This window comes from Arenimonas sp., from assembly GCF_036275555.1.
Lineage (GTDB): Bacteria > Pseudomonadota > Gammaproteobacteria > Xanthomonadales > Xanthomonadaceae > Arenimonas.
Genome location: NZ_DASUDO010000027.1, coordinates 1 through 47,028, shown reverse-complemented (window position 1 = coordinate 47,028; position 47,028 = coordinate 1). Strand labels below are relative to the sequence as shown.

The following is a 47,028-nucleotide window of genomic DNA, read 5'->3' as shown; positions in this document are numbered from 1 at the left end:
GCGACAGGATGTCGCGCTACGCCTTGGTCTTCGGGCGGAACTCGCAGAGGTCGCGGATCAGGCACTGCGGGCAGCCGGGCTTGCGGGCGAGGCAGATGTAGCGGCCGTGCAGGATCAGCCAGTGGTGGGCGTCGCGCAGGTAGTGCGCGGGTACGCGCTTGAGCAGGGCCTTCTCCACCGCCAGCGGGGTCTTGCCGGGGGCAAGGCCGGTGCGGTTGCCAACGCGGAAGATGTGGGTGTCGACCGCCATGGTCGGCTGCCCAAACGCGGTGTTCAGCACCACGTTGGCGGTCTTGCGGCCGACGCCGGGCAGGGCTTCGAGCGATTCGCGGTCGCGCGGGACTTCGCCGCCGTGCTGCTCGACCAGGATCCGGCAGGCGGCGATGACGTTGGCGGCCTTGGCGTTGAACAGCCCGATGGTCGAGATGTATTGCTTCAGGCCGTCCTCGCCGAGCGCGAGGATCGCGGCGGGGGTGTTGGCGACCGGGAACAGCTTGCGCGTGGCCTTGTTCACGCCGACGTCGGTGGCCTGCGCCGACAGCGTCACCGCCACCAGCAGCTCGAACGGCGTCGAGTACTCGAGTTCGGTGGTCGGCTTGGGGTTGAGCTCCTTCAGGCGCGCGAACAGCTCGCGGCGCTGGTCGGCCTTCATCATTGCGCGGGCTCCGCGCGGCGCAGCCGCCAGGCCTGGCGCATCGCCACCAGCCCCGCCAGCACCACGAAGGCGCCGATCGGCAGCACCGCCAGCAGGAAGCCGGGATAGCCCGGCGCCGAGAACTCCAGCCCGGGCAGCCCCAGCAGCGCACCCGCACCGGCGAACAGGCTGCCTTCGCCCACGAGCTCGCGCACGGCGCCGATCGCCAGCAGCACCCACAGGAAACCGAGCCCGATCGCGAAGCCGTCGAGCGCCGCCAACGCGGGCGAGTGGCGCGATGCGAAGGCCTCGGCCCGCCCCATCAGCGCGCAGTTGGTGACGATCAGCGGGATGAACAGGCCCAGCACGGCATGCAGCTCCGGCAGCCAGGCGCGCATTGCCAGCTCTATCGAGGTGACGACGGCGGCGATGATCATCACGAAGGCCGGGATGCGCACGTCGCGTCGCGTCATCCGCCGCACGCTGGCGACCGTGGCATTGGTGCAGGTGAGGGCGAGCACCGTGGCCAGGCCGAGGCCGAGCGCATTCACCGCGTTGTTCGACACGGCCAGCAGCGGGCACAGGCCCAGCAGCTGCACCAGCCCGGTGTTGCCGCTGGACAGGCCGTACTCGAGGATGGCGCGGGGCGAACTCATGGGGTGCGCGGGGCATCGGGCGCGGTGGGGATGCGCAGTGTAGCGCCGGGCGCGGCGGTCCGGATCCCGTCGCCGTGGCGCTGCGTGAACTCGAGCGCGCGGTGGACGGCGCGCACCACCGCACGCGGCGTCACGGTCGCGCCGGCGAACTGGTCGAAGTCACCGCCGTCCTTGCGCACGGCCCAGCCGGCGGCGGGCGGGTCGCCGAGCGCGCGGCCCTGGAAGCGGGTGATCCAGTCGCTGCGCCCGGCCTCGATGTCGTCGCCCAGGCCCGGGGTTTCCCGGTGCGCGGTGACGCGCACGCCGAGCACGCGACCCTCCGCGCCGATCGCCAGCAGCAGCCGGATCGGGCCGCCGTAGCCGTCGGGCGCCACGGTCTCGAACACCAGCGCGCTGGGTGCGCCAGCGAGCGTGGCGCGATGCACGGTGGTGGCCGCGTCGCCCAGCCAGGCCGGTGCCTGCACCTGCACGGTGTCCGCCAGCGGGTCGTTGTCGTAACGCGCGGCCGGCAGCACCACCTCCAGCGCCTGCATGCGCGCGCGATGTTCGGCGGCGGCGATGCGGTCGCGGGTCAGGAAATACGTGCCCGCCAGCAGTGCGGTGGCGACCAGCGCCGCCAGCCCCAGCTGGAGGCCGGCGCGCAGCGACTCGCGGGTGCCTTCGTTCATTGCGACTTTCCTTCGCCGAAGATGCGCGGGCGCGAAACACGGTCCAGCCACGGCGCCGCGCAGTTCATCAGCAGCACGGCGAACGCCACGCCATCGGGGAACGCGCCCCAGCGGCGGATCACCAGCGTCAGCACCGCCACGCCCGCGCCGAACAGCAGCCGGCCGCGCGGCGTGGTGCAGCCGCTCACCGGGTCGGTGGCAATGAAGAAGGCGGCCAGCACCAGCGCGCCCGAGAACACGTGCTGCAGCGGGAAGGGGTGCAGGTCCGGGTCGTACAGCCAAAACGGCAGCGCCACCAGCACCACCGTGCCCAGCGTCGCCACCGGCACCTGCCAGGGGATCACGCGCTTCCAGAGCAGGAACAGCCCGCCCAGCGCGTAGAAGTTCGCCACCCACTCCCAGCCGCGGCCTCCGAAGTCGCCGAACAGCGGGGCGCCGCGGATCTCGGCCAGGGTCGCGCCTTCGTTGGCCAGCGTGCGCACGGTGTCGAGCGGCGTGGCCTGCGCCAGCATGTCCCAGCGCCACGGTGCCGGCAGTTCGCCAGTGAGGATGGCGCGCAGAGACTCCGTGAACCCCGGCACCATCAAGGCCGGATCCAGCCCGGCCGGCGGCAGCCACTGTGTGAACACGCGCGGGAAGCACAGCAGCACCACCGCCACGCCCACCATCGCCGGGTTGAACAGGTTGTGGCCCAGCCCGCCGTAAAGATGCTTCGCGAACACGATCGCCGCGAACAGGCCGATCGCCGCCACCCACCACGGCGCCAGCGGCGGCAGCGAAAGCGCGAACAGCACCGCGGTGAGCGGCGCGCTCAGGTCGCCGAGGAAGGGACGCAGCGGCCGCGCGCGCAGCTTCAGCATCGCGGCCTCGAAGGCCAGCGCGAAGGCAACGGCCAGCAGCACCTGCACCAGCACGCCGGGCCCGAAGAACCAGGCATGCGCGGCCGTGCCCGGCACCAGCGCCAGCAGCACCAGGCCCATCACCTCGCGCACGCTGCGGCGCGCGGGCAGGTGCGGCGCGGGGGCGGTATCGAAGGTTTTCATGCGTCGTTGCCGCCGTCGCTGCCGCCGGCGCGGCGCGCGCGGGCGCGCTCCAGCGCGGCCGCCACCGAGTCGGCACTGGCGGCGCCGGCGCGACGCTCGGCCAGGCGCTGCTCGCGCTCGGCGGCTTCGCGCTGCAGGCGCTGCAGCCGGGACTCGTAGCGCTCGCGGGCGGCGTGCGCGCGCTCGGAGTCGGCGGCGCGGGCGCGCACTTCCGACTTGCCGTGGCGGAAGTGCGCGGTCAGCGGGATGTGGCTGGGGCAGGCCAGGTCGCAGCAGCCGCATTCGATGCAGTCGAACAGGCCTTGTTCCCGGGCGTCGCCGAGCCGGTCGGCGCGCACCTGCCAGAGCAGCTGCTGCGGCAGCAGGCGGGCCGGGCAGGCGGAGGCGCAGTCGCCGCAGCGGATGCAGGGCATCTCGTCGCCGGCCGGGCGCAGCTCGGCCTCGCCCAGCACCAGCACGCAGTTGTCGGGCTTGCCGATCGCGAAGTCGTCGTGCGGCAGCGCCAGCCCCATCATCGGGCCGCCCAGCAGCAGGCGCCTTGCCTGGGGCGTGTAGCCGCCGGCCTGCGCCACCAGGTGCGCGACCGGCGTGCCCAGCGGCACGATGAAGTTGCCCGGGCGCGCGACGCCCGGGCCGGTGACGGTGACGATGCGTTCGAGCAGCGGCTCGCCGTGCGCCACCGCCCGCCAGGCGGCGCGCGCGGTGCCGACGTTCTGCACGATCACGCCAAGGTCGCGCGGCAGGCCGCCGCGCGGCACTTCGCGCCCGGTCAGCACACGGATCAGCTGTCGTTCGCCACCCTCGGGATAGATCGTGGGCACCGACACCGCCTCGACCACGCCGTTGCCGTTAGCCGCACAGGCGGCGCGCGCCGCGGCGAGGGCGTGCGGCATGCTGTCTTCGATCGCCAGCAGCACCCGCGGTGCGCCGACGATGCGCGCCATCATCGTTCCGCCCAGCACGACCTCGTCGGCGTGGTGGCGCAGCAGCGCGTCGTCGCAGGCGATCCAGGGTTCGCACTCGGCGCCGTTGAGCACCAGCAGTTCGCGGCCCACCGACAGTTTTTCCGCCGTCGGGAAACCGGCGCCGCCGAGGCCGACCAGCCCCGCCGCACGGATGCGCCCGCGCAGCGCCTCCGGCGACGCCGTGACCGGGTCCAGTGCGGGCCACGGCGCCACCGCGTCGTCGCCCTCGCAGGCCAGCACGATGTGCGCGCCCTGGCGGCCCGGCGGTGCCGACGGGTCACCCGGCGCGATCGCCAGCACCCGGCCGGCGCTCGGCGCATGCACGTCCGCGCTGAATTCGCCGTCGGCGAGCGCCAGGCACTGTCCGCGCGCCACCCGTTCGCCCGGCACCACGCAGGGCAGGGCCGGCAGGCCCGCGTGCTGCTGGAGCCCCAGCCGCAGCTCGGGTGGCATCGGCACCGCCTGCAGTCCGCCGGCGCGCGACGCGTCCTTGTGGCCGGGCAGTCGCAGGCCGCCGGGGAAGGAGTGCAGTCGCACGGCCGGCGCTCGCCCTCAGCGGCCGCTGAAGGTCGGGCTGCGGCGCGCGAGGAAGGCGCTGGTGCCTTCCTTCATGTCCTCGGTGCTGAAGGTGACCGCGAACACCTGGGTTTCGAACTCGAGGCCGGCGTCGAGCGCGGCTTCGCCGCCGACCAGCACGGCGTCCAGGATGCCGCGCAGCGCCAGCGGCGCGGCGTTGGCCAGCTGGTTCGCCAGTTTCAGCGTCTCGGCTTCGAGCTCGGCGGCCGGCACCACGCGGGTCAGGATGCCGAGGGCGGCGGCGCGGGCGGCGTCGATCGGCTGCCCCAGCAGGCACAGCTCCAGCGCGGCCGACCGGCCGGCCAGGCGCAGCAGGCGCTGGGTGCCGCCGAAGCCGGGCACCAGGCCGAGGTTGATCTCGGGCTGGCCGACCTTGGCGGTGTCGGCGGCGATGCGCAGGTGGCAGGCCATGGCCAGCTCCAGGCCGCCGCCCAGCGCGAAGCCGTTGACCATCGCCACCACCGGCTTGCCCAGCTGCTCGATGCGGCTCATCAGGCGCTGGCCGTGGCGGGAGAAGTCGCGGGCCTGGGCCGGGGTGAGGCCGTTCATCTCGGCGATGTCGGCGCCGGCGACGAAGGCCTTGGGGCCGGCGCCGGTCAGCACCACCACCCGCACCGCGGCGTCGTCCGCGGCGGCGGCGAAGGCCTGGTGCAGTTCGGACAGGGTGTCGTGGTTGAGGGCGTTGAGCTTGTCGGGGCGGTTGAGCGTGATCCGGCGGACGGCGCCGGCGTCCTCGACGAGCAGGTTGCGGAAGGTCATGGGGACTCCGATCGGGGGCGGGGATTCAGGGAACTCTTGGCGTCCGCGTGGGTCGGACGTGGGCGACTGGCCCGTGTCAGTAGCGGTTCAGCCGTGCGGGGGATATCCTAGCGCGGCCTTTGGGACGCCACAGCGCCCCCTTTCCACCACCGGAGATTTCCTGATGAAGTTGCGTCTGTTGGCTGCCTCCCTGGCGGCCCTTGGTCTCGGAGCCGGCGTCGCCGTTGCCCAGACCGCCCCGGCCCCCGCCCAGCAGCAGGCCCCCGCGCCGGCGCCGCTGGACAAGGCCGTCCTCAGCTACGCCGTCGGTTACGACCAGGGTGCGGGCCTCGCCCAGCTGGGTAACGACATCGACATCAATGCCGTGATCCGCGCGATCCAGGACGGCTACGCCAAGAAGCCGGCCGCCTACCCGCAGCCGCAGATGGAAGCGCAGCTCGCCAGCCTGCAGCAGCGCATGGGCGCCAAGATGCGCGCCGAGCTCGAGACCGCCGCGCGCGAGAACCGCGCCAAGTCCGAGGCCTTCCTGGCCGCGAACCGCACCAAGACCGGCGTGGTCACCCTGCCGAGCGGCGTGCAGTACCGCATCATCGAGACCGGCACCGGCCCGAAGCCGACGGCCAACAGCACGGTGCAGGTGCACTACCGCGGTTCGATCACCACGGGCCAGGAGTTCTTCAACACCTACGCCCAGAACAACCCGAACCCGCAGCCGGCGTCGTTCCAGCTCGACCAGTTCCCGATCGAGGGTGGTCGCGAGGCGATGATGATGATGCCGACCGGTTCGCGCTGGGAAGTGTTCGTGCCGCCGAACAAGGCCTTCGGCGACAACCCGCGCCCGCTGGGCCCGGGCCAGGCCCTGATCCTCGACATCAAGCTGGTTGGCATCAAGTAATCCCGCGGTCCGCCGCGCCCCCGGGCGCGGCGGACTGGCATCGCCTGCATGCATTCCCCATTCCGCGCCGTCCTCAGCCCTTGCGTCGGGATCTGTTCCCTTGACGCCGACGGCCTGTGCGAAGGCTGCCACCGCACCAGTGCCGAGATCGCGCGCTGGTCGCAAATGAACGACGACGAGCGCCTGCAGCTCATGGATGTCGTCCTGCCGCGTCGCGAGGCGCAACGGGTGTGAGCCCGCCGTTCGATCCGTTCGAACGCCTGCCCCGCGCGCTGCATCCGCTCGACCAGCCCCCGTCCGGGCCCGGCTGGAACCACGCCGAACTCGCCGACCTGCTGCCGCTGGACGTGCCCCTGCGCCTTGCCGCCGTGCTGGTGGCGCTGGTGCAGCGCCCCGGCGGCCCGCGCGTGCTGCTGACCCGCCGCACGGAAGCGCTGAGGCTGCACGCGGGGCAGGTCAGTTTCCCCGGCGGGCGCATCGAAGCCAGCGACAGCGATCCGGTGGCCGCCGCCCTGCGCGAGGCGCAGGAGGAAGTCGGGCTGGCCTCGTCGCACTCGTCGCCGCTGGGCTACCTCGATCCCTTCGTGACCATCACCGGCTTCCACGTCTATCCGGTGGTGGCGACGGTGGGCGACGGCTACGAGCCGGTCGTGGATCCGTCGGAAGTCGCGGAGGCCTTCGAGGTGCCGCTGGGCTTCCTGCTCGATCCGGCCAACGTGCACGAACTCGAGGTGTACTGGCAGGGGCGTCGCCGCCGCCTGCTCGAGTATCGCTACGAAGGGCACCGCATCTGGGGCGCCACCGCCGCGATGCTGGTCAATTTCCGCCAGCGCCTGGAGCAGGCGGCGTGAACTGGCAGACGCTGGTGTCGCCCGAAGCGCTGGCGGCCGCGATCGGTCGCGCCGACCTGGTCGTGGTGGATTGCCGCCACGCCCTCGCCGACGCCGACGCGGGGGAGCGCGCCTGGCGCGAATCGCACCTTCCCGGCGCCGGGCATGCCCACCTCGACCGCGACCTCAGCGACCACGGCAAGCCGGCCTCGCTCGGCCGCCACCCGTTGCCGGACGCCGCGGCGTTCAGCGCGCTGCTGGTGCGCCTGGGGATCACGCCCGCGCACCAGGTCGTGGCCTACGACGCCGGCGATGGCGCGATGGCGGCGGCCCGCTTCTGGTGGCTGATGCGGCTGGCCGGGCATGCGCGCGTCGCGGTGCTGGATGGCGGCTTCGCGGCATGGACCGCGCAGGGACTGCCGGTGGACGCCGAGGCGGTGTCGCCCGTCCCCGGCCAGTACACGGCGCATTTCGACGCCGGGCAGGTGGTCGGCACCGACGAAATCGCCGCACGCCTGGCCGATCCCGCGGGCTGGCTGCTCGACGCGCGCGCGCCCGAGCGTTTCCGCGGCGACGTGGAGCCGCTGGATCCGGTCGCAGGGCATATCCCGGGTGCACGCAACCGCCCGTTCAGCGCCAATCTCTCCGGCGGACGTTTCAAGCCCGCGGAAGTGCTGGCCGCCGAGTTCGGGGCGCTGCTCGGTGGGCGTGCGGCATCGGAGGTCGTGCTGTCCTGCGGCTCGGGCGTGACCGCCTGCCACCACGCGCTGGCGATGGCGCACGCCGGCTTGCCGGGTGCGCGCCTCTATGCGCCGTCGTGGAGCGGCTGGGTCAGCGATCGCGCGCGGCCGGTGGCCACCGGCGACTGATCAGAGCCTGAGCGTGTCGTCGGGTCCCGCGGCCGGCACTGGCAGGATGTCGACGCGCGTGAGCTCGACGCCATCCACCGTCATCCGCCAGCGGCCCTCGATCCGCCGCGGCGGCTCGCTCACTTCGAAGCTGGCGCTGAGCAGGCCCACCCCGATCTTGAAGCCGCGCTCGGTGAACGAGTGGCAGGCGCCCTCGATGCTCAGTCGGGATTTGCCGGTCACGCGCTCGTAGTCGGCGTGGCCGTCGGCGCGGATCACCAGCAGCGTGCCTTCGCCGCGCCAGTGGCCGACGTAGTTGGCGTAGTCCACCGGCACCGGTTTCGCGCAGGCCACCAGCCAGAGGCAGGCGGCCAGCCACAGCCAGCGGGCGGACGGGCGCGGGCTCACTTCTTCAGCCGGACCACCAGCGCCTGCAGCGCGGCCTGCGTGTCGGGGGCGTACCAGGCGTCGATGAAGCCATCGAGCTGGCGGTCGTCGAAGCCCTCCAGCGCGGCCACCAGGTCGGCGCGGGCGATGCGGCGCGTGGCCAGCATCGCGGCCGAAGGGAGCGCCAGCAGCTCCTCGAGCCAGTGCCTGGCGCGCACCAGGACGTGTTCGGCGTCGGTGAGTTCGTCGACCAGGCCGATGGCCTGCGCCATCTCCGACTCCACCAGCGCGCCGGACACCAGCAGGCGCTCGGCGCGATACGGGCCGACCACGCGGCGCATCAGGTGCTGGATGGCGTCGGGCGCGACCAGGCCAACCTGCACTTCGTTCAGGCCGATGCGGAAGGGGCCGCGGGCCATGATGCGGTAGTCGCAGCACAGCGCCAGCACGCAGCCGCCGGCCGGGCTGTGGCCGCCGATCGCGGCCACCACCGGCACCGGGCAGCTGGCGATCGCGCGCGCGGCGGAGAACAGCGAAGCCCAGCCCGGCCCCAGCGCGGCGCGATCCAGGCCCATCAGGTGCGGCACGTCCATGCCGCCCGAAAACACCTTGCTGCCGCCGGTGAGGATGATGGCGCGGGCGCCGTCGGCAGGCGCGGCCTGCACTGCGGTGCGCAGCGCCGCCAGGAGTTCGGGCGTGAGCGCGTTGACCGGCGGGCGGGCCAGCCGGATCTCGTGGATGGGTCCGTGGCGGTGGAGTTCGATCATGGCCGGGCCTTCAGTCGATGCGTACGTCGGGGGCCCAACGATACCGCACCGTGTAGGTCAGGCGCGCCTCGCCGCCCGCCGGCACCGCCAGGTCGAACCAGGCCGACTGGGCGTCGCGCTCGCCGGGCTGCACGTTGGTGGTGGTGATCTCCCAGTCGCTCCAGCGCGGCATGGCCTCGTGGATGCGCACGGTGGCGGCTTCGTCCTTCGCGTTGCGGACGAGGACGCTGATCCGCTCCTCCATCTGGCGGCCGGCGCGGTCTAGGCGGAACTCCTCGCGCTTGCGCTCGGCGCTGAGGTCGAACACGGTGCCAAGCGCCAGCTCCACCTCGGCGTTGGCGGGCGTGTGCCCCAGCATCGCCTCGCCCAGCAGGTTGCCGCCGTCGAACACGCGGACGCGGCCGGCGGGCAGCGGCGCGCCCAGCCCGGCGGCCTTGGCGTTGGTGAAGCCGAGGCTGGCGATCACCGGCTGCTCGCCTTCGACGGCGTTGAAATTCGCGTCGATCATCGGCTGCGGCGGCCGCCACGTGCCGATCGGCGCGCTCGTTTCGTACTGGCGTTGGCAGGCGACGCCGCGCGCGGGGGCCACCAGCGGAATTCGCTGCACGCTGCCTTGCGGCAGGTCGGCGCTGCCCGGGATGCGGTAGGCGTGGTATTCGCCGGAGGCCTGCGGCTCGGGCGCCGCCGCGGCCACCGCGTCCATCATCACTTCGGTGCGATAGGCCTTGGCCATGCGCGGGCCGGAGGCCTGGGTGCGGTTCGGTTCGCCGGCCACCAGCGTCAGCTCGACGCCGTTGAAGTCGGCGCCAGCGCGGTTGGCGACCATGGCCGCTCCCTCGAGGTCCATGCGGCAGGCGCGCGCGCCGCCCGACACCTCCACCTGGTAATCGGCGCGCCAGGCCAGGCCCGCGGTGGCGTAGCCGAGGTCGAAGGCCTGGCGGCCGGCGCGGTCGGCCACGAGGTCCCAGCTCAGCGTGGGTTCGTTCACCAGGCCCGCGGGCAGGCGCGGCAGTTCGAAGTTCGAATAGTTCGCCAAAACCTTCACCCGGCCGTCGGGCAGGCGCAGGGTGAGGCCGTTGCCGGCGGCCAGCAGCACGCCCGTGTACGACTGGCGGGCGTCGCCGACCGATTGCTCGACGGTGACGGTCTGGCCCAGTGCGCGGCGCAGCAGGTCGTCCTGGCCGGCCAGCGCGAAGTCGAAGCGCTGGCTGCGCACCTGGGCATTGCCCTGCGGGCGCAGCCGCACGGAGCTGGCATCAAGTGCGGCGGGCAAGCCGCCGAGCGAGACCGGGTTGCTGCCGCTGGCCAGGTCGAAGCCCAGTGCGGACGCCACCAGCGCATAGCCGGGGCCGCCGGGCATGGCTTCGGACTGCACCACGGCATCGTAGTCGCCGCTGTAGAGGGTCAGGCGGGTGTCGGCGGCCTGGGTGGCGGTGGCGGCGAGGGTGATCGCGGCGGCGAGCAGGGTGCGTTTCATCAACAACTCCTTGAGGCGCGTGGGATTATCATAGGCGCATGAACGCACTCCGCCTTGCCCTGGGGTTAATGGGTGTCCTGTCGGCTTCAGCCGCCGTTGGGGCCACGCCGGACTGCGCGCCGGTCATCGAATCGCCATGGGTGCGCGCCGCGCCGCCCGGCGCCACGTCGTTGGCGGCTTACCTGGTGCTGCGAAACCCCTGTGCGGCGGCGGTGGAAGTGGCCGGGGCGGAGAGCAAGGATTTCGGCATGCCGATGATCCACCGTACCGTGGCCGAGGACGGCGTCAGCCGGATGCGGCCGGCGGGCAAGCTGGTGGTCGGGCCCGGCGAGGCGCTGCGCTTCGAGCCGGGCGGCCTGCACCTGATGCTGATGCGCCCGCTGCGGCCACTGGCCGCGGGCGACGTCGCGCGCATCCGCTTCGTCTTGGCGGACGGGCGGCGCGTGTTCGCCGAATTCCCGGTGCGGCGCGAGGCGCCCGCGGCGCCCTGAGGTTCAGCCGCCGCAGGCGGCGCGCACGCTGTCCGGCAGCGGTACCGACTGGCCGCTGCGCTCGATCCACACGAGCACGGTGTGGCCATCGCAATAGACCACCGACGGATCGGCCGCCGACAGGATGCGGTGGCCGAGCGTGAGGCTCTTGCCGCCCACGCGTTCGGAGAACAGCTCGATGCGAAGCGTTTCGGGCCAATGCGCCGGGCGGCGGTAGTTCACCGTCACGGAGGCCATCACCGGCGCCGAGGTCTCGCCCGCCCAGTCGCTGGACAGCGACTTGAACCAGCGCACGCGCGCTTCCTCGATGTAGCCGAGGTAGCTGGCGTTGTTGACGTGGTTGAAGGCGTCCATGTCGCGCCAGCGCGACTCGATGTCGAGGGTGAATACGGTCGGGTTCATGCGCTCTTCTTGGCTTTCTTCGCGGGTTCTTTGCGGGCGGCCGATGCCTTCGGCGGCAGCGCCGTCGCCTTGGGCGTGGCGGCCTTGCGGGTCGGCAGTGCGTCATCCGGCGAGAGCAGCTTCGCGAGGAAACGGCCGGTGTGGGAGCCGGCGACGCCGGCGATGTGCTCCGGGGTGCCTTCGGCCAGGATGCGGCCGCCGCGGTGCCCGCCCTCGGGGCCGAGGTCGATCACCCAGTCGGCGGTCTTGATCACGTCCAGGTTGTGCTCGATCACGACGATGGTGTTGCCGTCGTCGCGCAGCTTGTGCAGCACGGCCAGCAGGTGCTCGATGTCGTGGAAGTGCAGGCCGGTGGTGGGCTCGTCGAGGATGTAGAGCGTGCGGCCGGTGTCGCGGCGGCTGAGCTCCTTCGACAGCTTGACGCGCTGGGCCTCGCCGCCCGAGAGCGTGGTGGCCGACTGGCCCAGCTTGATGTAGCTCAGGCCGACGTCTACCAGCGTTTCGAGCTTGCGGGCGAGGGTGGGCACCGGCTCGAACAGCCTGAGCGCGTCCTCGACCGTCATCTCCAGCACGTCGTGGATGGTGTAGCCCTTGTAGCGGATCTCGAGCGTCTCGCGGTTGTAGCGCTTGCCGTGGCAGACGTCGCAGGGCACGTACACGTCGGGCAGGAAGTGCATCTCGACCTTGATCAGGCCGTCGCCCTGGCAGGCCTCGCAGCGGCCGCCGCGCACATTGAAGCTGAAGCGCCCCGGCGAGTAGCCGCGGGCGCGCGCCTCCGGCACCTGCGCGAACAGCTCGCGCAGCGGCGTGAACAGGCCGGTGTAGGTCGCCGGGTTGGAGCGCGGCGTGCGGCCGATCGGGCTCTGGTCGATGTCCACCACCTTGTCGAACAGGTCCATGCCCTGCAGCTCGCGGTAGGGCGCCGGCGTGTGAGAGGCGCCGTTGAGCTCGTTCGCGGCCAGGTGGTAGAGCGTGTCGTTGATCAGGGTGGACTTGCCCGAGCCGGACACGCCGGTGATGCAGGTGAACAGCCCCGCGGGGATCGCCAGGTCCACGTCCTTGAGGTTGTTGCCGCTGGCGCCCAGCAGCCGCAGCATCATCTTCGGGTTGGGCTTGTGGCGCTGCTTCGGGATTTCGATGCGGCGGCGGCCGGAGAGGAAGGCGCCGGTGATCGAGCGCGGCGCCTTCAGCACGTCCTCGTAGCTGCCCTGCGCGATCACTTCGCCGCCGTGCACGCCGGCGCCGGGGCCGATGTCGACGATGTGGTCGGCCAGGCGGATGGCGTCCTCGTCGTGCTCGACGACGATGACGGTATTGCCGAGGTCGCGCAGGCGGGTGAGGGTGCCCAGCAGGCGCTCGTTGTCGCGCTGGTGCAGGCCGATGGAGGGCTCGTCGAGCACGTACATCACGCCCACCAGGCCGGCGCCGATCTGGCTGGCGAGGCGGATGCGCTGGGCTTCGCCGCCCGACAGCGAGTCAGCCTTGCGCTCTAGCGTGAGGTAGTCGAGGCCGACGTCGACCAAGAAGCGCAGCCGGTCGCGGATCTCCTTGACGATCTTGGCGGCGATCTCGCCGCGCCAGCCGGCCAGGCTCAGGTGCGAGAAGAATTCCAGCGATTCATCCACCGGCAGCTGGGTGAGCTGCGAGAGGTTGCGGTCGGCCACCAGCACGTTACGGGCCGAGCGGTTCAGGCGCGCGCCGCCGCAGTCGGGGCAGGGGCGGTCGGAGATGAACTTGGCCAGTTCCTCCTTCACCACCTGCGATTCGGTCTCGCGGTAGCGGCGCTCGAGGTTGGGCAGGATGCCTTCGAAGGCGTGCTTGCGCTGGGTGCGGCCGCCGGACTCGGTGAGGTAGGTGAAGGTGACGATCTCGTCGCCGCTGCCGTACAGCACGGCCTGGCGCACCTGCTCGGCCAGCTCCTGCCACTGGGTGTCGGGGTCGAAGCCGTAGTGCTTGGCCAGCGAGGCGATCAGCTGGAAGTAATAGGCATTGCGGCGGTCCCAGCCGCGCACCGCGCCGGCGGCCAGGCTGAGCTCGGGATGCACGACCACGCGGGCCGGGTCGAAGAACTGGGTGATGCCCAGGCCGTCGCAGGTGGGGCAGGCGCCCATCGGCGAGTTGAACGAGAACAGGCGCGGTTCGAGTTCGGGCAGGGCGTAGTCGCAGACCGGGCAGCTGAACTTGGAGGAGAACAGCAGCGGCGGGGCGCTCTCGTCGTCCAGGTCCTGGACCTGGGCCAGGCCGTCGCCGAGCTTGAGCGCGGTTTCGAAGCTTTCGGCCAGGCGCTGCTTGAGGTCCTCGCGCGGCTTGAAGCGGTCGATCACGGCCTCGATGGTGTGCTTCTGGCGCAGGGCCAGGGTCGGCACGGCGTCGAGCTCGTGCAGCACCCCGTTCACCCGCACCCGCACGAAGCCCTGGGCGCGCAGCTGGTCGAAGACCTGGGCGTGCTCGCCCTTGCGGTCGCGGATGACCGGGGCCAGCAGCATGTAGCGGCGGTCGGCGGGCAGGGCCAGCACCTGGTCCACCATCTGGCCGACGGTCTGGGCCTCGAGCGGGTAGTGGTGGTCCGGGCAGCGCGGGCTGCCCACGCGGGCGAACAGCAGGCGCAGGTAGTCGTAGATCTCGGTGATGGTGCCGACGGTCGAGCGCGGGTTGTGCGAGGTGGACTTCTGCTCGATCGAGATGGCCGGGGACAGGCCCTCGATGTGGTCCACGTCCGGCTTCTCCATCACGCTCAGGAACTGCCGGGCATAGGCCGAAAGCGATTCCACGTACCGGCGCTGGCCCTCGGCGTAGATGGTGTCGAAGGCCAGGGAGGACTTGCCGGACCCGGACAGGCCGGTGATGACGATCAGCTTGTCCCGGGGCAGGTCGAGGTCGATGTTCTTGAGGTTGTGGGTGCGGGCACCGCGGATGCGGATCGTGTCCATGCGCCTGGGGGCGGCTCCGGAGGGAGGAACCCGGCAGTCTAGCAGCCCGCCGTCGGCAGGCCGTGACTCCCCGTTCCCCGCCCCCAAGTCCCACCCCATCAATGACTTACGCCCAATCAAATGAACCAGGTTCATTTACCCCTGCCGCCGGGGCCGGCCCCGCCAGCGGGGGTAAATGAACCTGGTTCAATTGATTTGGCGAAGGGTTTGACTGGTAAGGGGTTTTTGACCATAATTCCGCTTCTGTCCGTTGACCGCGGGCAGGCATTGGTCAAAATAACTACAGAGGAATCCCGGTCATGTACGCAGTCATCGTTACCGGCGGTAAACAGTACCGCGTGATGCAGGGCGAGACCCTGAAGGTCGAAAAGCTCGACCTCGAAGAAGGCAAGTCCTTCGACATCGAAAGCGTCCTGATGGTGGGCAATGGTGACAAGGTCACCGTCGGCACGCCGACCGTCGCCGGCGCCAAGGTCACCGCGACCATCAAGTCGCACGGCCGCCTCGACAAGGTCCGCATCGTCAAGTTCCGCCGCCGCAAGCACCATCGCAAGCAGATGGGCCACCGGCAGTACTTCACCGAAATCGAAATCACCGGCATCGCCGGCTAAGCCCGAGGAGATAACGTCATGGCACAGAAAAAAGGCGTAGGCTCGTCCCGCAACGGCCGCGATTCGAACCCGAAGTACCTGGGCGTCAAGATCTACGGCGGCCAGGCCATCGAAGCGGGCAACATCATCGTCCGCCAGCGTGGCACCGAGTTCCACCCCGGCATGGGCGTCGGCCTCGGCCGCGACCACACCCTGTTCGCCCTGGTGGACGGCGTGGTCGACTTCTCGGTCAAGGGTCCGAACAAGCGTCGCACCGTGAGCGTGGTCCCGGCGGCCTGAACCCCGCCCGGCACCGCCTGAAGGGCCCCGCTTCGGCGGGGCTTTTCGTTTCAGTATCCTGCCGGTCCCGGCCCGCGCCCTTCACGGCGCGGCGCGGACGGCCCACAATCGCGGCGAACGCCCCGTTCCGCCGCCCGGGAAGCGCCCAGTGAAGTTCGTAGACGAAGCCCAGATCATGGTCAGTGCCGGCGCCGGCGGAAACGGCTGCATCAGCTTCCGGCGCGAGAAGTTCATCCCGCTAGGCGGCCCCGACGGCGGCGACGGCGGCAACGGCGGCAGCGTCTGGCTCGAGGCCGACGAGAACCTCAACACCCTGATCGACTTCCGCCACCAGCGGCAGTTCCGCGCCCAGCGCGGCCAGAACGGCATGGGCCGCCAAGCCTTTGGCAAGGCGGGCGAGGACGTGGTGATCCGCGTGCCGGTCGGCACCGAGGTCATCAACGTCGAGACCGACGAGATCATCGGCGACCTCACCGACCACGGCGACCGCCTGCTGGTCGCGCAGGGCGGCGTCGGCGGCAAGGGCAACGTGCACTTCAAGAGTTCGGTGAACCGCGCGCCGCGCAAGGCCGGCACCGGCACCCCGGGCGAAGAGCGCGAGATCCGGCTCGAACTCAAGCTACTCGCCGACGTCGGCCTGCTCGGTTTCCCGAACGCCGGCAAGTCCACCTTCATCCGCGCCGTGTCGGCGGCGACGCCGAAGGTGGCCGATTACCCGTTCACCACGCTTTACCCGAACCTGGGCGTGGTCAGCGTCGAGATGGACCGCAGCTTCGTGATCGCCGACATCCCCGGCCTGATCGAGGGCGCGGCCGACGGCGCCGGCCTCGGCAGCCTGTTCCTGCGCCACGTGCAGCGCACCCGCGTGCTGCTGCACCTCGTGGACATGGCCCCGTTCGACGACGGCGTGGACCCCGTGCAGCAGGTGCGCGCGATCGAGAACGAACTGCGCAAGTACGACCCGGCCATGCTCGAGAAGCCGCGCTGGCTGGTCCTCAACAAGTGCGACCTGATCCCGGAGGACGAGCGCCAGGCGCGCGCCGAGGCCGTGGTGAAGGCGCTGGACTGGAAGGAGCCGTGGTTCATGGCCTCGGCCATCGGCCGCGACGGCACCTGGCCGATCGTGCTCAAGATCCAGCAGTTCTTCGACGACAAGAAGGCCGCCGAGCTGGAGGCCGCCGAAGACGCGGCCGCGCGTGCGGAGATGTCCCGCAATGCCTGAGGCCGGCCTGCACCCGCACGCCGGCACCGCCGGCCGCTCCAAAACCCAGGCAGCAAAAAGGCCGGCTTTCGCCGGCCTTTTCTCGCCGATCGGCCGGGCGCCCGGGGGCGCCGCGGGATCAGGCCTGCTTCAGGGCCTTGATGTGGGCGCTGATGCGGCTCTTGTGGCGGGCAGCCTTGTTGCGGTGGATCAGGCCACGGGCCGAGTAGCGGTCCAGGATCGGCTGGGCGGTCGCGAAGGCGGCTTCGGCGCCGGCGGCGTCCTTGGCTTCCAGGGCCTTGATGACCTTCTTCACGGCGGTGCGCAGCATGGAGCGCTGGCTGGCATTGCGGGCGTTGCGGACGACGGTCTGCTTGGCGCGCTTCTTGGCGGACTTGATGTTGGCCACGGAGGGCTCCTGAAATCGAGGGTTGTTAGCCGGGTCGTTGGAAACCGGCGGGAAATTTGGGGTGCCGGCGGGGGTGGAGCTGGAAAGACCCGAAATTATGGGGGATTCAGTAGCTTGAGTCAATTGCCCTTCGCGCCGGCCGGGGGCAGGGCATGAGCCGGGGTGGCCTGCTGCGGTCCACGGCGGTGTTCAGCGCCATGACCCTGCTGTCCCGGATCGCCGGCTTCGTCCGGGACGTGGTCCAGGCCCAGCTGTTCGGCGCCGGCGGCATCGTCGACGCCTTCGCCGTGGCCTACCGCATCCCCAACTACCTGCGCCGCATTTTCGCGGAGGGCAGCTTCGCCTCGGCCTTCGTACCGGTCCTGTCCGAACTGCGCCAGAAGAACGACCCGGCCGCCCTGAAGGACTTCCTGGACCACGTGGCCGGCGCCCTGTGCGCCGCGGTGCTGGTGGTCAGCGGCCTGGGCATGCTGGCGGCCCCGCTGGTGGTGGCCACCATTGCCCCGGGCAGCCTGGACGACCCGGCCAAGTTCCAGCTCACCTCGGACCTGCTGCGGATCGTCTTTCCCTACCTGGCCCTGGTCTCGATGACGGCGCTGGCCGGCGCGGTGCTGAACTCCTTCCAGCGCTTCGCCCTGCCGGCCGTGACGCCGGTCCTGCACAACCTGGCCGTGATCGCCGCGATGATCTGGCTCTCGCCCCGGCTGGAGACCCCGATCACCGCCCTGGCCTGGGGCGTGCTGGCCGCGGGCGTGCTGCAGCTGGTGCTGCTGTGGCCGGCGATGGGCCGGCTGGGGCTGCGGCCGCGGCTGCGCCTGAAGCTCAATCACCCGGGCGTGCGCAAGGTCGGTCGCCTGATGCTGCCGACCCTGTTCTCCTCGTCGGTGGCCCAGCTCAACCTGATCGTCGGCACCATCTTCGCCTCGCTGCTGGTGGACGGCAGCCAGAGCTGGCTCTACTACTCCGACCGGCTGATCGAATTCCCGCTGGGCCTGTTCGGCGTGGCGCTGGCCACCGTGATCCTGCCGCACCTCTCGCGCCGCAGTGCCGATGCTGATGCCGAAGGCTATGCCTCCGCGCTCGACTGGGGCCTGCGCACGGTGCTGCTGCTGGCCATTCCGGCGGCCTTGGGCCTGGCGCTGCTGGCCGAGCCGCTGTCGGCCACCATCTTCGAGCGCGGTGAGTTCAGTGCCGCCGACAGCCGCATGACGGCCCTGAGCCTCGTGGCGATGAGCCTGGGCATCCCCGGGTTCATGGCGAGCAAGGTGCTGCTGTCGGCCTTCTATGCCCGGCAGGACACCCGCACGCCGATGAAGGCGGCCATCCGCACCGTGCTGATCAACGTGGCCCTCACGGCCGCCCTGGTGACGCCGCTGTGGCTGGGCAAGGTGCCCGGTGCCCACGCTGGCATCGCCCTCGCCACCGGTTTGGCGGGCCTGGCCAACGCCTGGCTGCTTTGGCGCGCGCTGCGCCGCGAGGCCAGCTTCAGCCTGTCCCCGGGCTGGGGGCGGCACCTGGCCAGGATCGGCGTGGCCAGCGCGGCGCTGGCGGCGGCGGTGCTGTTCGCCAACCACGCGGTGGGCGACTGGCGGGCCTGGTCGGGCGAAATGCGCTGGCTGCTGATGCTGGGCGTGGTCGCCGCCGGCGCCGCCGCCTACGGCCTCGGCCTGCTCGCCAGCGGCTGGCGGCCGCGGCAACTGCGCGGGCCGTGACCGCAGCTGGCTATAATTCGGGCATGAGCAGGCTGTTCCGGGACGTCGAGGGCGAATCACTTTGCCCGCAGGGCAGCGTGGTTTGCATCGGTGCCTTCGACGGCCTCCACCTGGGGCATCGGGCGCTGGTCGGCCACGTGCGGGCCCGTGCGTGCGCCGCCGGGCTGGCCGCCGTGGCGCTGAGCTTCGAGCCGCTGCCGCGGGAGTTCTTCGGGCGCGACCAGGCGCCGCCGCGGCTGTCGCTGCCGCGGGCCAAGTTCGAGGGGCTGCGCGGGCTGGGCATGGACGTGGTGGGCCTGCTGCGCTTCAACGCGGCGATGGCCGCGATGTCGCCCGATGACTTCGTGCAGCGCGTGCTGGTGGAGCGGCTGTCGGCGCGTGAAGTCTGGGTCGGGCCGGAATTCCGCTTCGGGCACCGCCGCGCCGGCGACCTCGCCCTGCTGCAGTCGCTGGGCGAATCGCACGGCTTCAGCGCCGGCGCGATCGCGCCGGTGGTGGCCGCGGGCGAGCGGGTGTCGAGCACCGCGCTTCGCCAGCAGCTGGCCGCGGGCGACCTCGAGGGCGCCGCGCGCGAGCTGGGCCGGCGCTACGCGATCAGCGGCAAGGTGGTGCGCGGCAAGCAGCTGGGCCGCACGCTGGGCTACCCCACGGCCAACATCCGGCTCGCCGGCAAGCGCCCGGCGCTGTCGGGCATCTACGCCACCTGGGTGCACGGCATCGGGCCGCGGCCGATGGCCAGCGTCTCGAGCCTGGGCACGCGGCCGACGGTGCAGGGCGTGGAGCCGCTGCTCGAGGCGCATGTGTTCGACTTCGAGGGCGACCTGTACGGGCGCCGGCTCGAGGTGGAGTTCGTCGCCAAGCTGCGCGACGAGGAAAAATTCAACGACTTGCCCGCCCTGGTCCGGCAGATGGACCGGGACTCGGCGCAAGCCCGGCGCGTTTTGCGCCACGACATGCAGGACAGCGGAGCGTTGGCGTGACCGATAACGGCGGCAAGGACTACAAGCACACCATCAGCCTGCCGGAGACGGCGTTCCCGATGCGCGGCGACCTGCCCAAGCGCGAGCCGGCGATGCTGGCCGGGTGGCAGCAGCAGGGCCTCTACGCGCAGGTACGGGCCAAGGCCAAGGGCCGGCCGCTGTTCGTGCTGCACGACGGCCCCCCGTACGCCAACGGCTCGATCCACATCGGCCACGCGGTGAACAAGGTCCTCAAGGACATGGTGGTCAAGTCGAAGCTGCTGTCCGGCTTCGACGCGCCCTACGTGCCGGGCTGGGACTGCCACGGCCTGCCGATCGAGCTGGTGGTCGAGAAGAAGCACGGCAAGGTCGGCGACAAGCTCGACGCCGGCGCCTTCCGCGCCAAGTGCCGCGAGTACGCCGCCGAGCAGATCGCCGGGCAGTCGAAGGATTTCCAGCGACTGGGCATCCTGGGTGACTGGGACAACCCGTACCGCACCATGGATTTCGCCTTCGAGGCGGACATGCTGCGTTCGCTGGCCAAGATCATCGAGCGCGGGCACCTGAGCCGCGGCGTGAAGCCGGTGCATTGGTGCTTCGACTGCGGCTCGGCCCTGGCCGAGGCCGAGATCGAATACGCCGACAAGGTGTCGCCGATGGTGGACGTGGCGTATGACGCCCTCGATCCGAAGGCCCTCGCGGCGAAGTTCGGTGTGGACGCTGGCGACGCCATCGTCGGCGTGCCGATCTGGACCACGACGCCCTGGACGCTGCCGGCCAGCCTCGCCGTCACGCTGGGCGCCGAGATCGACTACGTGCTGGTCGAGGGCCCGGCGCGCGCCGGCCGCCGACAGCTGCTGGTGCTGGCCGAGGCGCTGGCCGAAGCCGCGCTCAAGCGCTACGGCATCGACGGCGTGCAGGTGCTGGGCCGCGCCGCCGGCGCCGCGCTGGAGAACCTGCGCCTGCAGCACCCGTTCTACGACCGCGAGATCCCGCTGATCCTCGGCGACCACGTCACCACCGACGCCGGCACCGGCGCCGTGCACACCGCGCCCGGCCACGGCCAGGAAGACTTCGTGGTGGGCGTGAAGTACGGGCTGCTCGAGAAGTACTCGCCGGCCGAGATCAACCCGCTCGGCGGCAACGGCGTCTACCTGCCGGGCACGCCGCTGTTCGCGGGCCAGTTCATCTGGAAAGCCAACGACGCCATCACCGCGCTGCTCGCCGAGCGTGGCGTGCTGCTGGCCTCGGGCAAGCTCGAGCACAGCTACCCGCACTGCTGGCGGCACAAGTCGCCGGTGGCCTTCCGCGCCACGCCGCAGTGGTTCATCTCGATGGAGCAGGCGAACCTGCGCCGCGACGCCATGGCAGCCATCAAACAGGTCGGCTGGGTGCCGGAGTGGGGCGAGGCGCGCATCGCCGGCATGATCGAAGGCCGCCCGGACTGGTGCATCAGCCGCCAGCGCACCTGGGGCGTGCCGATCGCGCTGTTCGTGCACAAGGTGAGCGGCGAGCCGCATCCGCGCTCGGTCGAGTTCATGCGCCAGGTCGCCGACCGCGTGCAGCAGCAGGGCACCGATGCCTGGTTCGCGCTCGATGCCGCCGAGTTCCTGGGCGCCGAAGCCGACGACTACTTCAAGGTCACCGACATCCTGGATGTCTGGTTCGACTCCGGCGTCACCCACGAGGGCGTCCTTGCCGCGCGCGCGGGCGATGGCCTGCGCAAGCCCGCCGATCTTTACCTCGAGGGTTCCGACCAGCACCGCGGCTGGTTCCAGAGCTCGCTGCTCACCGGCATCGCGATGGACGGCGCCGCGCCGTACCGCCAGGTGCTGACCCACGGCTTCACCGTGGACGCGCAGGGCCGCAAGATGTCGAAGTCGATCGGCAATGTGGTCGAGCCGCAGAAGGTCAACGACGCGCTCGGCGCCGACGTGCTGCGCCTGTGGGTCGCATCGGCCGACTACCGCAACGAGATGTCGGTGTCCGACGACATCCTCAAGCGCACCGCCGATGCCTACCGCCGCATCCGCAACACCGCGCGCTTCCTGTTGGGCAACCTCAACGGTTTCGATCCGGCCGCGCACCTGCTGCCGAACGCGAAGCTGCTGCTGCTCGACCAGTGGGCCGTGCACCGCGCGCACGCGCTGCAGGAGGAGATCAAGGCCGCCTACGCGCGCTACGACTTCGCGGCGGTCGTGGCCATGGTGCAGAACTACTGCACCAACGACCTGGGCTCGGTCTACCTGGACGTCACCAAGGACCGTCTGTACACGATGCCGGTGGACAGCGTCGGCCGCCGCTCGGCCCAGAGCGCGATGTTCCGCATCGCCGAGGCCTTCGCGCGCTGGGTGGCGCCCTTCCTGAGCTTCACCGCCGACGAGATCTGGCAGCACCTGCCGGGCCAGCGCGAGGCGAACGTGCTGTTCACCACGTGGTACGACGGCCTGGCGCCGATGCCGGCCGACGCGGCGCTGGCGCCGGCCGACTTCGACCGCCTGCTCGCGATGCGCGAGGCGGTCAGCAAGGTGCTCGAGCCGATGCGTGCCGACGGCGCCATCGGTGCGTCGTTGGAGGCCGAGGTGGAGGTGTTCGTCGAGCATGACCTGGCGACGAAGCTGGCGCCGATGGCCGACGAGCTGCGCTTCTTCTTCATCACTTCGCGCTTCGACCTCAAGCCGGTGCCGGTGGAGCCGCGCGAAGGCGCCTGGATCCACGCGGTGTCGACGGCCCACGCCAAGTGCGTGCGCTGCTGGCACTACCGCGCCGACGTCGGCAGCCACGCAGACGACCCGGGCCTGTGCGGCCGCTGCGTCGAGAACGTCAACGGCGCCGGCGAAACCCGGCGGTGGTTCTGATGGCCGGCCCGCGCCCCAACGCGCTGGCCTGGCTCGGCCTGTCGGCCGTGCTGCTGGCGCTGGACCAGGTCACGAAGTGGATCGCCGTCACGCGTCTCGAGTACCTCAAGCCGGTGCCCTTCGTCGACGGCTTCTGGAACTGGACGCTGGTGCACAACTACGGCGCCGCCTTCAGTTTCCTGTCCGATGCCGGTGGCTGGCAGCGCTGGTTCTTCACCGGGCTGGCGCTGGTGATCAGCAGCGTGCTGGTGGCCTGGCTCGCGCGTACGCCGCGCTCCGACTGGCGCACCGCGCTGCCGTTCGCGCTGGTGATCGCCGGCGCGCTCGGCAACGTCATCGACCGCGTCCGCTACGGCTACGTGGTGGATTTCGTCGACTGGTACCTGGGCTTCACCGAGCTGCCGCACTGGCCGGCGTTCAACGTGGCCGATGCCTGCATCGTGGGTGGGGCGATCGGCCTGGTGCTGTTCAGCTTCAACACGCCCCCGGCGGCCCGAGGCAACGGATAATCCCCGCATGGACATCCTGCTCGCCAATCCCCGCGGTTTCTGCGCCGGCGTCGACCGCGCCATCGAGATCGTCAAGCGCGCTATCGACTCGCTGGGCGCGCCGATCTACGTGCGCCACGAAGTGGTGCACAACCGCTTCGTGGTCGAGGACCTGCGCCAGCGCGGCGCGGTGTTCGTCGAGGAGCTGGACGAAGTACCCGCCGGCGCGACCGTCATCTTCAGCGCCCACGGCGTGTCGCAGGCCGTTCGCGCCGAAGCCGACCGCCGCGGGTTGAAGGTGTTCGACGCCACCTGCCCGCTGGTCACCAAGGTCCACATCGAAGTCGCGCGGCACTGCCGTGCCGGCCGCGACGTGGTGCTGATCGGCCACGCCGGCCACCCCGAGGTGGAGGGCACCATGGGCCAGTGGCGCCGCGAGCACGGCGACAACCACATCCATCTGGTCGAGGACGTCGCCGGCGTCGCCACGCTGCAGCCTACCCAGCCCGACAACCTGGCCTACACCACCCAGACCACGCTGTCGGTCGACGACACCCGCGAGATCATCGCCGCCCTGCAGGCCCGCTTCCCGGCCATCCAGGGTCCGAAGCACGACGACATCTGCTACGCCACCCAGAACCGCCAGGACGCCGTGCGCCTGCTGGCCGGCCGCTGCGAGGTGGTGCTGGTGGTCGGTTCGGTGAACTCCTCGAACTCCAACCGCCTGCGCGAGCTGGCCGAGAAGCAGGGCGCCCGCGCCTACCTGATCGACGGCGCGGAGTGCATCGACCCGGCCTGGCTGGACGGCGCCTCGCGCATCGGCCTCACCGCCGGCGCCTCGGCGCCCGAGGTGCTGGTGCAGGGCGTGGTGGCCCGGCTGCAGGAACTCGGCGCCGGCCAGGTCGAGCACCTCGAGGGCGAGCCGGAGAACGTGGTCTTCGCCCTGCCGAAAGAGCTCCGGATCAGCCTGGTAAATTGACCCGGCCCGGCCCCAAGGCCTAGAATCCGCGCCTCACGCCGGAATAGCTCAGTTGGTAGAGCGGCGCATTCGTAATGCGTAGGTCGCAGGTTCGACTCCTGTTTCCGGCACCAGATCAAAAGCCCGCCGCCAGGCGGGTTTTTCGTTGGTGGCGCCATCGGGCCGTTTATCGAAGGCTAACGCACCGCCCCCTAGTCTCCGGGGCATGGATGCCCCCCTCGCCGCCGCCGATCGCATCCGCACGCCGCCGGCGCCGGACGCGCCGCTCTATATCGTGATCAACGGCGCCTCGGGCCAGCAGGATGCCGATGCCACCTGCGACACGCTGGCCCGGCTGTGCGATGAGGCGGGCCGCCGCCATGCCTTCCTGCGCGTCCCCGGGCCCGGCCAGATCGACCGGGTGGCGGCGGGTGCGGTTGCACGGGCCCGCGCCGACGGTGGCATCGTCGTGGCCGTGGGCGGGGACGGCACGCTCAACGCCGTCGCGCAGGCGGTGTTCGGCAGCGGCTGCGCCTATGCGGTGTTGCCGCAAGGAACGTTCAACTATTTCGGCCGCACGCACGGCATCCCGCAGGACCTCGAGGCGGCTATGCGCGGCCTGCTGCAGGCGTCGGTGACGCCAGTGCAGGTCGGGCGGGTCAACGGCCGCGTGTTCCTGGTCAACGCCAGCCTGGGGCTGTACCCGAAACTGCTGGAGGACCGCGAGGCGGCCAAGCAGGAGTACGGGCGCAGCCGCGGCGTGGCGCTGCTGTCGGCCCTGCGGACGCTGGCGTCCGGCGCTCGCCGCCTCGCGCTCGACATCGCCTCCGGCGGCGACCAGCGCCGCGTGCGCACGTCCACGCTGTTCGTGGGCAACAACGCGCTGCAGCTCGCGCGCATCGGAATCGACGAGGCCGCGGTGCTGGGGCAGGGCGAGTTGGCCGGCCTGATGATCAAGCCCGCCAGCCGTCGGGCGCTGCTGGGGCTGGCGCTGCGCGGCGCGCTCGGCCGGCTCGGGGCAGCGGAGAACATCGAGAGTTTCGTGTTCCGGAAGATGACCGTCGCGCCGCGCGGCCGCCGCCGCATCAAGGTGGCGATCGACGGCGAAGTGGTGTGGATGCGTTCGCCGCTGGTGTTCGAAGTGGCGCCCGAGCCGCTGCCGCTGATGCTGCCGCCCCCGGAGCTGCGGGTGGCGGTCGAATGAGCCTGCTGCTGCAGGTGTCCGATCCGCACTTCGGCACCGAGCAGGCGCCCGTGGTCGAAGCCCTGGTCGCGCTGGCGCAGGCTTGCCGGCCCGACGTTCTCGTGCTTTCGGGCGACATCACCCAGCGCGCGCGCCGCGCCCAGTTCCGCGCGGCGGCGGCCTTCTGCGCGCGGCTCGGCATCCCGCGGCAGGTGGTGATCCCCGGCAACCACGACATCCCGCTGTTCGACCTGCCCACGCGCCTGCTGTCGCCATACCGCTGGCATCGCCAGGCCTTCGGCGACGAACTCGAGCCCGTGCTGGACACGCCCGACTGGCTGGTGATCGGGGTGAACACGACCCGCGCCTACCGCCACAAGCACGGCGAAGTGTCGCCGTGGCAGGTGGCGCGGGTCGCGGAACGGCTGGCCGCCGCCCGCGCGGGCCAGCTGCGGATCGTGGTCACGCACCAGCCGCTGGACGTGCCCGGACCGGCCGACGAGGTGGATCTCGCGCGTGGCCACGCGCAGGCGGCGCCCGCCTGGGTCGCCGCCGGCGCCGATATCGTGATGGGCGGCCACATCCATTTGCCCTTCGTGCGGCCGCTGTCGCATCGGTATGCGGGGCTCGCGCGCCGGGCCTGGTGCGTGCAGGCCGGCACGGCGGTGTCGCACCGGGTGCGGGGCGACCTGCCGCACTCCGTGAACCTGGTCCACTTCACGGCGGGGTCGACAGCGGCGCGGGTGGAGCGCTGGGACCACGACCCGGCCGCCGGCTTCCGATGTGCCGAAACCTTTGCGCTGACCCTCGACCGGGGCTGATTCGTCTCACCTCCTGCGAGCCGGCCCCGTTAGAGTGTCGGCTTCGAGTTCTCCCGGATCGCAGGCATGGCCAAGGCAAAGACCGCGTACGTATGCACCGACTGCGGTGCGTCCTCCAGCAAATGGCAGGGCCAATGCGGCGAATGCGGCGCCTGGAACACGCTCAGCGAGTTCGTGGTCGAGCCGGCCAGCGCCGGCAAGGGCGGCGCGGGGCCGGCAAGGCAGGGCGGCTGGGCCGGGCGGCCCGAGGCGGCCGGCGTGGTGGCGCTCAAGGATGTAAGCCAGGACGCCGAGGTCCGGGTCTCGACGACCATCGGCGAACTGGATCGCGTGCTGGGCGGTGGCCTGGTGGAAGGTTCGGTGGTGCTGGTGGGCGGCGACCCGGGCATCGGCAAATCCACCCTGCTGCTGCAGGCGCTGGCGCTGATGTCGGCGAAGGTGCCGGCGCTCTACGTCACCGGCGAGGAAAGCCTGGCCCAGGTCGCGGGCCGGGCGCAGCGGCTGGGCCTGCCGCTGGACAACCTGCACGCGCTGGCCGAAACCTGCGTCGAGAAGATCCTCGGCCAGGCGGCGTCCGCGCGCCCGGCGCCGAAGCTACTGGTCGCCGACTCCATCCAGACCCTGTGGAGCGAATTGCTCACCGCCGCGCCCGGCTCGGTAAGCCAGGTGCGCGAGAGCGCCGCGCGGCTGGTGCGCTTCGCCAAGGAAACCGGCACCAGCGTGTTCCTGGTCGGCCACGTCACCAAGGAGGGCGGCATCGCCGGCCCGCGCGTGCTCGAGCACATGGTCGACGCGGTGCTTTATTTCGAAGGCGAGTCCGGCAGCCGCTTCCGCGTGCTGCGCGCTTTCAAGAACCGATTCGGCGCGGTGAACGAGCTCGGCGTGTTCGCGATGGGCGACAAGGGCCTGCGCGAGGTGCCGAACCCGTCGGCCATCTTCCTCTCCGGCAGCAGCACGGCCCAGGCCGGAAGCGCGGTGATGGTGACGCGCGAGGGCACGCGCCCGCTGCTGGTCGAGGTGCAGGCGCTGGTGGACAGCTCGCCGCTGTCGAACCCGCGCCGCGTGGCCTTGGGCCTCGAGCAAAACCGGCTTGCGATGCTGCTGGCCGTGCTGCACCGCCACGGCGGCGTGGTCACCGGCGACCAGGACGTCTTCGTCAACGTGGTCGGCGGCATCCGCGTGCAGGAAACCGCCGCGGATTTGCCGGTGCTGCTGGCAGTGCTGTCCTCGCTGCGCGACCGGCCGCTGGCGGAAAAAACCGTTGCCTTCGGCGAAGTGGGCCTGAGCGGCGAGATCCGCCCGGTACCCAACGGCGAGGAACGCCTGAAGGAAGCCGCCACCCACGGCTTCAGGCGCGCCATCGTGCCCAAGGCCAACGCGCCGAAAAAAGGCGCGTTCAAGGACATGGAAGTGATTGCGGTGGAGCGCCTGTCGGAGGCCCTTGAGGCGGCGGCGGACTAGCCAGAGCCTTTTGACGCGGATTTACGCGGATAAACGCGGATAGGGCAAAAGCAGTATGGATTGGGTTTCCGCAAGCGGGACGGCGCGCGTCGAACCACTCCCGTCTTTGCACTATCCGCGTTTATCCGCGTAAATCCGCGTCAGAAAACTCAGCCCCGGTGCAGGACGAGTTCGTAGACGAACTTGCTGCCGAAGAAGGCGAGCAGCAGCAGCCCCATCGCCAGCAGCGTCAGCTTCACCGCGCGCGGGCCGCGCCAGCCCCAGCGCCATCGGCCGAACAGCAGCACGCCGAGCACGGCCCAGGACAGGATCGAAAGCACGGTCTTGTGGCCGAGGTCCTGTGCGAACAGGTTCTCCACGAACAGCACGCCGGTAAGCAGGGTGAGGCTGAGCAGCGCGAAGCCGACGCCCAGGCAGCGGAACAGCAGGGTTTCCATCTGGGTCAATGGCGGCAGCACGCGCAGCCAGCCGCCGAGGTGGCGCTGCCGCAGCGCGCGGTCCTGGAACCAGAGCATCAGCGCCAGCAGCGTGGCCACCGCCAGCGTCGCGTAGGCCAGCAGCGCCAGCAGGGCGTGCAGCTGCAGCGGCCAGCCCAACTCCCGCTGCGGCATGCCGCCGCCCAGGCCGGCGTAGGCGAGCAGCGTGGCGGTCGCCAGCGGGAACACGATGATGCCCAGCGCCTCGATGCGCTGCGCCGGACCCAGGCCGGTGGTCAGCGCGGCCATGCCCAGGCCCACCAGCGAAAGCGCGGCGAAGAAGTGCAAGTCGGCGCCGCCCAGCAGCCGCCAGGCCAGCACGTGCACGCCGGCGTGCAGCAGCACCGCCGGCACCGCCAGCAGCAGCCAGCGCCGCGGGGTCGGGTGCGGCTGCTGGGCGTGCCCTGCCAGCTGGTGGCTGGCCAACAGGTACAGGACGGAGGCGAGCAGGGCGAGGGCGAGGGCAGTCATGTCCCGAGTTTGGCACAGCCCGCAAAAGGTGAGAACCATTCTCGACTGGAGGGCTCGCGCGGGCGCCCGCGCTATACTTCGCGCCCCAACGCCAGACGCCCAGCCCCATGTTCGAGTCGCTCACCCAACGCTTGTCCGGCACCCTCCAGCGCCTTCGCGGCCGCGGCCGGCTGACCGAGGAAAACATCCGCGAGGCCACCCGCGAGGTGCGCATCGCCCTGCTCGAGGCGGACGTGGCGCTGCCGGTGGTCTCGGCCCTGATCGAGCGCATCAAGGTGCGCGCCGTCGGCCAGGAAGTGCTGACCAGCCTGACCCCGGGCCAGGCCCTGATCAAGGTCGTGCGCGACGAGATGGCGACGGTGATGGGTTCGGCCGCTGCCGACCTGAACCTCAACGTGCCGGCGCCGGCGATCATCCTAATGGCTGGCCTTCAGGGCGCGGGCAAGACGACCACGGTCGGCAAGCTTGCCAAGCACCTGAAGGAGCGCAAGAAGAAAAAGGTGATGGTGGTGTCGGCCGACGTCTACCGCCCGGCCGCGATCGAGCAGCTGCGCACGCTGGCGCAGCAGGTGGACGTGCTGTTCTTCGCGTCCACGGCGGACCAGAAGCCGGTGGATATCGTCCGCGCCGCGATCGACGACGCCCGCAAGAGCTTCGTCGACGTGCTGATCGTCGACACCGCCGGCCGCCTCGCCATCGACGAGGCGATGATGGCCGAGATCCAGGCGCTGCATGCCGCGGTCAATCCGGTGGAGACCCTGTTCGTGGTCGACGCAATGACCGGCCAGGACGCCGCCAACACCGCCAAGGCCTTTAGCGAGGCGCTGCCGCTGACCGGCGTGGTGCTCACGAAGACCGACGGCGATGCCCGCGGCGGCGCCGCGCTCAGCGTCCGCTACATCACCGGCAAGCCGATCAAGTTCGTCGGCGTCGGCGAAAAGCCCGACGGCCTGGACGTGTTCCACCCGGACCGCGCCGCCAGCCGCATCCTCGACATGGGCGACGTGCTGTCGCTGGTGGAGCAGGTCGAGCAGCAGGTCGACAAGGACAAGGCCCAGAAGCTGGCCGAGAAGGTCGCCAAGGGCAAGAAGTTCGACCTCAACGACATGAAGGACCAGTTCGAGCAGATGCAGAACATGGGCGGTCTCTCCGGCCTCATGGACAAGCTGCCGGGCATGGGCCAGGTCCCGGACCACGTGAAGGCCCAGGTCACCGGCAAGGAAATCCCCCGGATGGTGGCCATCATCAATTCGATGACCAAGAAGGAGCGGCGCAACCCCGGCCTGCTCAACGGCTCCCGCCGGGCCCGGGTCGCCCGGGGCTCGGGCACCACCCCGGCCGACGTGAACAAGCTGCTCAAGCAGTTCCAGCAGATGGAAAAGATGATGTCCAAGCTGTCCCAGGGCGGCATGAAGGGCATGCTGCGGGGCATGAAGGGCCTGATGGGCGGCGGCTTCCCGGGGCGTTTCCCGGGCCGCTGAGCCTGGCCGCCGGACCCCGGTTCAGCCGCCGGGGTTTCCTTCGGGCGGCCAAGGGGTTAGAATTCGCGATTCCCCCGACCGGGTTGCGGCCGGGCTTCCTGTCCCAGAACTACAGAGCAAATCGACATGGTCAAGATCCGTCTGACCCGCGGTGGCGCCAAGAAGCGCCCCTTCTACCACATCATCGTCACCGACCAGCGCAACAAGCGCGACGGCCGTTCGATCGAGCGCCTGGGTTACTACAACCCGATCGCCACCCCGAACGAAAAGCGCGTCGAGCTCGACACCGAGCGCGTGAAGCACTGGATCTCCAACGGTGCGCAGCTGACCGACAAGGTCCGCGTGCTGTTCAAGGAAGCTTCGGCCCAGGCTTCGGCCTGAGCCACTGGCCTCGCCCCGCGCGAGGCCTGATGCCATGAGCACCGATCGCCGCATCCTGCTGGGCAGGGTCGCCGGCGACTTCGGCGTCCGGGGCGAGCTCAAGCTGCTCTCCTGGACCGATCCCCGCGACGCCATCTTCCGGTACCAGCCCTGGATACTTCGCTCCGGCAACGCCGAGCGCGAAGTGTCCGGCGTGCGCGGCCGCGACACCGGCAAGCTGGTCATCGCCAGCTTCCCGGGCGTGGAAAGCCGCGAGCAGGCCGAGGCACTCAAGGGGGCCGAGATCTGGGTGCTGCGCAGCCAGCTGCCGGCGCCCAAGCCCGGCGAATACTACTGGGTGGACCTGGAGGGCCTGGCGGTCCGCAACCTCGAGGGCGTGGACTTCGGCAAGGTCTCGCACCTGTTCGATACCGGCGCCAACCCGGTGCTGGTTGCGTTGGGCGAGCGCGAACGCCTGATTCCCTTCGTCATCGACCAGTACGTGAAGTCCGTGGACTTCGACGCCGGCCTGGTCGTGGTCGACTGGGACGCGGACTTCTGACGCCGGGACACGCCGTGCGCATCGACGTCGTCACGCTGTTCCCCGATTTCATCCGCGAATCCGCCGCGCTGGGCGTGGTCGGGCGTGCGCAGGAGCGCGGCCTGTTGTCCGTGCACGGCTGGAACCCGCGCGACTACGCCACCGACAACTACCGGCGGGTGGACCAGCGCCCGTTTGGCGGCGGCCCCGGCATGCTGATGCTGGCCGAGCCGCTGGGCGCCTGCCTGGCCGCGGCGCGCGCGGCCGACCCGGCCCCGGCCCGGGTCATCTACCTCAGCCCGCAAGGCGAACGCCTGACCCAGGCCAAGGTGCGCCAGTTGGCCGCCGAGCCCCGCCTGATCCTGCTTTGCGGCCGCTACGAGGGCCTGGACGAGCGCTTCATCGCCCGCGAGGTGGACGAGGAGCTCTCGATCGGCGACTACGTGCTGTCCGGCGGCGAACTGGCCGCGGCGGTGCTGGTCGACGCCGTCGGCCGGCTGCAGGAGGGCGCCCTGAACCACGCGGATTCGGCCACCCAGGACAGCTTCGAGGACGGCCTGCTGGACTGCCCGCACTACACCCGGTCCGAAGCCTCGGGCACCGAGGGCGTCCCGGCGGTGCTGCTGTCCGGCGACCACGCGGCCATCGCCCGCTGGCGCCGCCAGCAAAGCCTGGGCCGGACCTGGCTGCGGCGTCCGGACCTGCTGGCCCGGGTCCGCCTGGACAAGGCCGACCGGGCCCTGCTGGCCGAGTTCATCGCCGGCTGGCGGGCCGAAAACCCCGCGGGCGCCTAACCCCTTCCCCTTCAAGGGCTTGGCGGGCTATACTTTCCCGCTAATTTTCCAAAAGCCAAGCACGGTCACCGGGCCTCTGGCGCGCACATCCAATAAATATCAGAGGCGAGGCGTGTAACCATGAATTTCCTGCAGCAGTTCGAGCAAGAGCAGTCGCAGCGCAAGCTGCCCGCGTTTGGTCCCGGCGACACCGTCGTGGTCAACGTCAAGGTCAAGGAAGGCAACCGCGAGCGCGTCCAGGCCTATGAAGGCGTGGTCATCGCCATCAAGAACGCCGGCCTCAACTCCGCCTTCACCGTGCGCAAGATCTCGCACGGCTTCGGCGTCGAGCGCGTGTTCCAGACCCACAGCCCGATCATCGACTCGCTGACGGTGAAGCGCCGCGGCAAGGTCCGCGCCGGCAAGCTGTACTACCTGCGTGGCCTGGAAGGCAAGAAGGCGCGCATCAAGGAAGACCTGGGCTACCAGGGCGAGTAATCGCTTCCTGCCGCACCGCCGAACGGCCGCCGAAAGGCGGCCGTTTGCGTTGGTGCGACGCGACCGCGAGGCGCTAGGATCAGGGCATGGATAAACCGGAAACGCTGGCCGCGGTGCGGCTCGACATCTGGCTGTGGGCGGCGCGCTTCTACAAGACGCGCGCGCTCGCCAAGCAGGCCATCGAAGGCGGCAAGGTCGAAGTGCAGGGGCAGGGCGCGAAGGCGTCGCGCCAGCTCAAGGGCGGCGAGCAGCTGAAGTTGCGCCGCGGCGAAGACCTGTTCGAAGTGCAGGTGATGGCGCTCAGCGAGCGGCGCGGGCCGGCGCCGTTGGCGCAGGCGCTGTACGCGGAATCCGAGGCCTCGCGCGAGCAACGGCTGCGGCTGGCGGAGGAGCGGCGCGCCGCCAACGCCGGCTACCGCGCGCCCGCCGGCAAGCCGGACAAGCGCGCGCGCCGCCTGATCCAGGCGCTGGGCGACCTCGACGCGCTCTGAGCGGCGCTCAGGGCGCCTGGAGCTCGCCGCCCTTCATCACCACGTCCACTTTCTTCAGGACGGTGACGTCTTCCAGCGGGTTGCCGGACACCGCGATCAGGTCGGCCTGCTTGCCGGGCTCGAGGCTGCCGATGCGGTCGCCCAGGCCCAGCAGGTCGGCGGCGTTGCGGGTGGCCGCGACGATCGCCTGCGCCGGCGTCATGCCGTGTGCCACCATCAGCTCGAACTCGTCGGCGTTGCGCCCGTGCAGGCTGACGCCGGCATCGGTGCCGAAGGCGATCTTCACGCCGGCCGGCACCGCCTGCTCCAGCGCCTTGCCCGTGATGTCGATGCGCCAGCGGATCTTGGCCAGCACGTCGCCGCGGTAAGCGTCGGGATTGGCGGCCAGGCGCTCGCGGTAGCCGTTCACCGTCGACAGCGTGGGCACGTAGTACGCGCCGCTCTCGCGGAACAGGCGCAGGCCTTCCTTGTCCAGCAGCGTGCCGTGCTCGATCGAATCCACGCCCAGGCGCAGCGCGAGGTTGATGCCGTCGGCGCCGTGCGCGTGCACCGCCACCTTCTTGCCGTACATGCGCGAGGTTTCGACCACCGCGCGGGCCTCGTCCTCGAACATTTGCGCGCCGAGGCCGGCGCCGATCCGGCTGTTCACGCCGCCGGTGATCAGCAGCTTGATCACGTCGGCGCCTTCCGCCACTTGGCGGCGCACCGCGCGGCGGCAGCTTTCGACGCCATCGCAGACGTTGCCGCCGGTGTCGAGCGCGTCGTGGAGGTCGGCGCGGTAGCCCAGGCGCGGGTCGCCATGGCCGGCCGTGGCCGAGATCGAAGTGTTGGCCGTGAGGATGCGCGGGCCCGGCAGCTTGCCGGCGGCGATGGCATCGCGCAGCGCGCGGATCTCGCCATCGCCGTCGCCCAGGTTGCGCACCGTGGTGAAGCCGGCCAGCAGCGTCTTGCGGGCGTTGACGGCGGCCTCGAGCGCGTTGTCGGCCGGGCTGCGCTGCACTTCGGCCAGCTGGCCGGCGAGGCCGCCGAGGTCGTTCGTCAGGTGTACGTGGCTGTCGATCAGGCCGGGCAGCACGAAGTGCTGGCGCAGGTCGACCACGCGGGTGTCGGCCGGGGCGCCGAAGGCCGCGGCCCCATGGTGGCCATCGCGCACCTGTTCGACCTTGCCGTCGCGGATCAGCAGCGTCGCGGCGCCGCGCGCCGGCTGGCCCGGGCGATCGAGCAGTTGGCCGGCCTGCACCACCACGGTCTGGGCCTGGGCGCCCAGCGAGGCGGCGAGCAAGAAAACGGCAAGGGCGAGGGATCGGCGGGTCATGCGGGCGCTCCGGAAAGGTCGGGTGGCTGGAAAGCCGCCACCCTAGCAAACGTGGCGGCCAGGGGCTGTTGACGCCGGTCGCGGTTTCAGCGCAGCAACTTGAGCCGGTACAGCGCCTCCAGCGCCTGCTTGGGCGTCAGCTCGTCCGGATCCATCGCGGCCAGCGCCTCGAGGGCCGGCGAGGGCGCCGGTGCGAACAGCCCGAACTGCTGCGGCGACTCCAGCGCGGCCGGGCTCATCTCCGCCACCGCGTGCGGCGCACCGCGCTGCTCGAGTTCGGCCAGGGTGCGCCGCGCCTGCTCGACCACCGTGCGCGGCAGGCCGGCCAGCGCCGCCACCTGCAGGCCGAAGCTGCGGTTGGCCGGGCCGTCCTTCACCGCGTGCATGAACACCAGCTTGTCGCCGTGTTCGATCGCGTCCAGGTGCACGTTGGCGATGCCGCTGCCCGGTTCGGCCAGCGCGGTCAGCTCGAAATAGTGGGTCGCGAAGAGCGTGTAGGCGCGGTTCGCGTGCGCGAGGTGGCGCGCGCAGGCCTCGGCCAGCGCCAGGCCGTCGTAGGTGGAGGTGCCGCGGCCGATCTCGTCCATCAGCACCAGCGAGTTCGCGGTGGCGTGGTGGAGGATGTAGCTGGTTTCGGCCATTTCGACCATGAAGGTCGACTGGCCGCGCGCCAGGTCGTCGCCCGCGCCGATGCGGGTGAGGATGCGGTCGATCGGCCCGATCACGGCCCGCGCCGCCGGCACGAAGCTGCCCACGTGCGCCAGCAGCACGATCAGCGCGTTTTGGCGCATGTAGGTGCTCTTGCCGCCCATGTTCGGGCCGGTGATGACCAGCATGCGGCGGTTTTCATCCAGCACCAGGTCGTTGGGCTCGAAGGGCTCGCTGCGCACCGCCTCGACCACCGGGTGGCGGCCGCGCTCGATCCGGAGGCCGGGCGCTTCGGTGAGTTCGGGCTGCGACCAGTCCAGCGCCTGCGCGCGCTCGGCGAAGGCGGCCAGCACGTCGAGCTCGGCGAGCGCGGCGGCGCAGCGCTTGAGCGATTCCAGTTGCTCGTTCAGCGCATCCAGCAATTGCTCGTAAAGCAGCTTCTCGCGCGCCAGCGAGCGCTCGCGGGCGCTGAGCACCTTGTCCTCGAAGGCCTTGAGTTCCTCGGTGATGTAGCGCTCGGCGCCGGTCAGCGTCTGGCGGCGCGTGTAATGGGTCGGCGCGCGCTCGGACTGGCCCTTGCTGATCTCGATGAAATACCCGTGCACGCGGTTGTAGCCGACCTTAAGGGTGGCGATGCCGGTGGCGGCCTTCTCGCGGGCCTCGAGGTCGACCAGGAACTGGTCGGCGTTGGTGGACAGCGTGCGCAGCTCGTCGAGCTCGGCGTCGAAGCCTTCGGCGATGACGCCGCCGTCGCGCAGCAGCACCGGCGGCTGCGGGATGATGGCCGAGGCCAGCAGGGCGGCGTGGCCTGCGTGCTCGCCGAGTTCGGCCGCCAGCGCCTGCAGGCGCGGCGAATCCAATGGCGCCAGCACCGCGCGCAGCGCCGGCAGCATGACCAGGCCGTCGCGCAGCGTGGACAGGTCGCGCGGCCGCGCCGAACGCAGCGCCACGCGCGAGAGGATGCGTTCGACGTCGCCGAGGCCGCGGAAGCGCTCGCGCAGTTCGTCCCCCGCGGCGGACGCGATGAAGGTGGCCACGGCGTGGTGGCGCTCGCCCAGCACGCGGCGGTCGCGCAGCGGGCGGTTCAGCCAGCGCCGCAGCAGCCGGCCGCCCATCGGACTGATGCTGGCGTCGAGCACGCCCAGCAGCGTGTGCTCGGTGCGGCCGTCGGTGCGGCTGTCGAGCTCGAGGTGGCGGCGGGTGGCGGCATTGATGGCGATGCCGTCGTCGGCCGACTCGAAGGCGATGGCGGTCAGGTGCGGCAGGCGCTGCTTCTGGGTTTCCTCGACGTAAGCCAGCAGCGCACCGGCGGCGCCGATCGCCAGCGGCTTGTCCTCCAGCCCGAAGCCGGTGAGGTCGTGCAGCGCGAAGAAGCGCAGCAGCTGGCGCCGGCAGGCGTCGGCATCGAAGCCCCAGGGCGGCCGCCGGCGCAGGCCGGGCAGGGCGGTGACGGGGGCGGGCCAGCCGTCTTCGTCCGGCAACAGGATTTCCGCGGGATCCAGTCGCGCCAGTTCGGCGGTGAGCTGGTCCTCGGTGGCGACTTCCGAAACGAGGAAGCGGCCGCCGGCCAGGTCGGCCCAGGCGATGCCGTAGCCGCCCTTGCCGCGCGACACTGCCAGCAGCAGCGTGTCGCGCCGCTCCTGCAGCAGCGCCTCGTCGGTGACGGTGCCGGGCGTGACGATGCGCACGACCTTTCGTTCAACCAGGCCCTTGGCCAGGGCAGGATCTCCGATCTGTTCGCAGATGGCCACCGATTCGCCCAGCGCCACCAGGCGCGCGAGATAGCCCTCCATCGCGTGCACCGGCACGCCGGCCATCGGGATCGGCGCACCGGCCGAGGCGCCGCGCTGGGTCAGGGTGATGTCGAGCAGGCGCGCGGCCTTGCGGGCGTCGTCGTAGAACAGCTCGTAGAAGTCGCCCATCCGGAAGAACAGCAGGATGTCGGGATGCTCCGCCTTGGCGGCGAAGAACTGGCGCATCAGCGGGGTGTGCTGCGGGGTTTCCGAGGAGGACATCCGGATGGCATTGGCGGAGGCGGCCCTATAGTCTAGCGGTCATGGACGCCCTCTCCCTGCCGGACGACCGGCTGCTGCACGAACTGGCCGAACAGGTGGGCACCGCCCTGCAGGCCAGGCACTTGATGCTGGCAACTGCCGAAAGCTGCACCGGCGGCTGGATCGCCAAGATGATCACCGACATCCCGGGCTGTTCGGCCTGGTTCGACTGCGGCATGGCGGCCTACAGCTACGAGGCCAAGCAGGCGCTGCTGGGCGTGCGGCCCGAGACCCTGATCGAACACGGCGCGGTGAGCCGCGAAACCGTGGTGGAAATGGTGTCCGGCGCGCTGGTCACCTCGGGCGCGAGCATCGCGGTGGCGGTCACCGGCATCGCCGGCCCCGGCGGCGGCAGCCCCGGCAAGCCCGTCGGCACCGTCTGGCTGGGCTGGAAGCGGCGCGGCGGCTATCCGAAGGCCGAGTTGTTCCACTTCGACGGCGACCGCGAGACCGTGCGCCGCCAGACCGTGGAGGCCGCGTTGCGCGGCCTGCTGGAGCTGGCCCGCTAGCGCGCCAAAAAAGGCTTGACAGGGCGGGGAGGTGTGTTAGTAGTATTACTACTAATGGACATCACCGACACCCAGCAGGCCATCCTGGCCATGATCACCGAGCGTATAGAGGCCGACGGCGTGCCGCCCTCCCAGGTCGAGATCGCCCATGCCTTTGGCTTCAAGGGCGTGCGCGCGGCCCAATACCACCTGGAAGCCCTCGAGCAGGCCGGCGCCATCCGCCGGGTGCCGGGGCAGGCCCGCGGCATCCGGCTGGTCTCGCCCGCGGCGTCTTCCCAGAACGTGTCGTCCCCGGCCGCGGACCTCGTCCCCGCGGCCGGGGATGACCTCCTCCGCCTGCCCGTGCTCGGCCAGGTCGCGGCCGGCCTGCCCATCGGCGCCGACGCCGGCCTTCACGACATGGTGCTGCTTGATCGCGTCTTCTTCTCGCCCGCGCCCGACTACCTGCTGAAGGTGAAGGGCGACTCCATGCGCGACGAAGGCATCCTGCACGGCGACCTGATCGGCGTGCACCGCACCAACGACGCGCGCAGCGGCCAGATCGTCGTCGCCCGCATTGATGAGGAAATCACCGTGAAGCTGCTCAAGATTGGCAAGGATGGCATCCGCCTGCTGCCCCGCAACCCCGACTACGCGCCCATCGTGGTGAAGCCCGACCAGGAATTCGCGATCGAAGGACTGTATTGCGGCCTCGTAAGGCCGAACCGTTGAGCTTCGGTGGCAAGAAGTCCGGACCGAAGAAGTCGCTTTCCCTACAGCGCATCGAGGCGGAAACGGCTGCCGCGGAGGCGCGGGATGACGCAGATTCAGGGCCAGCCGCCGGTTCTCAGTCCGTGAGACCCCGCCCCGCTAACCTCGCAACACCTGAAAACAAACCCCCGAGGAACCCGACGATGGACGAGAACAAGAAGCGCGCCCTCACCGCCGCCCTGAGCCAGATCGAAAAGCAGTTCGGCAAGGGCGCCGTCATGCGCATGGGCGACAAGAGCACCGAGCCGGCCGAAGTCATCGGCACGGGCTCGCTGATGCTCGACATCGCGCTGGGCATCGGCGGCCTGCCCAAGGGCCGCGTCATCGAGATCTACGGTCCCGAGTCCTCGGGCAAGACCACGCTCACCCTGCAGGCCATCGCCGAGTGCCAAAAGGCGGGCGGCACCGCGGCCTTCATCGACGCCGAGCACGCGCTCGACCCGACCTATGCGGTGAAGCTGGGCGTCAACATCGACGACCTGCTGGTCAGCCAGCCGGACACCGGCGAGCAGGCGCTCGAGATCGCCGACATGCTGGTGCGCTCGAACTCCGTGGACATGGTCGTGGTCGACTCCGTGGCCGCGCTCACCCCGCGCGCCGAAATCGAGGGCGAGATGGGCGACCAGCTGCCGGGCCTGCAGGCCCGCCTGATGAGCCAGGCCCTGCGCAAGCTCACCGGCAACATCAAGCGCAGCAACTGCATGGTCATCTTCATCAACCAGCTGCGCATGAAGATCGGCGTGATGATGCCGGGCCAGAGCCCGGAAGTGACCACCGGCGGCAACGCGCTCAAGTTCTACGCCTCGGTGCGCCTGGACATCCGCCGCATCGGCTCGGTGAAGAAGGGCGAGGAAGTCATCGGCAACCAGACCAAGATCAAGGTGGTCAAGAACAAGATGGCCCCGCCGTTCAAGGTCATCGTCACCGAGATCCTCTACGGGCAGGGCATCAGCCGCGAGGGCGAGATCATCGACATGGGCGTGGATGCCAAGCTGATCGAGAAGGCGGGCGCCTGGTACAGCTACAACGGCGAGCGCATCGGCCAGGGCAAGGAGAACGTCCGCCAGTGGCTGAAGGACAACCCGGCCGTGGCCAAGGACCTCGAAGGCAAGCTGCGCGACAAGTTCGTGCCCGGCCTGGTCATCGGCGACGAGAACGCCGAGCCCGTCGAGGCCTGAGGCCCCGGGCGCGCAGGGGGCGGTGAATGGGTTTCGGTGACCGTCCCGAGCGCCCCAAGCCGGACGCCTACCAGAAGGCGCTGGAGCTGCTGGTGCGGCGGGAGCACTCCCGCCGCGACCTTCGGCGCAAGCTGGGCCTGCGGGGCGCCGATCCCGAGGAGGCCGAGGCGGCGATCGAGAAGCTGGCGGGCCTGGGTTACCAGGACGACCTGCGCTTCGCGACCGCCTTCGCCCGCGACCGGGCGCACTCAGGCTACGGCCCGGTTCGCATCCGGCAGGAGCTGGCCGGGCACGGCTTGCCGGCCGATGCCGTGGTGCAGGCCCTCGACGCCTGCGAAACCGACTGGGCCGCCTCGGCCCAGGCCCTGGTCGACAAGCGTTTCCGGCCCGCCGAACTGGCGGATCCCGCGAGGCGCCGCAAGGCGGTCGATTTCCTGCTTCGCCGTGGGTTCGACCAGGGCTGCGCCTACGGCGCGGTGCGCGGCCGGGCGCAGGCGCCGGACGACCCCGACGGCTTCTGACCCGCCGGGCGGGCGGTGAAGCGTCCGGACCCCGGTCCCGGGCTGGTAATCTTGGCGGCCACGCCATCCGGTGGTGATTTCCCGCTCCGCCCCGCATTTGTGGGACAGGGCGGGCAGGTCACGCCGCGGCCCCGAATCCGAGTTGCCAGAGCCCCACGCCGTCCATGACCAAGACCAGCCACCAGATCCGCCGGGATTTCCTCGAGTACTTCCGCTCCAAGGGCCATGAAGTGGTGCCCTCCAGCCCGCTCGTGCCGGGCAACGACCCGACCCTGCTGTTCACCAACGCCGGCATGGTGCAGTTCAAGGACGTGTTCCTGGGCGCGGAGAAGCGCAGCTACGTGCGTGCGGTCAGCTCGCAGCGCTGCGTGCGCGCAGGCGGCAAGCACAACGACCTCGACCAGGTCGGCTACACCGCGCGCCACCACACCTTCTTCGAGATGCTGGGCAACTTCAGCTTCGGCGACTACTTCAAGCACGACGCCATCACTTACGCATGGGAACTGCTGACCGAGGTCTGGAAGCTGCCCAAGGAGCGCCTGCTCGTCACCATCTACCACACCGATGACGAAGCCTTCGACATCTGGCACAAGGTCGTCGGCCTGCCGCCCGAGCGCATCATCCGTATCGGCGACAACAAGGGCGCGCCCTACGCCAGCGACAACTTCTGGCAGATGGCCGACACCGGCCCCTGCGGCCCGTGCTCGGAGATTTTCTACGACCACGGCGACCACATCCCCGGCGGCCCCCCGGGCAGCCCGGACGAGGATGGCGATCGCTTCATCGAGATCTGGAACAACGTCTTCATGCAGTACGACCGCCAGCCCGACGGCACCCTGGTGCCGCTGCCCGCACCCTGCGTGGACACCGGCATGGGGCTGGAGCGCATCGCCGCCGTGCTGCAGCACGTGCACAGCAACTACGAGATCGACCTGTTCCAGCACCTGATCAAGGCCGCCGCGGCGCTAACCCGCACCAGCGACCTCGAGCACAAGTCGCTGCGCGTGATCGCAGACCACATCCGCGCCTGCAGCTTCCTGGTGGTGGACGGCGTGCTGCCGTCGAACGAGGGCCGCGGTTACGTCCTGCGCCGCATCATCCGCCGCGCCATCCGCCATTTCTGGAAGCTCGACGGGCTCAGCGCCGACGGCAAGTTCTGGCGCATGGTGCAGCCGCTGGTCGAGGTGATGGGCGAGGCCTATCCCGAGCTGGCCGCGAAGCAGACGCTGGTCGAGCAGGCGCTGAAGGGCGAGGAGGCCGCGTTCGCGCAGACGCTGGACGCCGGCATGGCACGCCTCCAGGACTACCTGGCGGCCTCGGGTAATCGCATCCGCGGCGAGCAGTTGTTCCAGCTGCACGACACCTACGGCTGCCCGCCCGACCTGATCGCCGACCTGCTGCGCGAGAACGCCGACAAGGGCTGGGCCCTGGCCGACGGCGCCCTGGCCGAGTACGAGGCGCTGATGGAGCAGCAGCGCGACCGCGCCCGCGCCGCCAGCAAGTTCTCGGGCGTCACCGCGCTGCCCACGGACCTGATCGCCACCCTGCGGCCCACCGAGTTCCTCGGCTACGAGTCGCTGGATGCCGACGGCTGCCGCATCGTCGCCATCGTCCGCGAGGGCAAGCCCGTGCAGCAGCTCGCGGTGGGCGAAGAGGCCGTCGTGCTGCTCGATCGCACGCCGTTCTACGCCGAATCCGGCGGCCAGGTCGGCGATGCCGGCCAGCTGCTCGATCCCGCCGGCAATCGCTTCGACGTGCGCGACACGCTCAAGCTCTCGGGCACCTTCCACGGCCATCTCGGCCGCCTGGCGGGCGGCGCGCTGAAGGTCGGCGACCGCCTCTCCGCGCGCGTGGACGAGGCCCGGCGCCAGGCCACGGTGCTCAACCACTCCGCCACCCACCTGCTGCACGCGGCGCTGCGCAAGGTGCTGGGCGAGCACGTCACGCAGAAGGGCTCGCTGGTCGCGCCCGACCGCCTGCGCTTCGACTTCTCGCACTTCCAGGCGATCCCGGCCGCTGATCTCGCGCGCATCGAAGCCATGGTGAACGCCGAGATCCGCCGCAACGCCGAAGCCGAAGTGCACCACATGGGCATGCAGGAAGCGCTGGATTTCGGCGCGATGGCGCTGTTCGGCGAGAAGTACGGCGAGCACGTGCGCGTGCTGCGCATGGGCGAGTTCTCCACCGAGCTGTGCGGTGGCACCCACGTGCACCACACCGGCGACATCGGCGTGTTCAAGATCATCAGCGAAGGCGGCGTGGCCGCCGGCGTGCGCCGCATCGAGGCGGTGACGGGCGAGGGCGCGCTGGCGTACATCGCCGCCGAAGAGCGTCGCCTGGAGGAGGCCGCCAGCCTGCTCGGCGGCAATGCCGCCGACGTGGTCGACAAGCTGCGCCAGCTGCTCGACCGCCAGAAGAAGCTCGAGCGCGAGCTCGAATCGCTCAAGGCCAAGGCCGCCGCCGGCGCCACGTCCGACCTCGCGGCTTCCGCGCCCGAGGTGTCCGGCACCAAGGTGGTCGCGGCGCGGCTCGAGGGCCTGGACGCCAAGTCGCTGCGCGATGCCGTGGACCAGCTCAAGTCGCGCCTCGGCGACGCCGTGATCGTCCTGGCCTCGGCCGAAGGCGGGAAGGCCTCGCTGGTGGCCGGCGTGCAGGGCGCCGCGCTGGGCAAGGTGAAGGCCGGCGAGCTGCTGGCCCACGTCGCCGCCCAGATCGGCGGCAAGGGCGGCGGGCGCCCCGACATGGCCCAGGGCGGCGGTCCCGACGGGCCGGCGCTGGTGGCGGCCCTGCAGGGCGTGCCGGCCTGGGTGGCCGAGCGCCTGGGCTGATCCGTGCCGCGCGGGGCGCGCTTCGTTGCGCCCCGCCCGGCCGCGCACTACCATCGGGAAACGCCGCGATCTCGCGGCTGGGAACCGCGCGCAGCCAACGGGTCGCGCGGGCCGGTGCAGGGACGTATCGGGAGGGAGAGCGATGCTGATTTTGACGCGTAGGGTGGGAGAGACCCTGATGATCGGCGACTCGGTCACCGTGACGGTGCTGGGCGTCAAGGGAAACCAGGTGCGGATCGGCATCACGGCGCCCAAGGACGTGGCCGTGCATCGCGAGGAAATCTTCCAGCGCATCCAGAAGGACGACGGCGACGCGCCTGCGGGTGCCGCCGGCGATGCGGGTTTACCGAAGCCCGATTGAAAGGCTATCCTATGCGGCCGGTTTCGCCCGAGAGGGCGGGGCCGGTGTCCGTCACGGAGTGATGCCCGAGTGGCCGAAGGGGCTCCCCTGCTAAGGGAGTATCGGGTCAAAAGCCTGATCGAGGGTTCGAATCCCTCTCACTCCGCCAGGTCGAATCCGCCGCCGAAAGGCGGCGTTTTTTCCACCCGGTCGCGACGGACAAAGGTGTGCTTGGGTCGCCTTCGGTTTTAGTTTCACCAAAGGCATTGACGGCTTCGCCAGCGTCCCCCATAATTTCGCTTCTGCGCGCCCGTAGCTCAGCTGGATAGAGCACCAGGCTACGAACTTGGTGGTCGGGAGTTCGAATCTCTCCGGGCGCGCCACTCTTCGGCAAACAGGGTGCTTCGGCACCCTTTTTGTTCGGTGGCCCAGGCAGGCGGTGCATTGCACCTCCCGCCGGGGCGGCCGTAAAGTTGTAACTCGTGCGGCGCGCCTTCCCGGGTGCCGGGCTTCACCGCCGGGGTATAGCTCAGCCTGGTAGAGCGCCAGCTTTGGGAGCTGGATGTCGTGGGTTCGAATCCCTCTGCCCCGACCAGGCCAGCTTTCCCGGCACCTGCGGCAACCGCGCATGGAAGCGGGCGGACGCGGTCGGTATCATCCCGGCAGGCGCCCGTAGCTCAACTGGATAGAGCACCGGCCTTCTAAGCCGGCGGTTGCAGGTTCGATTCCTGCCGGGCGCGCCAGGCCGGGAGGGGTGGAACGGGTTAAGGTTCACAATGTGGTGGATGTAGCTCAGTCGGTTAGAGCATCGGATTGTGATTCCGAGGGTCGCGGGTTCGAGTCCCGTCTTCCACCCCAGTTCCAAGCGCGGCATAATGCCGCGTCGCAAGCCGCTTCGGCGGGAAGATAACGGGCCGTTAGCTCAGTTGGTAGAGCAGTTGACTCTTAATCAATAGGTCGTAGGTTCGAATCCTACACGGCCCACCATCTTCCCGATTGAATCGTCACCGCGCGGCAATGCGAAAGTGGCGGAACTGGTAGACGCGCTGGATTTAGGTTCCAGTGGGGCAACCCGTGAGAGTTCGAGTCTCTCCTTTCGCACCATCCGGCAACGGAGGCGCGGGGATGATTCGGGGCTCTGCGGGTTTTTTCATTTTCGCGCCCGGGAACGGCGCGGTCAGGAGTTGACATGCAAGTTTCGCTCGAGAACACCGCCAACCTGGAACGCCGCCTCACCATCACCCTGCCGGCGGAGCGCCTCGACGGCGTGGTCGGCAAGCGCCTGGTCGAGATCGCGCGCACCGCGAACATCAAGGGCTTCCGCAAGGGCAAGGTGCCCGCCAAGGTCATCGAGCAGCGCTTCGGCCCGCAGGTCCGCAGCGAAGCTTACGGTGAGCTGGTCCGCGAGAGCCTCGGCGAAGCCCTGCGCGAGCAGAAGCTGCTGGTCGCCGGCAACCCCGAGCTGAAGGCCGACCCGGCCGCCGCCGAGGGCGAGATCCGCTTCACCGCCACCTTCGAGGTCGTGCCCGATTTCGGCACCATCGACCCGAAGCAGCTCAAGGTCGTGCGTACCACCTCGTCCATCGAAGACGCCGACATCGACGGCATGATCGAGACCCTGCGCGCGCAGCGCCGCACCTGGGTCGCGGTCGAGCGTCCGGCGCAGCCGGGCGACCTGCTGGCGGTCGAGACCGTCGCCACCAGCGGCGACCTGCGCATGCCGGCCGAGGGCAGCGACAAGGGCAACACCGTGCTGGGCTCCGGCGTCATGCTGCCCGAGCTCGAGGCCGCGCTGGCCGGCATGGCCGCCGGCGACGAGCGCGAGGTCGACATGACCTTCCCGGCCGACTGGCGCGCCACCGAGCTGGCCGGCAAGTCCGCCAAGGTCCAGCTCAAGGTGCACAAGGTCTCCGAGCCGCACCTGCCCGAGATCGACGAGGCCTTCGTCAAGAGCTTCGGCATCAAGAACGGCAAGGTCGAGCAGTTCCGCAAGGAAGTGCGCGCCAACCTCGAGCGCGAGCTCAAGGGCACGCTGATGGCGCGCCTGCGCGCGGAAGTGGCTTCCAAGCTGGTGGCCGCGTACAGCAGCGTCGAGCTGCCGCCGCGCCTGATCCAGGCCGAGGCCCGCAACATGGCCGCCGCCGCCGAGCAGCAGGCCCGCCAGCAGGGCCAGGCCAACGCCAAGGCCGACCCGGAGATGTTCATGCCGGCCGCCCGCAACCGTGTCGCCGCGGCGCTGCTGGTGGGCGAGGTCGCCCGCCAGAACAACCTCAAGCTCGACGGCCGCCGGCTGAACGAGACCCTGCAGCTGATCGCCTCGACCTACGAGGAGCCGGAGCAGGTCGTTGAACTCTACAAGAACGACCCCAACCTCATGCAGAGCCTCCGGAACCGCGTGATGGAAGAGCAGGTGATCGACTGGATCGCCGAGCGGGCCGACGCGACCGAGCAGGCGCTGAGCTTCACCGAACTGATGCGCCCGGCCGCGTAAGATCGGCCAAAACGGAGGAACGTCGCATGGAACCGATCAAGGGCTTGAACCTGGTGCCGATGGTGGTCGAGCAGACCAGCCGCGGCGAGCGGGCGTATGACATCTACTCGCGCCTGCTCAAGGAGCGCGTGATCTTCCTGGTCGGCCCCATCGACGACTACATGGCGAACGTGATCGTCGCCCAGCTGCTGTTCCTCGAGGCCGAGAATCCCGAGAAGGACATCAGCCTGTACATCAACTCGCCCGGCGGCATCGTCACCGCCGGCCTGGCGATCTACGACACCATGCGCTTCATCAAGCCCGACGTCAGCACCATCTGCGTCGGCCAGGCCGCGAGCATGGGTTCGTTCCTGCTCGCCGCCGGCACCAAGGGCAAGCGCTACATCCTCCCGAACTCGCGCGTCATGATCCACCAGCCCTCGGGCGGCGCCCAGGGCCAGGCCAGCGACATCGCGATCCAGGCCAAGGAAATCCTGTTCCTGCGCGAGCGGCTGAACAAGGAGCTGTCCGACAACACCGGGCAGCCGATCGACAAGATCGAGCGCGACGTCGAGCGCGACTACTTCATGTCGTCGGAAGAGGCCAAGGCCTACGGCGTCGTGGACGCGGTCATCAGCTCGCGGCCCGACGACACCGTCCAGGCCGGCTGACCGGTCCCGAACGCCGCCTTCACGCCCCGATCCGGCCCCGTCCGGGTCGGGGTTTGACCATTGGCGGCCTGTGATATTCTCGATTCCGACCCATTCCACCAGGGCAACCAGAGCATGACCGAAGACCGCCAGGGCCGTACCGGCGACAGCAGCAAGATCCTGTATTGCTCGTTCTGCGGCAAGAGCCAGCACGAGGTTCGCAAGCTGATCGCGGGCCCCAGCGTGTTCATCTGCGATGAATGCGTCGAGCTGTGCAACGACATCATCCGCGAGGAGCTCGAGGAAAAGGCCCACGCCGCCCGCAGCCACCTGCCCAAGCCGCGCGAGATACTCGAGGTCCTCGACCAGTACGTGATCGGCCAGCAGCGCGCCAAGAAGACGCTCTCGGTCGCGGTCTACAACCACTACAAGCGCATCGAGAGCCGGATCAAGAACGACGACATCGAACTGTCGAAGTCCAACATCCTGCTGATCGGCCCCACCGGCTCGGGCAAGACCCTGCTGGCCGAGACGCTCGCGCGCCTGCTCAACGTGCCGTTCACCATCGCCGACGCCACCACCCTCACCGAGGCGGGCTACGTCGGCGAGGACGTCGAGAACATCATCGTCAACCTCCTCCAGGCGGCGGACCACGACATCGAGCGGGCGCAGCGCGGCATCGTCTACATCGACGAGATCGACAAGATCGCCCGCAAGTCGGAGAATCCGTCGATCACCCGCGACGTCTCCGGCGAGGGCGTGCAGCAGGCGCTGCTGAAGATCATCGAGGGGACGATCGCGAACGTCCCGCCCAAGGGGGGCCGCAAGCACCCGCAGCAGGAGTTCCTGCAGGTCGACACCACCAACATCCTCTTCATCTGCGGCGGCGCGTTCGGCGGCCTGGAGCAGATCATCGAGCGGCGCCTCGGCGGCAGGTCGATGGGCTTCGGCGCGGAGATCCAGACCAAGAAGGAGCGGAACCTCTCGGAGCTGCTCAAGCACGTGGAGCCGGAGGACATCCTCAAGTTCGGGATGATCCCGGAGTTCATCGGCCGGTTGCCGATCGTCACCGCGCTGGAGGAGCTGGACGAGCCCGCGCTGGTGGACATCCTCTCCCGCCCGAAGAACGCGCTGGTGAAGCAGTACCGCAAGCTGTTCGACCTCGACGGGGTGAACCTCAAGTTCACCGACGGCGCGCTGAAGGCGATCGCCTCCGAGGCCATCCGCCGCAAGGCGGGCGCCCGCGGCCTGCGCTCCATCGTGGAGAGCGCGATGCTGGACGTGATGTACGACATCCCGTCTCGGAAGACGGCGAAGGAGGTCGTCATTTCCGAGGAGACCATCCTCAAGAAGTCCGAGCCGGTGGTGCTCCACTCCTCGGAGAAGACCGAGAAGGAGCTCGAGCC

43 protein-coding genes, 8 tRNA genes and 3 pseudogenes are annotated in these 47,028 nt (G+C 70.3%); 39 read left to right on the top strand and 15 right to left on the bottom strand.

The genetic code is table 11. From position 1 onward, the window contains the following. Nucleotides 1–16 precede the first annotated feature (16 nt). The 6 genes from nth to VFV21_RS07160 are packed head-to-tail and all read right to left on the bottom strand — an operon-like array spanning nt 17 to nt 5,301. Complete coding sequence (nth, locus tag VFV21_RS07185; protein WP_414638509.1) at nt 17–652, bottom strand: endonuclease III; 636 nt, start codon at nt 650–652, stop codon at nt 17–19. Then, complete coding sequence (locus tag VFV21_RS07180; protein WP_329668749.1) at nt 652–1,290, bottom strand: electron transport complex subunit E; 639 nt, start codon at nt 1,288–1,290, stop codon at nt 652–654. The genes nth and VFV21_RS07180 overlap by 1 nt, the downstream gene beginning before the upstream one ends. Then, complete coding sequence (rsxG, locus tag VFV21_RS07175) at nt 1,287–1,958, bottom strand: electron transport complex subunit RsxG (protein ID WP_329668748.1); 672 nt, start codon at nt 1,956–1,958, stop codon at nt 1,287–1,289. Before rsxG ends, VFV21_RS07180 begins: the two co-directional genes overlap by 4 nt. Then, entirely contained in the window at nt 1,955–3,001 is a 1,047-nt protein-coding gene (locus VFV21_RS07170; RefSeq protein WP_329668747.1) for an RnfABCDGE type electron transport complex subunit D, read from the bottom strand. Before VFV21_RS07170 ends, rsxG begins: the two co-directional genes overlap by 4 nt. Then, nucleotides 2,998–4,503: an electron transport complex subunit RsxC gene (gene rsxC / locus VFV21_RS07165; RefSeq protein ID WP_329668746.1), complete on the bottom strand. Its 1,506-nt coding sequence runs from the start codon at nt 4,501–4,503 to the stop codon at nt 2,998–3,000. The genes VFV21_RS07170 and rsxC overlap by 4 nt, the downstream gene beginning before the upstream one ends. A 15-nt stretch (nt 4,504–4,518) precedes the next feature. Next, complete coding sequence (locus VFV21_RS07160) at nt 4,519–5,301, bottom strand: enoyl-CoA hydratase-related protein (protein WP_329668745.1); 783 nt, start codon at nt 5,299–5,301, stop codon at nt 4,519–4,521. A 163-nt stretch (nt 5,302–5,464) separates the two neighbouring features. On the opposite strand from VFV21_RS07160, the gene VFV21_RS07155 reads away from it, so the two are divergent. The 3 genes and pseudogenes from VFV21_RS07155 (at nt 5,465) to VFV21_RS07140 (ending at nt 7,895) form a co-directional block, all read left to right on the top strand. After that, the gene (locus VFV21_RS07155) at nt 5,465–6,196 is read left to right on the top strand and encodes an FKBP-type peptidyl-prolyl cis-trans isomerase N-terminal domain-containing protein (RefSeq protein ID WP_329668744.1); all 732 of its coding nucleotides are present in this window, start codon (nt 5,465–5,467) and stop codon (nt 6,194–6,196) included. Between the two features lie 48 nt (nt 6,197–6,244). Continuing rightward, nucleotides 6,245–7,047, top strand: a pseudogene (locus tag VFV21_RS07145) (CoA pyrophosphatase). Next, nucleotides 7,044–7,895 carry a sulfurtransferase gene (locus VFV21_RS07140; RefSeq protein WP_329668741.1) on the top strand — a complete coding sequence of 284 codons (852 nt, stop codon included), beginning with the start codon at nt 7,044–7,046 and terminating at the stop codon, nt 7,893–7,895. Before VFV21_RS07145 ends, VFV21_RS07140 begins: the two are co-directional and overlap by 4 nt. On the opposite strand, the gene VFV21_RS07135 is transcribed toward VFV21_RS07140, so the two are convergent. Genes VFV21_RS07135 through VFV21_RS07125 form a run of 3 tightly spaced genes read right to left on the bottom strand, consistent with a single transcriptional unit; the run spans nt 7,896 to nt 10,505 of the window. After that, entirely contained in the window at nt 7,896–8,282 is a 387-nt protein-coding gene (locus tag VFV21_RS07135) for a hypothetical protein (protein WP_329668740.1), read from the bottom strand. Beyond that, the gene (locus VFV21_RS07130) at nt 8,279–9,028 is read right to left on the bottom strand and encodes an enoyl-CoA hydratase/isomerase family protein (RefSeq protein ID WP_329668739.1); all 750 of its coding nucleotides are present in this window, start codon (nt 9,026–9,028) and stop codon (nt 8,279–8,281) included. Before VFV21_RS07130 ends, VFV21_RS07135 begins: the two co-directional genes overlap by 4 nt. A 10-nt stretch (nt 9,029–9,038) precedes the next feature. Beyond that, the gene (locus VFV21_RS07125; protein ID WP_329668738.1) at nt 9,039–10,505 is read right to left on the bottom strand and encodes a DUF4139 domain-containing protein; all 1,467 of its coding nucleotides are present in this window, start codon (nt 10,503–10,505) and stop codon (nt 9,039–9,041) included. A gap of 38 nt (nt 10,506–10,543) precedes the next feature. Between VFV21_RS07125 and VFV21_RS07120 the strand changes: the two genes are divergently transcribed. After that, nucleotides 10,544–10,996, top strand: coding sequence for a copper chaperone PCu(A)C (locus VFV21_RS07120; protein ID WP_329668737.1), 453 nt, complete (start codon nt 10,544–10,546; stop codon nt 10,994–10,996). A gap of 3 nt (nt 10,997–10,999) precedes the next feature. On the opposite strand, the gene VFV21_RS07115 is transcribed toward VFV21_RS07120, so the two are convergent. Together VFV21_RS07115 and uvrA are read right to left on the bottom strand one after the other, a co-directional pair. Continuing rightward, nucleotides 11,000–11,398, bottom strand: coding sequence for a thioesterase family protein (locus tag VFV21_RS07115; RefSeq protein WP_329668736.1), 399 nt, complete (start codon nt 11,396–11,398; stop codon nt 11,000–11,002). Next, a complete protein-coding gene (uvrA, locus tag VFV21_RS07110; protein WP_329668735.1) occupies nt 11,395–14,328 on the bottom strand; it encodes an excinuclease ABC subunit UvrA in 2,934 nt (977 codons plus the stop codon). The genes VFV21_RS07115 and uvrA overlap by 4 nt, the downstream gene beginning before the upstream one ends. A 299-nt stretch (nt 14,329–14,627) precedes the next feature. On the opposite strand from uvrA, the gene rplU reads away from it, so the two are divergent. From rplU to cgtA, 3 genes are all read left to right on the top strand, one after another. Beyond that, complete coding sequence (rplU, locus tag VFV21_RS07105; RefSeq protein WP_034215068.1) at nt 14,628–14,939, top strand: 50S ribosomal protein L21; 312 nt, start codon at nt 14,628–14,630, stop codon at nt 14,937–14,939. A gap of 18 nt (nt 14,940–14,957) precedes the next feature. Next, complete coding sequence (rpmA, locus tag VFV21_RS07100) at nt 14,958–15,218, top strand: 50S ribosomal protein L27 (RefSeq protein ID WP_034215066.1); 261 nt, start codon at nt 14,958–14,960, stop codon at nt 15,216–15,218. Between the two features lie 148 nt (nt 15,219–15,366). Then, nucleotides 15,367–16,440: an Obg family GTPase CgtA gene (gene cgtA, locus VFV21_RS07095; RefSeq protein ID WP_290885580.1), complete on the top strand. Its 1,074-nt coding sequence runs from the start codon at nt 15,367–15,369 to the stop codon at nt 16,438–16,440. Nucleotides 16,441–16,558: 118 nt separating this feature from the next. On the opposite strand, the gene rpsT is transcribed toward cgtA, so the two are convergent. Beyond that, nucleotides 16,559–16,828, bottom strand: coding sequence for a 30S ribosomal protein S20 (gene rpsT, locus VFV21_RS07090; protein WP_034215061.1), 270 nt, complete (start codon nt 16,826–16,828; stop codon nt 16,559–16,561). Between the two features lie 152 nt (nt 16,829–16,980). Between rpsT and murJ the strand changes: the two genes are divergently transcribed. The 10 genes and pseudogenes from murJ (at nt 16,981) to radA (ending at nt 27,268) form a co-directional block, all read left to right on the top strand. Next, nucleotides 16,981–18,540, top strand: coding sequence for a murein biosynthesis integral membrane protein MurJ (murJ, locus tag VFV21_RS07085; RefSeq protein ID WP_329668734.1), 1,560 nt, complete (start codon nt 16,981–16,983; stop codon nt 18,538–18,540). Between the two features lie 23 nt (nt 18,541–18,563). Next, complete coding sequence (locus VFV21_RS07080; RefSeq protein ID WP_329668733.1) at nt 18,564–19,520, top strand: bifunctional riboflavin kinase/FAD synthetase; 957 nt, start codon at nt 18,564–18,566, stop codon at nt 19,518–19,520. Between the two features lie 59 nt (nt 19,521–19,579). Continuing rightward, nucleotides 19,580–22,157, top strand: a pseudogene (gene ileS / locus VFV21_RS07075) (isoleucine--tRNA ligase); the annotation flags it as partial. Nucleotides 22,158–22,225: 68 nt separating this feature from the next. After that, a pseudogene (locus VFV21_RS13485) lies at nt 22,226–22,357 on the top strand (zinc finger domain-containing protein); the annotation flags it as partial. Next, nucleotides 22,354–22,866: a signal peptidase II gene (gene lspA, locus VFV21_RS07070; protein ID WP_414638508.1), complete on the top strand. Its 513-nt coding sequence runs from the start codon at nt 22,354–22,356 to the stop codon at nt 22,864–22,866. The pseudogene VFV21_RS13485 and the gene lspA, both read left to right, overlap by 4 nt. A gap of 7 nt (nt 22,867–22,873) precedes the next feature. After that, a complete protein-coding gene (gene ispH / locus VFV21_RS07065; RefSeq protein WP_329668731.1) occupies nt 22,874–23,824 on the top strand; it encodes a 4-hydroxy-3-methylbut-2-enyl diphosphate reductase in 951 nt (316 codons plus the stop codon). Between the two features lie 37 nt (nt 23,825–23,861). After that, a tRNA-Thr gene (locus tag VFV21_RS07060) sits at nt 23,862–23,937 on the top strand. 92 nt (nt 23,938–24,029) lie between these two features. Next, a complete protein-coding gene (locus tag VFV21_RS07055) occupies nt 24,030–25,007 on the top strand; it encodes a diacylglycerol/lipid kinase family protein (RefSeq protein ID WP_329668730.1) in 978 nt (325 codons plus the stop codon). Further along, nucleotides 25,004–25,807, top strand: a complete 804-nt coding sequence (locus VFV21_RS07050) for a metallophosphoesterase (protein ID WP_329668729.1) — start codon at nt 25,004–25,006, stop codon at nt 25,805–25,807. The genes VFV21_RS07055 and VFV21_RS07050 overlap by 4 nt, the downstream gene beginning before the upstream one ends. A gap of 66 nt (nt 25,808–25,873) precedes the next feature. After that, nucleotides 25,874–27,268 carry a DNA repair protein RadA gene (gene radA / locus VFV21_RS07045; RefSeq protein ID WP_329668728.1) on the top strand — a complete coding sequence of 465 codons (1,395 nt, stop codon included), beginning with the start codon at nt 25,874–25,876 and terminating at the stop codon, nt 27,266–27,268. A 149-nt stretch (nt 27,269–27,417) separates the two neighbouring features. On the opposite strand, the gene VFV21_RS07040 is transcribed toward radA, so the two are convergent. Beyond that, nucleotides 27,418–28,215, bottom strand: a complete 798-nt coding sequence (locus VFV21_RS07040; RefSeq protein ID WP_329668727.1) for a cytochrome C assembly family protein — start codon at nt 28,213–28,215, stop codon at nt 27,418–27,420. 107 nt (nt 28,216–28,322) lie between these two features. Between VFV21_RS07040 and ffh the strand changes: the two genes are divergently transcribed. The 6 genes from ffh (at nt 28,323) to VFV21_RS07010 (ending at nt 32,359) form a co-directional block, all read left to right on the top strand. After that, nucleotides 28,323–29,696, top strand: coding sequence for a signal recognition particle protein (gene ffh / locus VFV21_RS07035; RefSeq protein WP_329668726.1), 1,374 nt, complete (start codon nt 28,323–28,325; stop codon nt 29,694–29,696). Between the two features lie 126 nt (nt 29,697–29,822). Next, nucleotides 29,823–30,077, top strand: coding sequence for a 30S ribosomal protein S16 (gene rpsP / locus VFV21_RS07030; RefSeq protein WP_290885606.1), 255 nt, complete (start codon nt 29,823–29,825; stop codon nt 30,075–30,077). 34 nt (nt 30,078–30,111) lie between these two features. Next, nucleotides 30,112–30,618: a ribosome maturation factor RimM gene (gene rimM / locus VFV21_RS07025; RefSeq protein WP_329668725.1), complete on the top strand. Its 507-nt coding sequence runs from the start codon at nt 30,112–30,114 to the stop codon at nt 30,616–30,618. 14 nt (nt 30,619–30,632) lie between these two features. Then, nucleotides 30,633–31,391 carry a tRNA (guanosine(37)-N1)-methyltransferase TrmD gene (gene trmD, locus VFV21_RS07020; RefSeq protein ID WP_329668724.1) on the top strand — a complete coding sequence of 253 codons (759 nt, stop codon included), beginning with the start codon at nt 30,633–30,635 and terminating at the stop codon, nt 31,389–31,391. Between the two features lie 120 nt (nt 31,392–31,511). After that, nucleotides 31,512–31,868 carry a 50S ribosomal protein L19 gene (gene rplS, locus VFV21_RS07015; RefSeq protein ID WP_034215033.1) on the top strand — a complete coding sequence of 119 codons (357 nt, stop codon included), beginning with the start codon at nt 31,512–31,514 and terminating at the stop codon, nt 31,866–31,868. Nucleotides 31,869–31,954: 86 nt separating this feature from the next. Next, the gene (locus VFV21_RS07010) at nt 31,955–32,359 is read left to right on the top strand and encodes an RNA-binding S4 domain-containing protein (RefSeq protein WP_329668723.1); all 405 of its coding nucleotides are present in this window, start codon (nt 31,955–31,957) and stop codon (nt 32,357–32,359) included. Between the two features lie 7 nt (nt 32,360–32,366). On the opposite strand, the gene VFV21_RS07005 is transcribed toward VFV21_RS07010, so the two are convergent. Beyond that, on the bottom strand, nt 32,367–33,674 hold the full coding sequence (locus VFV21_RS07005) for a metal-dependent hydrolase family protein (RefSeq protein WP_329668722.1): 1,308 nt from the start codon (nt 33,672–33,674) through the stop codon (nt 32,367–32,369). A gap of 86 nt (nt 33,675–33,760) precedes the next feature. Continuing rightward, nucleotides 33,761–36,337, bottom strand: a complete 2,577-nt coding sequence (mutS, locus tag VFV21_RS07000; protein ID WP_329668721.1) for a DNA mismatch repair protein MutS — start codon at nt 36,335–36,337, stop codon at nt 33,761–33,763. Nucleotides 36,338–36,378: 41 nt separating this feature from the next. Between mutS and VFV21_RS06995 the strand changes: the two genes are divergently transcribed. The 16 genes from VFV21_RS06995 to clpX all read left to right on the top strand — a co-directional run. Continuing rightward, nucleotides 36,379–36,885, top strand: coding sequence for a CinA family protein (locus VFV21_RS06995; RefSeq protein ID WP_329668720.1), 507 nt, complete (start codon nt 36,379–36,381; stop codon nt 36,883–36,885). Between the two features lie 54 nt (nt 36,886–36,939). Further along, nucleotides 36,940–37,596: a transcriptional repressor LexA gene (gene lexA, locus VFV21_RS06990; RefSeq protein WP_329668719.1), complete on the top strand. Its 657-nt coding sequence runs from the start codon at nt 36,940–36,942 to the stop codon at nt 37,594–37,596. Nucleotides 37,597–37,778: 182 nt separating this feature from the next. Then, on the top strand, nt 37,779–38,813 hold the full coding sequence (gene recA / locus VFV21_RS06985; protein WP_290885636.1) for a recombinase RecA: 1,035 nt from the start codon (nt 37,779–37,781) through the stop codon (nt 38,811–38,813). A gap of 26 nt (nt 38,814–38,839) precedes the next feature. Continuing rightward, entirely contained in the window at nt 38,840–39,334 is a 495-nt protein-coding gene (locus tag VFV21_RS06980; protein WP_329668718.1) for a regulatory protein RecX, read from the top strand. Between the two features lie 164 nt (nt 39,335–39,498). After that, the gene (gene alaS, locus VFV21_RS06975; RefSeq protein ID WP_329668717.1) at nt 39,499–42,162 is read left to right on the top strand and encodes an alanine--tRNA ligase; all 2,664 of its coding nucleotides are present in this window, start codon (nt 39,499–39,501) and stop codon (nt 42,160–42,162) included. A gap of 142 nt (nt 42,163–42,304) precedes the next feature. Then, nucleotides 42,305–42,523 carry a carbon storage regulator CsrA gene (csrA, locus tag VFV21_RS06970; protein ID WP_329668716.1) on the top strand — a complete coding sequence of 73 codons (219 nt, stop codon included), beginning with the start codon at nt 42,305–42,307 and terminating at the stop codon, nt 42,521–42,523. Between the two features lie 55 nt (nt 42,524–42,578). Next, nucleotides 42,579–42,671 (top strand) — tRNA-Ser (locus tag VFV21_RS06965). A 137-nt stretch (nt 42,672–42,808) separates the two neighbouring features. Next, nucleotides 42,809–42,885, top strand: a tRNA-Arg gene (locus VFV21_RS06960). A 135-nt stretch (nt 42,886–43,020) separates the two neighbouring features. After that, nucleotides 43,021–43,097 (top strand) — tRNA-Pro (locus VFV21_RS06955). Nucleotides 43,098–43,168: 71 nt separating this feature from the next. Further along, a tRNA-Arg gene (locus VFV21_RS06950) sits at nt 43,169–43,245 on the top strand. Between the two features lie 38 nt (nt 43,246–43,283). Next, a tRNA-His gene (locus VFV21_RS06945) sits at nt 43,284–43,360 on the top strand. A 53-nt stretch (nt 43,361–43,413) separates the two neighbouring features. Further along, nucleotides 43,414–43,489: transfer RNA gene (locus VFV21_RS06940), tRNA-Lys, on the top strand. 32 nt (nt 43,490–43,521) lie between these two features. Beyond that, nucleotides 43,522–43,606, top strand: a tRNA-Leu gene (locus VFV21_RS06935). An 85-nt stretch (nt 43,607–43,691) separates the two neighbouring features. Then, nucleotides 43,692–44,993 carry a trigger factor gene (gene tig / locus VFV21_RS06930; protein ID WP_329668715.1) on the top strand — a complete coding sequence of 434 codons (1,302 nt, stop codon included), beginning with the start codon at nt 43,692–43,694 and terminating at the stop codon, nt 44,991–44,993. Between the two features lie 26 nt (nt 44,994–45,019). Next, nucleotides 45,020–45,643 (top strand): ATP-dependent Clp endopeptidase proteolytic subunit ClpP, encoded by a 624-nt coding sequence (gene clpP, locus VFV21_RS06925; protein ID WP_034215006.1) that lies wholly within the window; start codon nt 45,020–45,022, stop codon nt 45,641–45,643. A gap of 114 nt (nt 45,644–45,757) precedes the next feature. After that, nucleotides 45,758–47,028, top strand: a 1,271-nt coding sequence (gene clpX / locus VFV21_RS06920; protein ID WP_329668714.1) for an ATP-dependent Clp protease ATP-binding subunit ClpX, incomplete at its 3' end; no start/stop codon positions are given.

What these genes read in the sequence shown, in the direction of transcription:
- VFV21_RS07160 (WP_329668745.1), bottom strand. Translation starts at nt 5,301, where the DNA reads ATGACCTTCCGCAACCTGCTCGTCGAGGACGCCGGCGCCGTCCGCCGG.
- ispH (WP_329668731.1), top strand. Translation starts at nt 22,874, where the DNA reads ATGGACATCCTGCTCGCCAATCCCCGCGGTTTCTGCGCCGGCGTCGAC.
- VFV21_RS07120 (WP_329668737.1), top strand. Translation starts at nt 10,544, where the DNA reads ATGAACGCACTCCGCCTTGCCCTGGGGTTAATGGGTGTCCTGTCGGCT.
- murJ (WP_329668734.1), top strand. Translation starts at nt 16,981, where the DNA reads ATGAGCCGGGGTGGCCTGCTGCGGTCCACGGCGGTGTTCAGCGCCATG.
- VFV21_RS06995 (WP_329668720.1), top strand. Translation starts at nt 36,379, where the DNA reads ATGGACGCCCTCTCCCTGCCGGACGACCGGCTGCTGCACGAACTGGCC.
- VFV21_RS06980 (WP_329668718.1), top strand. Translation starts at nt 38,840, where the DNA reads ATGGGTTTCGGTGACCGTCCCGAGCGCCCCAAGCCGGACGCCTACCAG.
- VFV21_RS07130 (WP_329668739.1), bottom strand. Translation starts at nt 9,028, where the DNA reads ATGATCGAACTCCACCGCCACGGACCCATCCACGAGATCCGGCTGGCC.
- uvrA (WP_329668735.1), bottom strand. Translation starts at nt 14,328, where the DNA reads ATGGACACGATCCGCATCCGCGGTGCCCGCACCCACAACCTCAAGAAC.
- VFV21_RS07055 (WP_329668730.1), top strand. Translation starts at nt 24,030, where the DNA reads ATGGATGCCCCCCTCGCCGCCGCCGATCGCATCCGCACGCCGCCGGCG.
- VFV21_RS07155 (WP_329668744.1), top strand. Translation starts at nt 5,465, where the DNA reads ATGAAGTTGCGTCTGTTGGCTGCCTCCCTGGCGGCCCTTGGTCTCGGA.
- VFV21_RS07050 (WP_329668729.1), top strand. Translation starts at nt 25,004, where the DNA reads ATGAGCCTGCTGCTGCAGGTGTCCGATCCGCACTTCGGCACCGAGCAG.
- VFV21_RS07005 (WP_329668722.1), bottom strand. Translation starts at nt 33,674, where the DNA reads ATGACCCGCCGATCCCTCGCCCTTGCCGTTTTCTTGCTCGCCGCCTCG.
- VFV21_RS07115 (WP_329668736.1), bottom strand. Translation starts at nt 11,398, where the DNA reads ATGAACCCGACCGTATTCACCCTCGACATCGAGTCGCGCTGGCGCGAC.
- csrA (WP_329668716.1), top strand. Translation starts at nt 42,305, where the DNA reads ATGCTGATTTTGACGCGTAGGGTGGGAGAGACCCTGATGATCGGCGAC.
- VFV21_RS07040 (WP_329668727.1), bottom strand. Translation starts at nt 28,215, where the DNA reads ATGACTGCCCTCGCCCTCGCCCTGCTCGCCTCCGTCCTGTACCTGTTG.
- rimM (WP_329668725.1), top strand. Translation starts at nt 30,112, where the DNA reads ATGAGCACCGATCGCCGCATCCTGCTGGGCAGGGTCGCCGGCGACTTC.
- VFV21_RS07080 (WP_329668733.1), top strand. Translation starts at nt 18,564, where the DNA reads ATGAGCAGGCTGTTCCGGGACGTCGAGGGCGAATCACTTTGCCCGCAG.
- rpmA (WP_034215066.1), top strand. Translation starts at nt 14,958, where the DNA reads ATGGCACAGAAAAAAGGCGTAGGCTCGTCCCGCAACGGCCGCGATTCG.
- radA (WP_329668728.1), top strand. Translation starts at nt 25,874, where the DNA reads ATGGCCAAGGCAAAGACCGCGTACGTATGCACCGACTGCGGTGCGTCC.
- mutS (WP_329668721.1), bottom strand. Translation starts at nt 36,337, where the DNA reads ATGTCCTCCTCGGAAACCCCGCAGCACACCCCGCTGATGCGCCAGTTC.
- VFV21_RS07125 (WP_329668738.1), bottom strand. Translation starts at nt 10,505, where the DNA reads ATGAAACGCACCCTGCTCGCCGCCGCGATCACCCTCGCCGCCACCGCC.
- VFV21_RS07170 (WP_329668747.1), bottom strand. Translation starts at nt 3,001, where the DNA reads ATGAAAACCTTCGATACCGCCCCCGCGCCGCACCTGCCCGCGCGCCGC.
- VFV21_RS07010 (WP_329668723.1), top strand. Translation starts at nt 31,955, where the DNA reads ATGGATAAACCGGAAACGCTGGCCGCGGTGCGGCTCGACATCTGGCTG.
- alaS (WP_329668717.1), top strand. Translation starts at nt 39,499, where the DNA reads ATGACCAAGACCAGCCACCAGATCCGCCGGGATTTCCTCGAGTACTTC.
- rpsP (WP_290885606.1), top strand. Translation starts at nt 29,823, where the DNA reads ATGGTCAAGATCCGTCTGACCCGCGGTGGCGCCAAGAAGCGCCCCTTC.
- tig (WP_329668715.1), top strand. Translation starts at nt 43,692, where the DNA reads ATGCAAGTTTCGCTCGAGAACACCGCCAACCTGGAACGCCGCCTCACC.
- VFV21_RS07180 (WP_329668749.1), bottom strand. Translation starts at nt 1,290, where the DNA reads ATGAGTTCGCCCCGCGCCATCCTCGAGTACGGCCTGTCCAGCGGCAAC.
- rplS (WP_034215033.1), top strand. Translation starts at nt 31,512, where the DNA reads ATGAATTTCCTGCAGCAGTTCGAGCAAGAGCAGTCGCAGCGCAAGCTG.
- clpP (WP_034215006.1), top strand. Translation starts at nt 45,020, where the DNA reads ATGGAACCGATCAAGGGCTTGAACCTGGTGCCGATGGTGGTCGAGCAG.
- rplU (WP_034215068.1), top strand. Translation starts at nt 14,628, where the DNA reads ATGTACGCAGTCATCGTTACCGGCGGTAAACAGTACCGCGTGATGCAG.
- nth (WP_414638509.1), bottom strand. Translation starts at nt 652, where the DNA reads ATGAAGGCCGACCAGCGCCGCGAGCTGTTCGCGCGCCTGAAGGAGCTC.
- ffh (WP_329668726.1), top strand. Translation starts at nt 28,323, where the DNA reads ATGTTCGAGTCGCTCACCCAACGCTTGTCCGGCACCCTCCAGCGCCTT.
- lexA (WP_329668719.1), top strand. Translation starts at nt 36,940, where the DNA reads ATGGACATCACCGACACCCAGCAGGCCATCCTGGCCATGATCACCGAG.
- rsxG (WP_329668748.1), bottom strand. Translation starts at nt 1,958, where the DNA reads ATGAACGAAGGCACCCGCGAGTCGCTGCGCGCCGGCCTCCAGCTGGGG.
- recA (WP_290885636.1), top strand. Translation starts at nt 37,779, where the DNA reads ATGGACGAGAACAAGAAGCGCGCCCTCACCGCCGCCCTGAGCCAGATC.